Source organism: Hoylesella marshii DSM 16973 = JCM 13450 (assembly GCF_000146675.1).
Lineage (GTDB): Bacteria > Bacteroidota > Bacteroidia > Bacteroidales > Bacteroidaceae > Prevotella > Prevotella marshii.
On sequence record NZ_GL397214.1, the window covers coordinates 1,619,347 to 1,677,017 of the forward strand.

The window sequence follows — 57,671 nt, forward strand, 5'->3', positions numbered from 1 at the left end:
ACACACATTCGCACCGCCAGTCAGATAACACTTTAAACGCTTTCGTATACGCGCGCGCGAAGCGTGTCGCATCCCCTATAAACAAAGGGCTCCACGGAGTTCCCTTTGTTTGCTTTTTCGTGCTTGTTTTGCAAAGTGCGGAAAGGCAAAAATAAGACAGAATTTATGCATTAAAATATAGTGAAATTATGAAGAAAAAAGAGTTAGAAAAGAAAGACTATGTACCTCCATATTGTGAGATTGTAAAGGTAGAGTACGAATGTTTCTTCTGTACATCAGTAACGCCTGTCACGCCCGGTTCCTCCGAGGAAGATTGGGATAACGAAGAAGAGAGTGAAGATGAAATTGATTTCTAATTAACAAAAGCAAGAAGAAAAATGAAAAGACTATCTGTTATTGCAAGTATCATCGGCAGCATTGTATTATTGCTTGCAGGATGCAGCAAAGAAAACAGTTTTGCAGACAAAGAAATGATTGATGTGGAAGAGACAGGCCGGATTCTCATCAATACAGAGACTTATCTGCCCGACCAATCCTTTACGCGAGTAGGGCAGACTCAGACAGCCGAGACCATAGACTTAGGCAACAATCTGATTGCTGAAGTTTCGCTCGAGAAAGATGAGGAAGAAAGCGGCTTCACACGCGCAGCCATGAGCGAAGAGCATTACACCATCTTCGCCTTAAACAGCTCCAACGTACGGGTAGCCACCATGAAAGGCACCATTAAGGATGGCGCATTCAAACGCGATGTAGGTTCGCCGAAAATGAAACTCACTCCCGGCACCTATACGTTTGTCTGCATCAACGACGCAGTTACCGATAACACCACTTCGCTCAGCGTTACCAACAGCAGCAAGAACCCGATGATAGGCACCACTCAACAAACCATTAGTGGAACAGGACACACAATCACTTTCACTATGAAGCATCAAGCGGCACGCGTGCACTTCGGCATCACGTCTTACACATCGGCAAGCAGCGGTGTCAAAGCCACGGTTTCGTCAGACGGAAGCCAATTGAACAAGAACATATACGACTTGTCGGGCGAAAATATCACAAATACTGAGAACGGCAGCGTACAGTCAGGCGAATACACTTTTCCTGCCACTCCTGCAGCAACACGTTCGGTTTACACCCTGTCCTATTCTGCCACAAGCGACAACTATCAGTATTTTCTACCCAACCTCGAAGGCAAAGACCTGAAACTCACGTTTAGTGCAGGGACGGTTTATGGTGAAAGTATGGCAGGAAAGAGCATCAAACTCACTAAGATTGGGAAATTACTCAGAAACGGTTCTTATAAATTGAATATCAAACTGAAGAACGTGCTCTATCTTTTTGCTGATGGCACCGTAGGCACTTTCCAAGAAAAAGCCGAACGCCAACCCATCGGTGTCGTCATCACAGATAAAACACCCACGCAGAAAGGGCTTGCCGTAGCATTAAAGGCGATTACAGGCGGCAATAGTTGGGCTAAAGGTCCTAAAAAGTTTGAACACCACAACAGTGCGCCGATAAGCTCAGATTTCCTTACCCAATGGAACGACTACAACGGCTATAAGTGGACATGGGAGAAAGAAGGAAGTGCCGACGGCACCACCATCAAAGCCAACAGCAGCGATTTCCCCGCTTTCTATGCCGCTGCCCACTATCAGCCGGGGCCAAGCATCACGGGAACAAACATCGGCAAATGGTTCCTGCCCAGCCTCGGGCAGATCAAACTGACCGTGGCAAGGTTGTGCCGCGATGTAGACGTCAATGCAAAAACGGATTGGGATCCTTATCTCACTTATCGTCAGTTAGATGCCAATTTTGACAAGATATTCCTACAAGCTGGTGGACAAACATTGATAGACTGGATATGGACAAGTTCAGAACACTCGATCCAAGAGGGGCACGACTGTTTTATTAGGGAAAACGAGTTAGAGCTTGACGAGTCCGGTTATAATAAAGATATAGGTATTGGTGTCCGCCCGTTCGTGCATTTCTAATCAAAATAAGAAGATATCATCGATGTTGCAACCAAGGCTTTTGCATTCCTTACATGAAGACCGTTGTGTTCCTCATATCAATAGGTCGGTCTTCATTATATCAATACAAAGGTCTTGATATAATCAACATGGCGGCCTTGATATAATGAATGCAATGACCTCGATATAATGAACATAACCAACGGAGCTAAGCAAAGTGCGAGGCTTCAATTAATAACTTAAATATCAAACAATTATGCTAATTTTTAAAGTTGTAGAGACCATCCACAGGATTGGTCCGAAGAAAGGGCAGAAGGCATACAATGCCGTGCAGAAAGCCCCAATGAGTTCTCTGTGCAGTGGCTCATTGAGCGCATCGTGCGCGAAACATCGTTGAGCGAAGGCGACGTAAGAAACGTGCTCATCACACTGCGCAACATCTTCATCGAAGTGATTACCCTCGGCGGCTCACTCGACTTGGGCGACATCTTCTCCTTCCGCACCACGATTCCCTCAAAGATGATAGACAAAGAGGAAGACGTGACGGCCGCATCACTCAAAAAACCCCGTATCATTGTGCGCTGGAAATCGGCCATCACCGATGCATTGAAGAAAATCGAGGTGGAGGTGGATAACCCGAAGCGAAAAGAGAAGAACAAAAAGCCGAAGCCATAAAGAGGCCATCCCCGCTCCAACTCTCCTCATCGGGGAGAAAGGGGAAACAAAGAATTTCTTTTTTACCAATTATAAAATGTGAGAGTGGTACGCATCGCGATGATGCGTACCACTCGCTTTTTAATGATTGAAAGACGGGGTAGGTGCGTTATTTTCATATTGAATGTTTCCGGCTTTGCCACTTTTTTAGTATCTTTGCACATTATCTTTTGAAACTACACAATGGCAGAGAATCAAACGAAAGAGAATAATTATTCGGCCAGTAACATACAGGTGTTGGAAGGCCTCGAGGCCGTGCGTAAGCGCCCTGCAATGTATATTGGCGACATCAGCGAGAAAGGTTTACACCATTTGGTGAACGAAACGGTAGACAACTCTATCGACGAGGCGATGGCAGGCTTCTGCAAAAACATCGAAGTGATTATCAACGAAGACAATTCGATTACCGTGCAAGACGATGGCCGAGGCATACCCGTAGACGAACATGAGAAGCTGCATAAGTCAGCACTCGAGGTGGTGATGACCGTGCTCCACGCCGGTGGAAAGTTCGATAAAGGCTCCTATAAGGTGAGCGGCGGCTTACACGGTGTGGGAGTGAGTTGCGTCAATGCACTGTCGTCGCACATGCTCTCGCAGGTGTTTCGCGATGGGAAAATCTATCAGCAGGAATATGAAAAAGGAAAGCCGCTGTATCCCGTGAAGGTTGTCGGCACGACTGAACGCCGCGGAACGCGTCAGCAGTTCTGGCCAGATGCCACCATCTTCACCACGACCAAGTATAAGTGGGACATCATTGCCAACCGCATGCGCGAATTGGCCTACCTCAATGCCGGTATCAAAATCACACTCAAGGACATGCGTCCCGACGAAGAAGGTAAATTACGTGAGGAAACATTCCACGCCGAAGACGGACTGAAAGAGTTTGTGCGCTACGTAGACCGCCATCGCACCCACCTCTTCGACGATGTTATCTACCTTAAGACGGAGAAGCAGGGCATACCCATCGAAGTGGCCGTGATGTATAATAACGATTACTCCGAGAATATCCACTCCTACGTAAACAATATCAACACCATCGAAGGCGGCACCCATCTCACTGGCTTCCGCATGGCGCTCACCCGCACATTAAAAACTTATGCCGATGCCGACCCCGTTATCTCCAAGCAGATAGAGAAAGCGAAGATAGAGATTGCGGGCGAAGACTTCCGCGAAGGTCTCACTGCCGTTATCTCCATTAAGGTGGCGGAACCGCAGTTTGAGGGACAAACAAAGACCAAGTTGGGCAACAGCGAAGTGTCGGGTGCGGTACAGCAGGCGGTAGGCGAGGCACTGTCTAACTATCTTGAGGAGCATCCGAAAGAAGCCAAACTGATTTGCGATAAAGTGGTATTGGCTGCTACTGCACGTATCGCTGCCCGCAAAGCCCGCGAAAGTGTGCAACGAAAGAACGTGATGTCTGGTGGCGGACTGCCCGGTAAGTTGGCAGACTGCTCCAATCGCGACCCGAAGAAATGCGAGATATTCCTCGTCGAGGGCGATTCCGCCGGTGGTTCTGCCAAGCAAGGACGCGACCGCTACACCCAAGCCATCCTCCCCTTGAAAGGTAAGATTCTCAATGTCGAGAAGGTGCAATGGCACAAGGTATTCGAGGCCGAGTCGGTGATGAATATCATCCAGAGCATTGGCGTGCGGTTTGGTGTAGAGGGCGAAGGCGACAAAGAGGCCAATATCGACAAACTGCGTTACGACAAGATTATCATCATGACCGACGCCGATGTCGATGGTTCCCATATCGACACCCTTATCATGACCCTCTTCTATCGCTTCATGCCCCGCGTCATTCAGGAAGGCCATCTCTATATTGCCACGCCTCCACTCTATCTGTGCACTTACAAGAATAAGGTGAAAGAGTATTGCTATACCGAACAGCAGCGGCAGGCATTCCTCGATAAATATGGCGATGGCGTGGAAGACGGCAAGAGCATCCATACCCAGCGGTATAAAGGTTTAGGAGAGATGAATCCCGAGCAACTCTGGGAAACCACCATGGATCCCAACACTCGCTTGCTCAAACAGGTGAATATAGAGAATGCGGCCAAGGCCGACGAGATATTCTCCATGCTTATGGGCGACGACGTAGAGCCACGACGCGAGTTCATTGAGCAGAACGCAACCTATGCGAATATCGACGCATAATCCAGCACAGGCAGATCTTCTTAACCCTGCCGGTATTTTTTATATTTATAACTTGTAGCTCCGTTATACGACAAAGGGCATCTGTACGTGGTACAGATGCCCTTTGCTTTATATGGGGTAGAATATTATTGCATATCGCTCACCACTTGCATGAGTTTTTTGCCTATCGCCTCGGCCTCTTCCTGTGTAGGTGCTTCGCTGTACACACGGATAATGGGCTCGGTATTGCTCTTACGCAGATGCACCCAACTCTTGGGGAAATCTATTTTCACTCCGTCGATGTCGGTAATCCGTTCTGCCTTGTAGAGTTCTTTCACACGAGAGAGGATGGCATCGATATTGGTATCGGGTGTGAGATCGATACGGTTCTTCGCCATGAAATAAGTGGGGAACGAAGCGCGAAACTCGCTCACCTTTCCGCCTCTGTGTGCCAAGGCAGAGAGGAACAGAGCGATACCCACGAGAGCATCTCTGCCGTAGTGACTTGCGGGATAGATAACTCCGCCGTTACCTTCTCCGCCTATAATGGCATTTGTCGCCTTCATTTGTGTGGTTACGTTTACCTCTCCTACAGCTGCCGCCGTATAAGTGCCGCCGTAGCGTTCGGTAACGTCGCGCAGTGCGCGGGTAGAGCTTAGGTTGCTCACTGTATTGCCGGAGGTATGCGCCAGCACATAGTCGGCCACTGCCACCAGCGTATATTCCTCGCCAAACATGCGACCATCTTCGCAGATAAATGCGAGGCGGTCTACGTCAGGGTCTACCACGATACCTAAATCATAGGCACCCGACTTCATTTCGTTCATGATACCGGTGAGGTTTTTCTCCAACGGTTCGGGATTGTGTGCGAAATTACCGGTGGGTTCACCATTGAGTACGCGGTATTCCACGCCCAATGCCTCGAGCAACTTAGGCAGAATGATGCCGCCCACACTGTTGATAGCATCCACACAAACCTTGAAGTGCGCCAGCTTGATTGCGGTTACGTCGACCCGTTCGAGTCCCAGCACACTGTCGATGTGTCGATTGTCGAAGCTGTTGTCTTGCCGATAGCTACCCAACCCGTCTACGTCGGCGTAGGTAAAAGCCTCTTTTTCGGCGATGGCAAGCACCTCTGCGCCATCGGCTGCCGTCAGGAACTCACCTTTGTTATTGAGCAATTTCAGGGCGTTCCATTGCCGTGGGTTGTGGCTTGCGGTGACGATGAGACCGCCATCGGCTCCCGCCATGGTCACGGCAAGTTCGGTTGTCGGGGTTGTGGCCAAACCGATATCCACCACGTCGTAACCCATTCCCATGAGGGTGCCACAGACCACGTTCTTCACCATCTCACCGGAGATGCGTGCGTCTCTGCCCACCACAATCTTGTGCGTGGCCGACTGCGTAGTGTTGCGGATAAAGGTGGCATAGGCCGAAGTGAACTTTACAATGTCAAGCGGATTGAGTGTGTCGCCCGCTTTTCCCCCGATGGTACCGCGAATACCCGATATGGATTTGATGAGTGTCATGCTAAATTCCCCTTTCGTAAGTGATATTGTATAGGCAGGGATACACCCTTGCAGATGCGACGGCTTGCCCCTGTGTGTGCGGAACAATGAGATTTACCTTGGCAATCTCGTCGGTGGCAGTCTTGGGACGTCCCACCTTGATAAACGTGAAAGGCACAAGCCAGCCGCCTGGAACAGCGGTACTGCCACTTCTTCCGTAGGCCACATACATCAGGCTGCTGCCTTTGACGAAGGACGCTCGGAAAGTGCCGGTGGTGTTGGTTACGTCCATTTTGTCCACCAAATAGGTAAAACTGTTGTATTGATTGGAGAGTTGCACGGAATCGGTCTTGAGGTTGGTTTCCGTAAAACGGCAGAGTACGCGTGCCGTCTCGCCGTTTTTCAGTTTGGCTCCGCACCCTTCGCGCACAATCTGCATGTAAACACCCGAGCTACTGAACAACACATATTCGTTTTTAGCCGTATCTGTGGTGCAGTTCTGTGCATAGAACTGTGCCTCGGAAATCACCTTGATATGATGATTTGCTATATACTGTGTGATGGCGGCTCGCTCACGCTTCTTCTTGTCGGAGTAGGTTTCGTTGTTGCTACATGCCGTTAAAAAGAGTGAGAGAGACAAAACAGCCCACAGGCAGGCTGTATTCTTTATTCTGTTCCTTGTATAAATCATGGGACAAAGATAGCAAATAATGTTGAAAGGGGCGGATAGCTGTCTGTAGCTTAATATTATTTAACCCCAATCATTCAGGCCTTTGTGGCTTGTGAGGTGTCCAACGATTTATCGCTGCAACTCCTCGCGGAAATCGTTCAAAGCCTTACGTACGATGGTTTCCGCCTCTTCTATGGTGCAGTCGAGATGACCTCCTGCCGCATTGGGATGCCCTCCACCGTTGAAATAGCGCTCGGCCATGGCATTGCAATAGAAGGAGTCTACCGACCGCAAACTCAACCATATCTTGCAAGGCCTCTCGGTATCTTCACGCAGCGAGATAGACAGTTTGGCTCCCTTTATCTGTAAAGGCAGGTTCACAAGTCCTTCGGCATCGCCTTTGATGAAGCGGAAACGTGCCATGTCTTGCCGTGTGAGCGTGAAATAAGAAGCATGGAGGTCGGTAAAAACGTTCAACTTCTGGTACATGACATAGCCCATAAGGCGCAGTCGCCACTCACTATAGTTATGGTAGACGTTGCGGTAAATCTTATCCTTATCTATATGTTTGGTGAGCAGTTGGCTGATGATGAAGTATATCTCGGGGGAGTTGGAGTTGTAGGTAAAGCCACCCGTGTCGGTCATCATGCCGCAGTAAATAGCTATGGCGCAGGCCTTGGTCATGGTTTCAAAGGCACCCGATTGCCAGATAATGCGGAACACGAGTTCGGAGGTGGAGCTCATCTCGGGGTGCGATATGCAGAGAGCGGTGTCGATGTCGGGTTCGGGATGGTGGTCGATGAGCACTTTTTGCGCGGGCGATGCCGTGAGCACGGCGCCAAGTGTGTCGTCGAGCCGTTGAGCGCGGTTGAAGTCCATGCAGAACACTAAGTCAGCGTGGGCAAAAGCCTGCCCCACCGTTTCGCGGTGCTTGTCGTAACGCACGATTTTCTCTGTGTTGGGCAGCCACTGAAAGAAGTCGGGATAAGCATCGGGGATGACTATTTGCGGGTTCTTGCCTCGCGCTATGAGATACTGCGCCCATCCGAGCGAGGAGCCGAGCGCGTCGCCATCAGGGCTTCGATGACAGCAAATGATGATATTGCCAGACCTGTCTATCAAGGTATTGAGCAGCAACAATTCTGCCTCTGTAAGGATATTGATGTTCATTTTTGTTAGGTATAACAAGTTTCTTCCCGCCTTACCGACGGGCAAAAGTTTGGAAGATGGGATGCCGGAAAGACCATCTGTTATGGTGTGGAAGGTCAGAAGAGCTGTTCGGGATAGACACCTTCGTCTACGAGTCTGCGGATGCGTGCCACCACTTCCGGCCGATCTTCGGCATAAGTGACGCCAAACCATTTGCTTGTGGTATCAAGTACTTGCAGGGTGGCGGTACCTTGGTTGATGAGGTGGTTTACCATCATGGGGATGAAATATTCTGATTTTGGATTCTCCATGTTCCGTTGGTCGGACAGAAACTCTTTGAAGTAAGCCTCGCTATGGACGAAATAATCGGGGGTGAATCCCCATACGTTCATCGAAACGGGTGTGTTCTCGTCTACGGTTGTCCATGTTCCGTTGTCGTCTTCATAGGCTACAGCACCGCTTACGCGCTTGATTTTCGTACGTTCTACCACGGTTGTCAGGTTTCCGGAGGCGTCGGTGGAGCATACGCCACGCGAGACCGTACCGTTTTCGCTCAGCGTATTACCAATGCGGAAGCCTACCATGGCATAGCGGTTGGTGCTGTCGGCAGGGAGGGAGGTGAGGTATTTGGCCATCACGGCAAAGGCGTCGCGACTGTAGAAGTCGTCGCAGTTGATGGCCAAAAACGGTTCATGAATCACGTCTTTTGCCATGAGGATGGCGTGGTTGGTACCCCATGGTTTCTCGCGCCCTACCGGACAAGAGAATCCTTCGGGCAGGGCGTCGATGCTTTGAAAGCACAAAGCCGTGGGGATGTGTCCGTCGTATTTAGCCAACACCTTGTGGCGGAACTCCTGTTCAAAGTCCTTCCGTATGACAAACACGACCTTTCCGAAGCCAGCTTTGATGGCATCGTAGATGGAATAGTCCATGATGGTTTCCCCGTTGGGACCCAGTCCGTCAAGTTGTTTCAGTCCTCCGTAGCGGCTTCCCATACCGGCTGCAAGGAGCAATAATGTAGGTTTCATATAGAAATTGATGTGTAGAAATTGATATATATATGTGCAAAAGTAGTGAAATAAATCAAGAATGATGCAAGGCAAATTGATATTTTCTGCATGTATTACTCGTATAAAATCATTGCGTGATATACGGGGCAAGCACTACAAGAGCCGTTTTGCAGGGAAACTTGATGCCATAAATGATTGTGTGATATACGGAATAAGCTCCGACAAGCCATTTTTGTGGGGTGTATCAAAACCTTAATTATAATGGTTTGAGGTGCAATGCAAGTGCTGGCAGAGCATGCTAGCGCAGTGCATCAAGTGCGAAATATAATGGTACGAGGTGTAATGTAAGCTCTGTGAGAGCGTAACATGTTAGCCCAGCACACAACACCGAGTAGATGATATTTCCCCAAGTAAGCTCTGAAACGAACGTTCGCTGTGCGAAGTGGAACGGAAACGAAGTTCGCTGACACGAAGAGGAAGCAAAGCAAAGAGCGCTATATGTCAGTCCAGCATACAGCAATGGGTAGATGAGATTTCTCCAAATAAGCTCTGAAAGAGCACAAGATGTTAGCCCAGCGCATCGCGCTGGGGATAGAACGTTCCCCTAAATGGAGCGCTGTAAGTGCGACAGAATCCAACAACCGATACGATTTGCACTGGGAAAGGTTGCCGACCTTTCCACGAACAAATGCCACCTGTACATAGAACAAGCGCCATTTGTACGTGGAACGAATACCGACTTATCTATCGTCACTTCACAACCCTTACCCCCCATCGGTCATGAAGGCCTGTATAGGAAGTTATGTCATCTCTATTGAAATAGTAGAAAAGCGTTCTCATGAACGATGTGGGTTACGAGTTGCAATCCCGAACCTTTGAGCATCGAATACCAAGGAATCAAAAGAAAAAAGGGCAGAAAAGTTACGATTTCTCACCTCCTTTCGACTTTCATTTCCCATTGATTCGCCTTTTGTCGTCATTGTTATTTTCGTTTATTCGTGTTTTTATGTGTTATAAACGGTTAATAATGCACGATAAAAGAGGAATTTATATATAAAAAGTCGAGGGACTCACAAATAATTCATTACATTTGCGAGCGAAACGAAATGACAGTATGAGAAAACCCGCCCATCAGTCTTTGAGACTTTTTTACAGTTGGTTGTTATTGGCGCTCTTCACAACACCGATAATCATCAAGGGCGTGCACGTATGCCATTACAATAACGTGGTCTTAACAGACGGTCATACCACCTATACGAAGTCCACGGTGCAGGAAGCGGATAAGTGTCCTATCTGCCATTTCATGTTTCCCGCATTCTCTTCAGCCGAGGTCGTGCAGTTCTGCGCTGTGGCAGCAGTGGCGCTCGGCATCCTTGTTTTACTGTATGAAGGACGGCTTTCTTACCACGCATCCCGCACGGTAGGGTTGCGTGCTCCTCCGATCCTTTAACCCTATTTCCGCCTTTTCATCCTCTCCTCTGTCGGTTGCCGATACGTGGGTAATCGCAGGTGTGTGGTTGCAGAGTCTGTTGTCTGCTCGACTACAGCCTACCGCATATCCTTTCAGAGAGAGAAGCGGCGATGCGCGCAGCAGTGAAAAGGCCGGATGGCGCGCGACCCTCACATCCATCACTCAATATTTTTTCAAGTGAAGAAGAGAACCTTTATAGGTATCATTTGCCTATGCTCTTTCCTTTGTTCGCAAGCGCAATCTGCATCGCATGCAAACGATAAGTCCGACGAAGCCGCTCACCGGCCTGCGCCCGATACCACCCGCGTGGAACAGAATCATCGCTTAGACAACGTTGTTATCTATGGAAACACCCATCGCAGCGAACAGATGAAGCTTTCGCAGACCAGCGTACAGGTGAACCGCGACTATCTGCGTGCCCATTTTGCGGGGTCGCTCATGCAGAGTTTGCAGGACATTCCTGGCGTGAAAGCCATGAGCATCGGGTCAGGACAGTCGAAGCCTACTATCCGTGGTTTAGGTTTCAACCGCATGGCTGTGACACAAGATGGCATTAAGCACGAGGGACAACAGTGGGGAGACGACCACGGATTGGAAATCGATCAGTTTGCGTTAGACCGTATAGAGGTCATCAAGGGACCCGCAGCACTGCTTTATGGGTCGGATGCCATTGGGGGTGTCATCAATCTCTATTCCAACTATGTGCCCACAGGCCGGTTTCAGGGTAGCGCTAATCTGTTTACGAGGTCAAACAACGAGTCGTTAGGAGCATCGCTGAAGTTAGAAGGGCGCAGCAAGAAGTTCTATTACAAGACCAATGCTACCTATATAGATTATGCCGACTATAAGGTGCCGACAGACAGCATACAGTATTACTCCTATAACATAGGCCTGAAAAACAGGAGTTTACGCAACACAGCGGGAGGCGAGAAAGACGGAAGCGTGACCATGGGATACCTCGGACGAGGGTTCCGCACCGACATCCGATTGTCTGACTCCTATGCAAAGAGCGGCTTTTTTGCCAATGCCCACGGTTTAGAGGTGCGCCTCTCGGACATCGACTACGATGCTTCACGACGAGACATAGACCTGCCTTATCAGGAAGTGAACCACTTCAAGGCCGCCACCCATTCGGCATGGCAGATAGCCAAATTCGACTTCGAGGCCGATTTGGCCTACCAGAATAACCTGCGCAAAGAGCGTTCGGAACCCGTATCCCACGGCTATATGCCTAAACCCAACGGCACAATGGAACGTCGTTTTCTGAAGCATACCTATACCGCCCTGTTAGGTATGCACTTTACCCCCGACGATCGTCACACGGTGCGGGCGGGAATGAATGCCGAATACCAGCACAACCGACGTGGTGGATGGGGGTTCATTATGCCCGATTTTGAGACAATGGCCATGGGTGCCTATGCGTTTGACAGGTTTACGATACGAAAAGACCTCATCGTGAATGCCGGACTGCGCTACGACTATGTGCGCACCAAGATACACGGTTATCGCGATTGGTACAAGACACCTGTGGGCATCGCCGATTCCGTATATAAGGAACGGTCGGCCACATTCGGCAAAACATTTCACAGTCTTACGTGGTCGGCGGGCATCAACTATGCCATTGGCGCATGGATGCTTAAGGCAAATGTGGGCAAGAGTTTCCGCGTGCCCATTGCCAAAGAGCTGGGTGCAGATGGCGTGAATTACCATATTTTCCGCTACGAAAAGGGAAATACGACGTTACGCCCTGAAGAGTCTTACCAGATAGATGCGGGAATCAATTGGACGAGTCGCCTGTTTACAGTGCAGTTAGACCCTTACTTCAACTATTTCCCTAACTATATCTATATGAATCCCACGGCCGATTACTACGAGGGACTTCAGGTTTACAACTACACGCAGGCACGTGTGTTGCGCTACGGATTCGAACTGACGGCCACCTGTCATCTGTCTGAGAACCTCGAAGCTCAGGTACGGGGTGCCTATCTGCATGCTACGCAACAGTCGGGCAATAAGAAAGGATATACATTGCCATTCTCTCCGCCACCCACGATGGATGCCACCGTGAAGTACATCTTCTGCAACGGTCGCCACGAGCAAGAGGGATACCTCTCACTGACAACCCATCTCGTAGGCCCGCAACACGACATCGTGCCACCCGAAAAACCCACGCCGGGCTATCTTACACTCAACATGACAGCCGGCCGACAGTTCACTCTCGGCAATCGCAGTCTGCGGGTGGCGCTCAATGCAGACAACCTGCTCAACCGCAAATATTACGACCACACCAGCTACTATCGGCTTATCGACGTGCCCGAACCCGGGCGCAACGTGGCGTTACTCCTTGGATTTGAATTTTAATCTTTATAGTATTAACCCGAGGCTACGGCCTCACAAAACAAAAAAGTTATGAAAAAAAGTATTCTGTTCGGAGCCTTCGCTCTGATGAACCTGTGCCTCGGCACACTGACGTCTTGCAGCAAAGACAACAAAGACGACGACAAGACACCTATCAGTATCAAACTCGAAGAGGTGGGTGAGGACAACTCCCGCAAGGGAACCATAGGTCGCGACCTGCACATCGAAGGAGACGTGTTGGCATCGGCACGTATCAAGCAGATTCAAGTAGACCTGCGAGCAGCCGATGGTGCGATAGCCGTATCGAAAATCTACGACTCAAGCAAGTATCAAGGCAACATCAACGCCAAGTTCCATGAGCATCTCGACTTGCCTTCAACGCTTACCCCGGGTGCCTATAAGGTGGTATTTACCGTGACCGACCTCAAAGGAAATACCAAGAGCGTGACAACAGACATCACACTCATGGCCATCGACCCCAATGCACCTAAGGTAACAAACCTCGTTGTCAACGGGGGAACACTGACGGCAAAGGCCGGTACAACCATCAATATCAGTGCCAAAGTGACGGTGACATCGGCAGTGAAAGAGATAGAAGTGGAGTTTCACGGCAACAAGAAATTCTCTATCGACCTCGATGCCTACAAGGGGAAAACCGGCACGTTCGACGTAAACACCACCATCACCATACCGGCCGACGCACAAGCCGGCAAGTATCACGTGCACTTCGAGGTGGAAGACGTGAAAGGGCTTGAAGGACTCGACGAGGTGAAAGGCTTCACCATCACCCGATAACCATAAATCTCTACGCAATGAAGAGACCTATCCAAACGGGTATGCTGTTGCTCCTCGCCATGATGATGGCAGCTTGCACCAACCACGATGATAGCGACATGCAGCGTCCTGTCATCAGTGGCGAGGGCATCGTGGCCAATCCCACAGACTGTCAGGTCTACAAACGGGGCGACAAAATACCGTTCAACTATGTGTTTACCGACAATGTGGAGCTGGGTAACTTCAACATTGAGATACACAACAATTTCGACCACCATACACACGGCACCGGAGCCACCGAGTGCCCCATGGATGCGAAGAAGACACCCCTCAAGCCTTGGGTGTACAATCACGACTACCCCATACCCGAAGGATTGCAACGGTATGCCGTGCGCATGGATATTCCCATCCCCGCCGACATCGATACAGGCGACTATCATTTTATGATTCGTCTGACCGACCGTGCAGGCTGGCAAGAGTTGAAAGCCATGTCTATCAAGATTACGGAGTGATTGATTCACATTTTTTATGGTGCGAAATACAATAATTTCCGTACATCGACAGTTTATCAACTGTTATCAACTACTAAAATAAAAATGATATGAAGAAAGTAATGATTCTGGCAGTCGCATGTGCTGCCCTGGCTGCTTGCCAGCCGAAAGCAAAAACAGCCACTAATGAGGCCGGTACCGACACCACGGCAGTTGCCGCAACCGATACCACACACTACGAAGGCGTAGTGCCTGCAGCCGACGGCCCGGGCATCCGCTATGAGCTGGCATTGGCCAATGATTCTACCGACGGCTTCGTACTCACCGAAACCTATCTTGCCGCAAAAGACGGAAAAGACGAAACGCATACCTATAACGGCAAGAAAGAAGTGATGAAGAAAACCGTGAACGGTAAAGAGCAGACAGCCTACAAGTTCGACTTGGGCAAGGATGGCGGCGTAAGCTATTTCCTCGTTGTCGACGACTCTACCCTGCGCATGGTGAATGAAGAGCTGGAAGAGGCTGCCACCGGTGCCGACAAGTATGACCTGAAACGGAAATAACCTCCGGCTTGTAGGAAATCAAATAAGCGTAGAAGCGGGCATGTTCGTAGTGAGCATGTCCGCTCACTTTTTGCAGCGTTCCCATATCAATAGAAGAATTACAGAGCAAATTCCAACGCTACAGCAGCCCCCCGACGAGTATCGTGCCACACGCATGATACTCGTTTTCACGTTCACCCATCCTCACGGGTGCCCGCCACCCGTTTCTCCCGCCTTTTACCTCCATTCGCTATAAGAAATCATCGTCCGCGAGTGATGATTCCATATTCGCCCATCGGCGCGATTACTTCCTACTGATTTTTAGTACCCGCGTCCATGGACGCCGATGGTTCACATTAACATATCTTTGCAGCGCCCATGGACGCCGATACGTCACATTAATTTATCTTTGCAGCGTCCATGGGCGCCGATGATATTTTAAACGTTTAACCGTCGGCGCCCGTAGTTTCTGATACTAAATTATCTAATTAACTATCGTCGGCCATGGTTTCCGATACTGAATAACTAAAGTTTCCCACCCCTTAAAACACTGGCTTTTCCCATTCACCTTTGCCTGTCGTCCCCCATATCCATTGAGTTTTAACACATGGCTAATAGAAGTTATGCAGACTGTCCACATACTTCATCCCATTTTTCCAACGCCTCAGCCATTACAAGGATTTTGCTCATCTCTTTGTCGTTGCCGCAGATCGTTGCCATAAGGTGTTGGGGCGTCATCCCAAGTGGTTCTCCTAAAACACGAAGAATGCGTTCGATACAGGCAAGAACTCGCTTCCATAACGTGAGTGCCATGAGATCGCCCTCCATGTCCGAAAAGAGTTCGCCCATGGTTTGATATTCTGTGAACCGCTTTTCCAAGGCCATGACGGTATATGTAAGGTAACACAGCGTTGCGTCGGCTATCTGACCGTTGAAGTCGCAACCTTGATAACCTCCCAATCCTAGATACTGCTTAGTCTCCTTGTTCATCACCTCTATGTTCCATCTGATCTGATACACTTCAAAGGCTTTTATGAAAGACATCGTAGTGTCCGTGGTGAGCAAGACGTTCCATGCGGAGTTCCTACCATACTTGATGAGGAAGATTCTGACAGGCATGTCTCCTAAGTTGCCGTTGAGCTGAATATACCGGCATCTATACTTACGACAACTCTTTCCCCGTTCGCGTTCATAGGCGGCAATGAGTTCTGCAACATTTTTCTTCCTGCCCGATACGGTGTATTTCGCCTTTCCCATTTTTGCAAGTCCGACAAAGTGCATCGCACCTTTACCTATGCCCCTAACACACGCCATAAGTTGCTCGCAAGTGAACCAACTATCCGTAATCACATACTTCGCATGTAACGCGGTGGATGCTCTCACCCACAATGCGGAAGAGGCAAAGAGAAAGGATCAACTCCGAAGCGGAAACTCCGTCCCGTTTCTCCAATGACAGGCGAGACAGCAGGTGGCCGATGCCAAACTTGCCAAAAAGATGAAATAAATCATCGCTCATTCGGCTTTTAACACTCAAAAGTTTGGATAACTCGCTTATTTTCTCTATTTTTTGCTTCCATAACAGTTTTTTTTGTCTTGTCTTTGAAATCAGTTGTTTAGCGATTACTAATTTACAAAGAAAATTCGACAAACTGTTATTTTTTCTATCTATTTATTAGGGTGGGAAACTTTAGCTGAATAATTAATTTAACCATCATCGGCCGTGGTTTCCGATATTAAAAAGGGAGGTTACTTATCGGTGTCTGTAGAAGATGATGAGTGAGGGTGTGTTTTTCTATGGTCTGCGATGGATGATGATAGCTGACAGCGATTTTTCCCATCTGCTTCCATGCGCGAAAGGAGTTGAACGGCAGGGGATGATGGCTCGGAGGCCTGCCGCCTGCTTTTAACGCAGGGAAAGGGGATACGGGGAAAAGGGAGGGTGGTAGGCGAGAGGGGAAAGTAAAAATGGGGGAAGTTAGCCGACCTCTTCCTGTGCTTCGCGTGCCTTTCGCTCTTCTTCGAGCAGCTGAAAATCTTTCTTGCGGAGCACGAAACTGTTGCTGAGGTATTTCTCGCGCACTACTTTGTTGGCGGCCAACTCCTCCGGCGTGCCCTGAAAAAGGATGCGTCCCTCGAACAGGAGGTAGGCGCGGTCGGTAATGCTGAGTGTTTCTTGCACGTTGTGGTCGGTGATAAGGATGCCGATGTTGCGGTCTTTCAGTTTCCAGACGATATGCTGAATGTCTTCCACTGCGATGGGATCAACACCCGCGAAAGGCTCGTCGAGCATGATAAACTTAGGACTGATAGCCAGACAACGGGCTATCTCAGTGCGTCGGCGCTCGCCTCCCGATAGTTGGTCGCCTTTGTTCTTACGCACTTTGTTGAGGCGAAACTCGCTGATAAGGTTTTCCAAGCGTTCGCGTTGTGCTTGTCGCGGCAGGCCTGTCATCTCAAGTACGGAGAGGATATTGTCTTCCACGCTCATCTTTCTGAATACGCTTGCCTCCTGCGGCAGATAACCGATACCGGCGCGGGCACGCTTGTAGACGGGAAAAGAAGTGATGTCTTCGTTGTCTAAATAGATGTGTCCGGCATTGGGAATGATGAGGCCTGTGGTCATATAAAACGAGGTGGTCTTGCCGGCTCCGTTAGGGCCGAGCAGTCCCACTATTTCTCCTTGCCTGACATTGATAGAGACATCGTTTACCACGGTGCGCTTGCCGTAGCGTTTCACCAGCCCTTCGGTGCGCAGCATAAGACTTTCGCGGGTGGTGTGGGGCATAGGATTGGTTGTTTCGGTCATAAACGGTTGTTGATTTGTCGCGACAAAGGTAAGGATTTTCGGGCATACGGGCAAAGATAAAAGGCTTATTCGATGAAAAATAAGGGGCGAGGTCATCGGTATTCAGCGGATTTTGGTTACTTTTGCAGGCGTAACATCGAACAACCCCAAAATGCTGATAAAGAAATATCTAACCACGCTGGGAGCCTATCTTATACTGATGGGACGGGCTGTTGCAAAGCCTGAACGCATGCGTATGTTTTTAAAGAGATACGTGGCAGAGATGTCTGCGCTCGGTGTCAATTCTATCGGAATCGTGCTGCTCATCTCGTTTTTCATTGGTGCGGTGATATGCATTCAGATGAAACTGAACATACAAAGCCCGTGGATGCCCCGCTTCGTGACGGGTTATACCACGCGAGAAATCATGCTCCTTGAGTTTTCGAGCAGCATCATGTGTCTCATTTTAGCAGGCAAAGTAGGCTCGAATATCGCATCGGAACTTGGTACCATGCGCGTAACGCAGCAAATAGATGCCCTCGATATCATGGGCGTGAACTCCGCGTGTTACCTCATTCTGCCCAAGATTATCGGCATGGTCACCATCATGCCTTTCCTTGTTATCATCAGTTCGGCTACAGGCATCCTCGGCGCATACGCTACATCTTACATCGGTCATGTGCTTTCGCCCGAAGACCTGACCATCGGTTTGCAGCATCAGTTTAACCCATGGTTCGTATGGATGAGCATTATAAAGAGCCTTTTCTTTGCCTTTATCATCTCGAGTGTGTCGTCTTATTTCGGTTATACCGTGCAAGGCGGCTCGGTAGAGGTGGGCAAGGCCAGCACCGATGCCGTGGTATCGAGTAGCGTGCTCATTCTTTTCTCCGACGTTTTCCTCACCCATTTACTCTCGTAAAGTCATGATAGAAATCAAGAATCTTTGCAAATCATTCGGCGAAAAGGAAGTGCTGAAAGATATCAGTGCATGCTTTGAAAACGGGAAGACCAACCTGATTATCGGACAAAGCGGCTCCGGCAAGACGGTGTTGATGAAGAACCTCGTGGGGCTTCTCGAGCCCACATCCGGGCAAGTCTTATATGACGGCCGGAACTTTGTGACTATGAGCAAGCGGGAAAAGGTGAACATGCGTCGCGAAATGGGCATGATTTTCCAAAGTGCGGCCTTGTTTGACTCAATGACAGTGCTCGAAAACGTGATGTTCCCCTTAGATATGTTCTCCTCCATGACCCTGCGCGACCGCATGAATCGTGCCCGTTCGTGTCTTGACAGAGTGAATCTGGTAGAGGCCGAACAGAAATTCCCCGGTGAAATCTCCGGTGGAATGCAGAAGCGTGTAGCCATTGCAAGGGCTATCGTGCTCAATCCCCAATACCTCTTCTGCGACGAACCGAACTCCGGACTCGACCCGAAGACCTCGCTCGTTATCGACGAATTGCTCCACGGCATTACCAAAGAGTTTAACATCACCACCATTATCAACACCCACGACATGAACTCCGTCATGGGCATCGGTGAGCATATCCTCTTCATCTACGAAGGACGCAAGGAGTGGCAGGGCAGCAAAGACGACATCATGGGTGCCACCAACAAACGGCTGAACGACCTTGTTTTCGCTTCCGACCTGTTCAGGAAAGTGAAAGAAGTGGAGACAGAGAAGTAATCCCTCTCTGCATTGCATACTCTACTAACCCATTTCAAAAACAATACAACAACAAAAACAAGATGACGGAACTCTACTAATAACTCTCTTTTCTTGAGTTCCCGTTTTATTCCTTACGAATAGGAAAACTATGCGTTCTTTACAAGTGCTGTAAAATCCGACCAGCTTTCCACCTTAAAACCCCTGATGTCACGTACCGATTTCTTAAACCAATCTATCTTTGAAAGCTCCATCACGGTCTTTACAATTGCGCTCAAATCATCTGCCGTTGAAAGATAAGTACTTCCCTGCACCCACTCAAAACCATTTGCTTTCAGTAGTTGCTTTATCTCAAAGTAAGCCCTATTGTAAGGTTCGCCATAGTTTTCCCCTCAGATCGCTAACCACCGTGTCGGAGCTCAGTGCGTACATCTCTCTTCGTTTTGGAGTTTAAACAAATCCTGATACCCGAAGAACACATTATGATCTTCGGTTTCAGCCGATATAACGACCCCTACGAAAGGATTATTCTCAACCTCTATCACGGTACCGTGCGTCCAATCGGACAACTTTGTCAAATCCGGAGAAATCAACACTTTATCACCTATCTTCATATTACAATCTTATTGATAATTATTTGCGAAGATACAAAAATATTTCCAATCTATTACTGATTTTGCTTCTCTTCCTTTTTATCTATCCATAACAAGCAAAGAGAAAGACAGTAAAATGATGAAAAGACGCTCCGACATCTCTTCACCATTTCTATTCTTTATACATCAACAGCAAACAATCTACTCTTTCAGTAATCCTTCGTCTAAGATGCGTTGTGCCGGAATATGGCGAATATTCCCATCTTTATCTGAAATCACAAGGCTCTCACCTCTGAGAGCCATCTCATGTACCAGTTTTTTAGAAGCGAGTCTTACGCCTTTAAGCACTTTACATGCAAACTCGCTACACTGCTCTTTCTCTTCCATAAACTTTTGTTTTTTAATCTTTCTTCTTCCTTTCCATAGCAAATCAGCTGCCAAGAGGCAGATATGTTTTCAACGCTTCCACGTATTCGGTAAAAGCGCGATGACCTTTGGGCGTGATGAAGCAAACCGTGTGGGGTCTGCGCCCCGCAAACTCTTTCCTCACACCGATGTAACCAGCCTTTTCCAACTTGTCTATCTGCACGCTGAGGTTACCTGCCGTGGCCTCGGTCTTCTCTTTCAGGTACACGAAGTCGGCCTCTTCTACCCCCATAAGCAGCGACATCACTGCCAGCCGGAGCTGTGAATGGAGTATCGGGTCTAAGTCTTTCATCATGCCGCCCCACGCTTTGAGTTGATGATATGCCCCGGAATGACGAAGATAATGACGGAAGCAAGACTGAAAAGCAGATGCCACCAATAGAAAAAGAGGTGGTGCATGATGCTGTTGAGCATATAGAGGGGTATCAACATCCCTAACAACGGCAGATAGGTGGTTACCTTATCTTTGATGATAACGCCTGTAATGGCGGTGCCGATTCCCATATAGAAGAGCGACATCGGCATCATCAGTACACTCAGCACCCCGCTATCGAGCATGCTGATAATGGGCAGCGAGATGGCTGTCAGGCAAAACATCACGCCGATTACTTTCCATACACTCGCAATGGCGCTGTCGGTATAGGTGATAACCTCCGGTTTCTTGCTGATACGATGCACAACAAGCCAACATACGAACATCAGCATCCACAGCATGGCAAAGTTGCCATTGCCCGTCAGTCGGATACAAATGTAAATCACAACGCCTAACACCGCTGCGAAGTAACCGAAGTAAAGCAGCAGATTGCCCTGCCCTATTTCCATGTTCTTTCTTGTTGTCTGAATCATGCGTGCAATGAGTTCCAGACTTTCTTTCTCGTTTAATGTTTTCTCTTCCATTGTCTTTTGTTTTTTATGGGATAATACTTTATGTGAACTTTAATACTTCTTTGTTTCCTGCTCCATTCTGTTTCGCTCTTCGGCTGCACTGCTTTCCACCTTCCGTTTCTCAGCCTTCTTGCCCTTGTCAATCCGCCACGAAAGGCCGATACGAATCTTTCGTCCGTCCGATGGCATACGCATCTCCGTATCGGTGGTATAATGTGGCAGTACCACCCGATACCGTTCGTAGCGGTTGAAGAGGTTTTCCACACCTGCAACCACTGTCATTCTGCCGTTAATCAACAACTTCCTGACTGTAAATCCCACGTTTTGAGACGTGCCAATTTGGCTGTTGCTCGTGTACATCCGGTTATGAACGCTATATTCCAGCTCGGCGTTGAAGCCTTTACCCATCCTCGCCGCCAACGTAGCATTTGCAAAAACAAGGTTATGAGCATCGTATTTCTCATCGCCGTTTTTCCGTATATATTGCCTCACACCTACCATATTTACGGTCAGCCTCAGACTTCTGCCCATGTCGATGGGTGCCGACAAAGCCACAAACCAATCGTTTTCGCCCCGATGGTTCTCGTAAGTTACATAATTGGAAAGCGGATTCAAGGCATCCTGACGGCTGTAAGGCCTCACAATATCTTTGTTGCTGTTGCAGCCAATCGTCAGTGTATAGCGATAGGCGGCAATCAATGTGAGGTAGAATTTATGGATATACGTAGGTCGAAGCCGTGGATTTCCCACCATGTAGGCATATTCCGAAGTCTGGATACGTGTGGGATTCATGTACAGAAAGTTAGGTCGTTCCACTTTCTCGGCATATTGCAGATTGAGCATCCATTGCTTCATTTCGTCGAAAGCGTAAGTGACCGATACATGTGGATACAGGTCGGTAGAGTTGCGATGTATGCCGTCGGTGCGATTTCGGGTAGCAGTATGTTCTAACCGGAGACCTGCGCTGCCGTTCCAACGTCCTGCATGGAAGCTGTACTCGGCATATATGGCACCGATGTGTTCATGATATAGCAGGTCGCAGTCTGCGGCTTTGTTGTTCATTCGGGTAAAGGCATATCGTCCGCCCCAAAGCAACTGTTGTGCATGCGGCAACCGATGATGCACGGAAACATCGGCCGACGCAATGTCATAGTCCGCCGATGTATGCTTGCTGTATGCCGTATCTACGTTGTTCCACAGAGAAAGAATAGAGTAAAAGTTGTTCGACGAAGAACTTTTATGTATGTAATCACCCATCACTTTCAGCTCCGATCCGCGTGCATCGAGTGTCTTCTTATAATTGGTCGCTATCGAACCGGCATCGTATTGAGACTGTTGGCGATAATCGCCCCTGCTGTTTCGGGCTGCACCGGCTATGGACAGCAGGGTCAGTGCCTCACTGTTTCGCCTCAGCGAACTGCCCGCCCATTCCGTTTCCAACCCTATCTGTTGCGTGGAATCGATGTCAAGTAGCCCGCCCACCGACAGCCGATAGTGGCGATAAGGCGAACTGACACGCTCTGATGACTGCATGGCGATATTGTCGGAGCGATAATGTCGCACCGAAGACGCACGGCCTTTGTCTGTAGGACGTAGGGTGTAAGCCCCCGATGCGTAAACGTTCCATTTGCCTTTGCGCACGTCTAAGAAAGCGGTAGGTTGCCAAGTGTGCATCCGGCTACCGGTTCTTTCGTCGAGCGAGAGGCTTGCGGAAAGCCCGTCTATCGTCTTCTTGCGCAGATAAAGACAAATGATACCGCCTTGCAGGTCGGCACTCCGTCCCGCATCCGCCATGCTCTGCACTTCTACGCGCTTGATGTTCTGTGCCGGAATGGAGCGCAGATAGGCCACCAACTGTTCGCCTTCGAGACGTATTTCGCGGTCGTTTACAAACACCTTGGTACCTCCCGTGCCATTGATGAGTATGCTTCGGTTGTCCATCCAAATGCCGGGTGCCTGCCGCAACACCTCGTCCATGTTCTTATTTTCATTCGTGGGAACATGAATCACGTATCGGTCGCCGGCATGCTCTATACGCTTTGCCGTTACCGTTACCTCGTTCAGGTGTACCAGCGTATCAGCTTTCACAACATAGAAGGGTGCTCCGGCATAGGCTGAAGCCGACAAAGTACACGCCCATAGCAGAGCAGTCATTCGTCGCATGGCAACTTAAAATACGGGGTAATACAACTTTAAAACCATCGATGTGCCGTCTTTCTCGGGCTGAAAGGCCTTTCTCACATAACCCTCGGCCGGTCTTCCCTCGGCATCCATATCCATTTTGTAGTCGCCGTTCTCATCGTGGAACACGGAAACCGTCCAGCTTTCGGCCATCGGTATTTCCATGTCGAAGGTCACGTCGCCCACCTTGGCATCTGCCATCGCCATGACCGGTTTCGCCGGTTCTCCGTTTTGGGGAGCTTTGCAGTCTACCATCAACAACACCTTTCCTTGACTGTTTTTCACGCCTTTCACTGTAATGTGTGCATTCTGTGCCGCCATCGTGCTGCCAATCGCTGCCATGGCAAGCATTAAAATCAGCTTTTTCATATTTCACTTCCTTTCTTTTTTATCGGTCATCCACTACTTTCTCGGTCATAGAAGGCATGGATTGCCCGTGAATAAGTTTATTTTATAAACCATAAGACTAAAAATATATGTGCCTTAAAAGCAAGATGCTTATGGGACACATGGCAAAGATAATTAGGTTTACAATATAAACCAAACTTTTTATCACTTATTTTTCAAATCATAAGAAAAAAGTGATAAAAAAGCTATTTACGAGTGTTTGAAGAATGCAAAAACCGGAAGAAAACGCTTGTCGTTACGATTTGTAATGAAAAAAAGCAAGAGAGGGAGAGACAGGAAAGTGGAGAAAGGCGTGCGCACAAGACCCTTTGGCATCAAGCAAAAACGGTTATGAGACCGCATATCTTCCATTTTAATACGCAAATTCGGGAAAAGAGATTCTTATCTAATAGCCCCAAAAGGGCGACAAACCTTAGACAGGGATAAGCGATAGCGCAGTCCCGGTGTCATGGAATCCCGCAGTCTAAGCCCTAAAGGGGCGACAGAATTAATGCTATGAGGCGCAGGGTAAGCGCTGCAAACGCGTAAGATATTAGCCCAGCACGCAGCACCGAGTAGATGACATTTCCCCAAGTAAGCGCTGTAAGCGCGTAAGATATCAGCCCAGCGCATAGCGCTGGGTATAGAGCATTCCTCGAAATGGAGCGCTGTAAGTGCGACACATCTTTACCAAACATCTATTTGAAAATGAAATAAAATAGTCGTTCGCGCCTTGCTTTCTGCCTCGTTTTCTACTTCGTCCTGTGGAACTGTGTTGAAAGGCCATAGTCCTTAACTTGTAAAAGCTATGTTTTTACACGCTTAGAGTTATGCTTTGATGCTGTCAGAGCTATGCTTTGAAAGCATCAAAGCATAGCTTTTTCAACGCCAACGCGTAACTGCTTGGTTTTCATGGGAAAGAGATGATGGAGAGAGGGGGCAGCAAAGACAATACAAACGCTCGGGATTCATCTTGGGAAAAGGCACTTTTCTCCCTGCCGATGCCGACCGATGGAAATTTGAAAACGGGCATATCCATCGGCAGAAGACGAAGTATCGACCATAAAAAAAGAACTACCGAAGTAGTCCTTGCTTTGTGCGCTTCAGGATGGGCTTGAACCAACGACCCCCTGATTAACAGTCAGGTGCTCTAACCAACTGAGCTACTGAAGCCTATTTGCTGTTTTATTTTGCGGTTGCAAAGGTAGTGCATTCTTTTGAATTCTCCAAACTTTTTCGTAAAAAATTGTCTTATCGTTATAAATTACGACAACTTTTCAATGAAAAGACAGCATTTCCCGCGATAAAAATGTATTTTTGCAAGAGAAAAGAAAACAGGACATGTGGAATATGAAAAAAGGCCTTTTGAGTATCATTTTGCTGCTTCCGGCACTTGCCGGCGGAGCACAACAGAAGAAAGACCATCACTTCGATGTAGCGAAAAATATAGAAACATTCAATGCGATTTATAAGAATCTCGACTTGATGTATGTCGATACACTCGATGCAAGCGAGGTAATCGGTACGGGCATCAATGCCATGTTAAGGTCGTTAGACCCCTATACGGAGTATTACCCTGAAGATAAGGCGAAAGACCTTAAACTGATGATTACCGGAAAGTATGCCGGTATCGGCGCACTCATCAAGTACAACATGGCCATTCAACGCGTTGTCATAGACCAACCCTATGCCAATATGCCGGCAGCAGAGGCCGGTTTGAAGAAAGGAGACATCATCTTGTCTATCGACGATACCGTGATGACGGATAAAGACGCAACTGTGGTGAGCAGCCGGCTGCGTGGTAATCCCGGCACATCTTTCATTTTAAAGATTCAACGCCCGTCTACCGGCAAACGAATGCAGTTTAAGATAACGCGAAAGGCTATCCAAATGCCCGCTGTACCCTACTACGGCCTACAGGAAAATCATATCGGTTACATCCAGCTGAACAGCTTTACGGAAGATTGCAGCAAGGATGTGCGTCGCGCTTTCTTAGATTTGAAGCGTCAAGGCATGAAAGGTCTCGTGCTAGACCTTCGCGAAAACGGGGGCGGTTCGTTATCGGAAGCCGTATCCATCGTCAACCTTTTCGTGCCGAAAGGCCTGTCGTTGGTCACCACCAAAGGCAAATTGAAACGCGCGAACCGGACTTACACAACCACAGCAGAGCCTATCGACACGGTGATGCCTGTGGTGGTATTGGTCAATGGCGGGTCGGCCAGCTCAAGTGAAGTGACCTGTGGGTCTCTGCAAGACCTCGACCGAGCCGTCGTTTTGGGAACGCGTACCTACGGGAAAGGACTTGTTCAGATACCGGTAGACCTGCCTTACAACGGTACATTGAAACTAACGACCGGTCATTACTATATTCCCAGCGGCCGGTGCATACAGGCTATCAACTATAAGCATGCCAACGGTGGATATAAAGAGCACATACCTGACTCTCTGACGCGGGTTTTCCATACGGCAAACGGCAGAGAAGTACGCGACGGAGGAGGCATTAAACCCGACGTGGAGATAATGCCCGACTCCTTACCCAATATCGCCTTCTATCTGGCCTCTGCCGGACGAGACTCCACGGAAGTACTGTTCAACTACGAATTAGATTACATCGCTGCTCATCCCACTATTGCTCCACCGGCTCAATTCGCACTGAGCGATGCCGATTATGCCGACTTTAAACGCAGAGTTCTTCAAAGCCGATTCACTTACGACAGAGAGAGCGAGAAGTATTTGAAGAACCTTGTGAAGCTGGCAAGATTCGAGGGATATTATGATGACGCAAAGGCCGAGTTTGAAAACCTTGAGAAGAAACTGAGCCACAATATCGCCAAAGACCTCGATATCAATCGGGAGAAACTGAAACAACTGATTGCTGCCGACATCGTAGCAGCCTATTATTATCAGGCCGGCACGATAGAGAACGGATTGAAGTATGACAACCAAATGAAAGAAGCTGTGAGGTTGCTGCTGAATCCGGCAGAATACAAAAAGATATTGAACGGGAAATAAGACGCTGACGGATACATTTCTATAGGAGAGCGTACACGCCGCTGCATCTCGAAAGCAAAGAAACGGCAGACGCGATGCCCGCTCTTTACGGACAACAGCAGTGCCGCCATGTTGCGAAAACATCGGAGGAAACTGACAGAGGCCGACCGACCGACAAACGGCAGACCGGCTTTTTCTTAACAAAATAACACATGACATTTAGAGAAAACATTGCAACGCCCCTCGTGCAGACCCTCCATACACACGGAGAAAGAAAGGCTTTCTGCATTGACGGCATCTATTACACTTATAGAGAGTTGACCGATGCCACGGCGAAAATCAGGCAAGCAGTGCGCCGTTTGTCGCAAAACATCGTGGCACTGGAGGCACATGACGACCTTTATACCTATGCTTCTATCCTTGCGCTCTGGTTAGAGGGAAAATGCTACGTGCCCCTTCATCCGCACCAACCATTGGAACGCTGTCTCGATATCCTGTCGCAATTGGGCACCGACGTGGTACTCGATTCGGGCACCGCTACGCGATACACCCGCCAACAGGTGGTGATGACGACAGCATTGCCTGCCGCGGAACAGGTCGACGACACCCCCGTAGCGGCTGATGATGCAGATTACGCCTATATCCTTTTTACCTCCGGCAGCACGGGACGTCCCAAAGGAGTGCCCGTTATGCGAGGCAACGTGGCAGCTTTCGTCGATGCGTTCCGCGCCATGGGTTGTCGGTTGAATGCCGACGACCGCTGTTTGCAGATGTTCGACCTTACCTTCGACCTCTCCGTACAATCCTTTCTTCTGCCCCTTTTGCACGGTTGCTGCATCTATACCATCGGACACGACCGCATCAAGTATCAGGCCGCATTCGACCTTCTCGATGCTCACGCCATCACGTTTGCCCTGCTTGTGCCATCGGTGATTCACTATCTGCGTCCTTATATGGAAGAAATCGAACTGCCCGAGCTGCGTTACTCGCTGTTCTGCGGCGAGGCATTGAGTGCTGATGACACGGAGCAATGGAGCCGAAGCGTGCCCAACGCACGCATCATCAATGTCTACGGTCCTACGGAAAACACCATTTACTGCACGGCCTACGACTTCCGGCGCGACGGAAAAAACAAGGAGAAAAACGGCATACTCTGCATTGGACGCGATATGAAGGGCACGAAGAGCATCGTCGTCGATGAGCAGGAACACGTTGTCTGCGCAGGAGAGAAAGGCGAATTGTGCCTCTCCGGCAGGCAGCTCTTTCCGGGATATTGGCACGATGAGGCAAAGAACAGCGAAGCCTTCTTCACCGTCGACGGCACGAGATATTACCGAACGGGGGATATTTGCAGCAAAGATGCCGATGGCGATCTGCTGTACTATGGGCGCAAAGATTCGCAGATAAAGATAGGCGGCTATCGTATCGAACTGAGCGAGATAGAATGCGTGGCACGGAAATTCTATCAGGAAACCCGTGCTGTCGTGGCTTTGCCGCTACCCGACGAGAGCGGCGAAGCCCGTATCCATCTGGTTGTAGAGGGTGAGGCAGCCGTGCAGAGCGACGAGCTGCAAGCCTTTATGCGCCGGTTCCTACCCGTCTACATGCTACCTGCCGAGATACATCGCCTCGACACCTTTCCACAGAACATGAACAACAAAACCGACCGCCGGCGCATAGCCGAGCTGATAGGTGGATGAAAACAACATACACAATGGAAAAAGAAGAAATTTTAAGTGGCGTAAGCCGCGTTATCTGCCGCGTGTTAAACAAAGAAGCATTGCAGATAACTCCCGAGACTACAGCCCATGACGTGGATGGATGGGACTCACTGTCGAACATGAAGATTATCAGTGAGACCGAAAAAGCATTTGGCATGAAGTTTAAACTGCGCGAAATCGTGCGTATGAAGAATGTAGGCGAGATGTGCGACGTCATCGCCAGCCGGCTGTAAAGAGGCCGATGCGCAGCATTCGTCCACGGATACGTGAGCTGGAGCGCATGCCGACAAGCGAATAAAAGATGACAGAAGGCTATGTCATCCTTATAACATGTAGACGGGCTGTCTCATGAGCGATTGAGATTCAATGATGACAAGACGCTACGGCTCCATTCCCCATTCGCATAGCAATATTTTATAATTATGGAATTTCTCTCTATACCTTTCAGTATCTGCCTGATACTGACCTTTGTGCTTTACTATGCCCACGTGCAACGACAGTGGCAGCGAGGATTGCTGTTGGTGTCGAGTGCCGTTTTCATCGGCTACTACGACATCGTTTACCTCGTCTATACCTTGGGCATTACGCTGTTCACGTTTTACTACGGTCGATTCCTCGCTCGTATGCAGGCACGCGGCTCGGCAGGCTACGTGCTTTCCGGCGGTATCGTCGCACTTGTGGGCACTTGGCTGGCGGCGCGTTACTGTTCGTCGGCCTTTCCGCTGGGCATCTCGTTCTATACATTTCAGGCCATCGCCTACCTCATCGACATTTACTGGGAAGAAGAGCCCGAGGAGAGCCTGCCCGACTTCTGTCTTTACATGATGCTCTTCATGAAGTTTCTATCGGGACCTATCGAGCGCAGCTATGACCTGTTACCCCAACTCAAACAGTCTCATGCTTTCAACTATACCAAGGTGGTGGACGGCATGAAGCTGCTGCTATGGGGAGCGTTTATGAAGCTCGTTATCGCCGACCGGCTTGCCACACCCTTAGACAGCGTGTTCGCCGACGTGCATTCGGCATCGGGCATGCAGTTGCTCGAGGCCACACTTATCTATCCGATTCAATTGTATGCCGACTTCTCGGGCTATACGAATATGGCGCTCGGACTTGCTGCGATGTTTGGTTTCAAGCTGTCTCCTAACTTCAATCGTCCGTTTGCGGCACTTTCCACGGGCGACCTTTGGCGGCGTTGGCACATGTCTCTGTCGTTTTGGGTGCGCGACTACGTATTCGTTCCGCTCTCTGCCTCTCTGCGCAAGTGGGGAATGTGGGGTGTATCGGTCTCGTTGTTGGTCACCTTTGCCGTCATCGGTGTATGGCACGGCGCGGGCTGGACGTTTGCCATCTACGGATTGATACAGGGTGCGGTCATCATCTACGAGACCGTCTGCGCCCGCCAACGCGACCGAATGAAAGCCCGAACCCAACGCCATCTCTACGCTTTCGTCATGATACTGCGCACGTATCTGCTCTTTGCCCTCTCGCTGCTGTTCTTCCGTTTAGAGACCGTCGGGGAGGTGATATACACCTATACCCATCTGCTCGACGGCATGGATACCAACGTGAAAGAGCTGAACTTAGGTATGAAAGACTTTTATTGGATTGTTGTGGCTATCGCCACCACACTCATGCTCACCGTGGAGTACATCCATTCGCGCATCAATCTGCTTGAACGCACCACACAGTGGCACACCCTTTGGCGTTGGACGGCCTACTTTGCATTTGCGTTTATCATCTTTCTGCTCGGTGCTTTCGGCGTAGAAAACTTCATCTATATCCAATTCTAATCCCCTCTCTGCAATGACAAACAACGATAAAATACCGGCCACGCACATGCTCCTGCGCTTCTATGCAAAGTGCTTGCTGCTGGCCTTGCCCTTTATTGCCCTGTGTGCCGCCTATGTGGCGGAAGACCCATTCATGGTGTTGCGCAACTACGACGACTACGACCACCCCACCTTATGCCAGAATGAGGGCATGGTGTCGTGGCTTAAATACAAGAGATACCGCAGCAAGATGCACTACGACTCGTTCATCATGGGCTCTTCGTGCACCATGGCCTACGAGTGTAGCGAGTGGAAAAAGTATATCAAGGGCAGTCCGTTCCGCATGTTCTGCAATGCCGAAGGAATGGCCGACATCCTGCAAAAGGTGGAAGCACTCGACAGAGAGCCGCACCAGCGCATCAGAAATCTGCTCATCGTTTTAGAAGACCGCATGGTGATGAAAAGCCGCATGCAGACCGATGCCATGCACATCATGCCGCCCGAGGTGTCGGGAATGGGATGGGTGAAGTACCAGACCACTTTTCTACAGGCATTTTGCAGTCCCTCCTACCTCTTCCCCTACGTGAAATACAAATTAGGATGGGCAGACAAGAAAGAAATAAAAGGCATCGTAAACACCGATGGAGCCACTCACACGCGCTATACGAACGATGCCGTATTGACAGAAGAGCACAAGATAGACAGCCTCGGTAACGATTATTGGAAGCAAGGCGCATGGGAAAAACAAGGCAAAGAGCCGCAGCAATACAACGTGTTGCCGGCTTATTTGTCGGAACCTCAACAAGTGACGCTCCGCAAAATCGCGGCCATCTGCCGTCGCCACGGCACCGATGTGCGCATCATTATCGGGCCTTCATACCATCAGACGGCCTTCAACCCCGCCGATGTTGCCGTGCTCCGGCGCATCTTCGGCAAAGCAAGCGTCTACGACTTCTCCGACTCTGCTCATCACGCCCTCACTGCACAACACAACTACTACGACCCGCCGCATTATCGAAAACAGGTTGGCCGACAGATTCTCCGCGAGGTGTACGGCGCATCTCCCAACAGGCGCTGAGACCCCTCTGTGCAAAGGGCAGAGGAAGACCGCAACGAGCGATCCGTTTTTTGCTCACCAGCAAACTTTTTTCTGCTCACCAGCAGAATCTTCTTTGCTCACCAGCAGAATTGGGGATGCTCACAGACAACTCTTCAGTCACTTGCAAACAGACATAGAAGGGGGTGGAAAGTCAATAGCTTTCCACCCCCTTTTCATGCATCTACACCGACTTGTGTAGTAAACCGTGAGAACTTACAACTGCTCGTTGGATAATATGCGATCGAGCTGTTCGAGAAGAACGAACGGGTCTTTCTTTATCTCTTTTAGCTTAAGCTCCTTGCTATCGAGGTAATCCACCATCTTTGGGAACCGTTTGAAGCGGTATTTCAAGTTGGCACGCAGGCCAATGGTAATGGCGTTAGTCGGCACGAAAAAGGTAACGGCTATGTTGTCGCCATCGATGCAATAGCTGCATGGAGTAGACGTTTCCCTACCCATGGTGCCATACGTCCACGAAGACACCGACAGAAAGCCTGTCACATATTTGCCTTGATACACCACCAGCCAGAAATACTTATGCCCCGAGGGTTTCATGTTTTCAGGATGGGTGAGCGCTTTGATGGCATAGAGCGACCAATATTCCTTGACGTCGCCCGTCTCCTCATTCGTACAAACCAGCTTCTTCACGTCGTTGGCATGATACGTGGTACCGTCTTTACCACCTTTCGTAGCGGTAATGGTAATCTCATCCATGTTCTTCACATTCTCCGGACCATAGGTTCCGTAGCTGGCTTTCATGTACCAGCCTTCCACTTTCTTCCCGTCGTTGAGGGTAAGCACGCACTTCACGTCGGGTTTCTTTTTCGCCAAAGCCGGAGCGAGACACAGCATTGACAGCAGTAATGTTGCAAACAGTTTCAATTTCATATTCGTTATGTTTTAAAGTTAGATATGCAAAGATAAGTAAAATCCCCACAGCCTCTCACAATATTAGATAGATTAACACAACTTTTTTTGCCGATTGTTTGCAACAATTCTCGCACGGGCTGGATTGTTTTACCGTGATATGTTCTATAACTATCTGTGTAGAAATCACTCAACAATCAAAGGAGAACGTGCAGGGATTCCCAATTTTTTCGTATCTTTGCGAGAGACAAAACAGATATCTACCTATTACTAACTGTTATGAATATGAAGAAACATTTACTTTCACTCGTAGTCCTGTGCGGACTCTCACTCACAGCTTTCTCGCAGACGATGCCGTCGGAGAAAGTCGTTCTCAATGTTGCAGCTGATGCAACAAGCGTGAAGTTCACGTTTCGGCTTACCGACAATTCGGCCTCGTTGCTCTGCGATTTCGGTGCCGGAGAGGTGGTGAAGAGCTTCCCGTCGAATACCGATGGCTCGCTCACCGTCATGGAATACACTTTCGCTACGCCCTCTGCTGCCGAACGTACCATTACCATTGCTGCCGACAAACTGAAGACGCTGCGGATCACCAGCAGTAAGACCATCAACGGCATCAATGAAGTGCGCTCTTCCGTGCTGAAGGATTTCAATGCCGACTACGTTTCCCTTGCCACACATGGTAAGGTAGACGTGTCGTTATGTCCGGTGCTGTCGACACTCACACTCACAGATACCGACGCTTCGGAGGTAATACTCCCCAAAAGCGACCACCTTAAAACAGTGCAGGTATCGACTACACTGCTGCAGAAAGGCAGTCTTACGAGCATCAACCTGACCGATGTGCCGAACTTGGAAGACCTACTCATCAAGGGCGCAAGTATAGACACGCTCGATTTGCGCAACAACAAAGAGCTGAAAGTATTGGTTTGCTCGTTCGGAAAGAAACGCATGAGAGCCATCTTAGGTGCCAAGGCGTTGCAGAAGATTGAACGATTAGACGTGCGCGGCAATGCACTCGGATTCGACCAGATACCCGACCGTGTGCTGCAAGATGTGCCCATCGAGCAGTTCCAATACACCCCTCAACGCGCGTATCACATCAACCCTTCGTGCATCAATGGCTATACGATAGACCTCTCGGCACTCTACACGGCCAAAGGCATCGTGACTACCAACAACATCACTACGTTCCGGTGGCGCTATAAGAACGGGAAAGCCGATAAGAAATGGAAAGATGTTCCTGCCGATAAGGTGCAGAATGCACTCGGAAAATTCACTTTCGACCCCTCATTGGCCTACAACGACAGCCTCACGCTCTACGTCTCCATGTCCAATCCGGGCTACCCTAACATCGGAAGTGCCCTGAGCAATAACCTCTTGAGTGTGACGACGTATATCCCGCTGAAGCCTACGGGCATACAGACCGCCGTAGAAACGAATCTCACCATCGTGCAAACCGCCGAGGGCATCAGCGTAGAGACCGACCGACCGGAGCCGGCCACATTGTGGAACATGGGTGGTCAACAGGTATGGCAGGGCGCGATTCCAGCTGTTATCAACCTCGACAGAGGTCTCTACATCCTGCGTACCGAAAGTGGGAAGCGGGTGAAGTTCATAAGGTAATCTGCCTTTCGGATGCACCTGTCTCCCGCTCAAAATGATGGAGATGTACATATACTTTTTATTTTCATTTTATTTGATAGCTACTTTTATGTAGTATTTGAGGGTGTGCCCATCCGGACACACCCTCTTTCTTATTCCCTTTTGCCGACAACGCTCCCCAACACTCGTGTTTCTCCATGCGCAGTCTCTTATCCTATTTTTGCCGACTCATTGAGAGAGTCGCACTTACAGCGCTCCATTTAGGGAAACGGTCTATACCCAGCGCAATGCGCTGGGCTGATATGTTACGCACTTACAGCGCTTATTCTTGTCTTATAAACGGTTAAAATGTAGGGTAGTGGAAATCGCGACTACATACCCTTTGTGTTTGAGGGGCGTAGTTCGTTTCTATAAAGACGTATTAGCCATCTGAAAATGCTAATAAACAATCTGAAAAGTGGCAATGAACAATCATTCCGCATTGCATACTGTGTTGGAAGAAAAGCTGTACGAAGGAAGGTCAGAGGTAGAGAATGGCCTCGTTGCCTTCGTTCATCAGCAGGTCGAGTATGCTCATATTGGGTAGGAACCCGTGTTTTTGCTCGTAGACTTGATAGTAGCGACGGGGGGAGAAATCGGGGTCGGGAAAGGGATGCTTCGGGTCAATGACATGGCGCAGGTCGGGGGCGTCGGGGGTTGCTTGGTAGTCGTGGGTAGGGAGAATGCAGGGTGAGATGTCGAGTAGTTCGCACATCTTCAGGGTAATTTCCATGTTAAAATCATAGAGAAACGTCCACCGTTTCTCAAAGAAAGGCCGTAAATCGTCGGCATAGTAATCGAAAAAAGGCGATTCGCCATAGGCACTTGTGAGGGCATTCCAGTGGATGCGCCGCCAATCTCCGTGGTCGCTGATGCGTACTTCACTCATGAGTTGCTTGGAACCATTGGCGCGCTCTGTAGGAACAGTGAGAACCTGACGACCGCCGGTGGTGGGAATGATACAGCGATTGCGGTAAGTTTGTTTGACGAAATGCTCATGGGCATCTATCAGTACCACGGGAAAGTGCGCCAGCTTTCCGTACCATTGCACGGGGCCGAAGTAAGTGGAAGAGAGCAACACATGCGCTTCGCAGTGCGCTTCCGTTGCGTTTGCCGCGGTATGGTATGCCCTTGGGCTGTCGTCGGTTGTGGCTTTCTTATCTATCGGCATTACCTTTGAGGCATGTGCCATGGTCTATTTGATATGCTCTACACAGTTGAAGAGGCGATGCCAACGGATACCTGCAAAGCCTTTTCTGTCGGGATCTGATGACCACCAAATAAATATCGGTTTACCTACGATATGGTCTTCGGGCACGAAGCCCCAATAGCGGGAGTCGGCCGAATTGTGGCGGTTGTCGCCCATCATCCAATAATAATCGAGTTTGAAAGTATAGGAATGCGCCTCTTTCCCGTTGATGAAAATCTTTCCGTTACGCACCTGTAAGTCGTTGTCCTCATATACCTTAATGGGGCGTTCGTAGAGAGGTAGGTTGCTCAGGGTGAGGGCAACGCTTTTACCCTTGGCCGGAATCCAAATCGGTCCGTAGTTGTCGCGCGTCCAGCCTGTGACAGCATTGAGGGGATAGAGGTCTCCTGTAGTGGCATCTGTATTGAGTTGGATGCTCTGAACGAGGTCTTTCCTCGCGCTCAATACCTGCAGGGCGTGTTTCGTCAGCGGCATATACCCGTTTTGATTGAGGCTCGTCAGGTCTTCTATGCTGATGTTCAGTTCTTTCAGCAGGTCTTCGGGCAGGTTTTGCTTCAACTTCACGAAGTAAGTGTACTGCACGTTTTCGGGCTCTTTGTTGGCCTTTCCGTTGAGGTAAACGATACGGTTTTTTATCTGAAGTGTCTGTCCGGGCAAGCCGACACAGCGTTTCACGTAGTTCTCGCGACGGTCTGTAGGTCGTGTAATGATGTCTCCATATTCGTTGGGATGCTGTTCTATATAGGCGCGCCCCGTAGCATAGAGCTTATCGAAGAACGCACGTTGCTGCACCGGGGGCAGTTTGGCCGGATTTACTTGCGTAGGGGCGGAGAGTTGGTAGCCGAAAGAGTAGACCATCTGATAGTAGTCTTGCGCAGCCCAGCGCTCATCATTTACAAGGGTATCTCCCGCAGGGAAGTTGAATACGACGATGTCATTGAGCTTCACCTTGCCCAATCCTTTCACGCGGCGATAGTCCCAGTGTGGGTATTCTATATAGGATTTACAGCCCAGCAGGGGCAAGGTATGTTGTGTAAGTGGGAGAGTAAGCGGGGTTTGGGGGATACGCGGACCATAACTGAGTTTGCTTACAAAGAGGTAGTCTCCCGTAAGCAAGCTCTTCTCAAGTGAAGAAGAGGGTATGACAAAGTTCTGAAAAAAGTACAAGTTAATAAAATAGACAGCCACTAAGGCGAAGACAAGGGCATCTACCCAGCTCATCAGAAATCGCACGGGTGTCTCTGCGTCTTTCCACCATTGCCACCTTATTTTCTTCGAGATGTATGCATCGTATATAAAAGGTACGACCAATAAGCCCCACCAACTCTCGACCCATAGCAGGAAAGTGAGATATAAGACGATGACAATGGCAAACTTTATCCATTGTCGTTTGGGATTTACAGTTTCTTTTTTCATCTTTTACAGTTGTTTTCTTAATGATGAATGCGGCATTCGCTGCAGTATTTCAGTGGTTGCAGAACCTGAGACAGAGGCCTGCGGAGGGGTATCAGAACCTAAAGAGGTCGCTCATGGTGAGCAGTCCGTCGTGGGTTTGCGTGTATTCGGCGGCCAACACCGCACCCAAGGCAAAGCCTTCGCGGTTGTGGGCATCGTGGGTAAGGATGATGCTGTCGGCTATGCTGTCGTAGATGATACGGTGGATGCCGGGCACTTCGTCGCGGCGAATACTCTCAATGGATAGCACATTGCGGGGCATTTCGTTGCTTCCCTCCACCGTTCCGTCGGCCTTTCGCTGCAGGCCTTTTGCCCACCGGTCTTTCCTTTGCAGGGTATTGATAATGTCTTCGGCCAAGGTAATAGCGGTACCGGACGGCGCATCGAGCTTGTGCATATGGTGGGTTTCCTCTATTCGAACGTCGTACTCGGGGAAACCGTTCATAACTTGCGCCAGATACCGATTGACAACAGAGAATAAAGCCACGCCGATGGAAAAATTGGAAGACCAGAACAGCGTCTTGCCCTCTTCGTTGCACATCCTGCGTATTTCGGCACCATGCTCTGCCATCCAGCCCGTGGAACCCGACACCACTTTCACATCGCGTGCAAAAGCCTTCATATAGTTACCATAAGCGGCCTGCGGGGTGGTGAACTCCACAGCTACATCGGCCGATGAAAAGGCGGCACTTTCAAAGGCATCAGCGTTGTCTACATCAATGATACATACGATTTCGTGCCCCCGACGCTTCGCTACCTGCTCCACAAGCCGACCCATTTTCCCATAGCCTATCAATGCTATCTTCATCTTCGTTTGCCGTTTTCTTATGAGATGGCAAAGGTACTGTAAATTAGACAGTATGCAAAATAAAAACGTCCTTTTTTACTACTGTCGCCTATTTCTCGCCCGCTTGCTTCGGTTCTTATCCCCTTTCATCATCAATATGTACCCTTTCTACTCTCTTTGCTCTTCCAACTCACGTACAAATTGTGTCGGTGTAATGCTGCAAACATGCTTAAAGGTACGCACAAAGCTGGAGTAATCGTTGAACCCGCATAGGGTAGCCACTTCGCTGAAATTCCGTGTCGGTGTCTTGGTTAATATACGACGAGCCTTGCTCACTTTGACACGTTGCAAGAAAGCCTTGGGCGTATGACCGGTAAGTGCGGTCATCTTTCGGTGGAATTGTCGGCCACTCATACACATGGCAGCAGCAATCATCTCTACATCAAAATCCTTCCCTTGGTTGAGCATCAGGTAGATGCGGTCGGTAACTTTGGTCAGAAATAGTCTGTCGGCATCATTCTGAGGTGTGGCATCATGCCCGCTGCTCTCGGATTGGGCGTACTTCTCGCGCAGGAGTCTCCGCTGTTCTAACAGTTTCTCAACGCGAGTGCGCAGTTCATCGCTATTGAATGGTTTGGCCAAATAGGCATCGGCACCGGCCTGCAGTCCCGCTACGCGGTCTGCTTCGGTTATTTTTGCTGTGACAACGATGATGGGCACATGGTTGATAATCTCGTCATCGCGTACCTGTCGGCAGACCTCCAAACCATCGGTATGCGGCATCATCAGGTCGGTAATAATGAGGTCGGGCACGAGTTCCTTGGCTTTTTTCAAACCTTCGTTTCCATCGGGAGCGTAGAGTATAGCGTATCGGTCGGCGAGACGACTGCCGATATAGGCTGCCACATCGGCATTGTCTTCAATCACGAGGATGCGAGGCGTATCATCGTCAAGTAGCTCGCTGTCTTCGGGCAATGCGGATGTAGAGAGCGAAACAGGTACAGGCAGAGCAACAGCAACCGGCTTCCTTGCCGGTTTCGTAGGCTTATGTATGGGAAGCGTGATATGAAAAGTCGTACCGCTGTCCGGCACGCTGTCGACACTGATGGTACCTCCTAAAGTATCGACAATCTGTTTGACGAGTGCCAGCCCTACACCCGTACCACCGGTATGACCAGATGCAGTGCCTTGATAGAAGGGTTCGAAGATATGTGTAATGTTATTTGCATCGATACCACAGCCGGTGTCAGCAACCGACAGATGCAGGAGGCCATCTCTGTGAAATACATTCACGGTGACCTCTCCATATTCGGGTGTGAACTTCAGAGCATTAGATAGGAGGTTGTTCATCACCTTATTTATATAGTCGGCCACGAAGTTGGTCTCCACGTCACCGTCATTCACATACTGTAAGGTGATGTTCCGACTGTTTGCGTACGCCCTGAAACTTTCCACGGTCATACCTATCTGCGCTACAATGTTGCCGCTTTGCCAATCGGGGTCGCCCACTGCCGACTTCATCTTCGATATATCGAGGAGCTGATTGATGAGGGTAAGCAATTGACTGCCCTGCCTTTCTATGGTTCGCGATTTCTCTTTGAGGTCGTCGGGCGTGTCGTCGGCAGCGGTAATATCACGGCTTAGTCCCAATATCACAGTGAGTGGTGTGCGTATCTCGTGGGTGATGTTGGTGAAGAAGTTCTCGCGCAGTGTACTCATCTTTTTCAATAATATATGATTTCGTCGACGCAGTCGTCCCGAGTAGAATAGGAAAGCGATCGACGAGACAAACAGTAAAATCAATAGAAGACTTGTATAGAGGATACTACGTTTGGCAGCGCGTTCCTCTTCAGCTTCCTGTTTGACGCGATCTATCTCTTCGGTCTGCATCCTGCGTTCGATACTTAGACTCAGATTCTGTATACGGTTCATTTTCTCTATGTCTACCACGCTGTCTTGCAGCGAGGTGGCTTTCACATGGCAGGCTAATGCCCGGCGGTAGTCGCCTTGCTGCTCGTAAATGCGATAATATAGGTCATAGATTTCGGCCAGATGCTCTTTGGATTTGATCTGAGTAGCGGTGGCTTCCGCCTGTGCCAGGGTCTTGAGGGCACGGGCATCGTTGCCCATGGTATGGTCGATCTGTGCCAGTGCCAACAGTGATTGCAGAGCGTGCCACTCGTCTTTCGAGGCTTTCATTCCTTCAAAGGCGGTATGGTATTCGGCGTATGCTTTGTCGTTTTGTTTCTGTTGCTGGTAGAGTTCGCCGAAATAGGTATGACAAAGGGAGATGCCTATATCGTTGTGGGCCTTTCGGTTGAGTTCCATTGACTTGCGATAGTACACCCAAGCCGAGTCTATCTGTCCTTTGTGCCTGAAGATGGAGCCGATATTGGCATAATTGATGGCCTGCCCTACGTCACTACCCAGTGCTTTCTCGCCTGCCAATGCCAACCGCAACACACTGTCGGCACGCTCATAGTTGCCTATCGTCATGTATATATTACCCAGTCCGTTGAGCGATTTCACACGATTCTTGCGGGCAGTGAAAGACGTGTCTGTACAAGCGTCGCTTAGTCGAAGCGCACGGTAATGGTATTCCTGTGCAGCATCGAGCACCCCCAATCGCCTGTAGTTTGTACCTATATAGTTGAGTGCTTGTACCCGCTCTATCGTATCGTCCAAGGCTTCGGCCTGTTTCAAGCCTTTACTGTGAATATTCAATGACTCGTCAAACCGGCTGTTGTTGCGGAGCATTTTCCCCCATTCGCGCAAAGCCACGACACTTCCGAAGAGGTTGCCTTCGGCTTCAAACTGCTTTTGTAGTTGAACTATTGAGTCGATGGAATGCACTCGCGACACGATGCTGTCCATCTCGTGGCGTTCTTCGAGTGTAACCGGGCGATAATGGTGCCTACAGGCTGTAAAAAGAAAAGGAATGAAAGAAAGGATACAAAGTGCACCTATCGTGCTTCCTCTACGCATCGCGGCCGTTGCGTTTTCATGTAAGCAGGGTCGAATGTGGGGGGTAGATACGTTCTCCATACCAAAGTTTTCTACAAAAATAACATTTTTTTTGGAGAAAACAAATAATCCTTTACATTTTCTATCTGTAAAGGAGAAATGCCGTGTCTGCTATTCAGTAGCCATACATACCGGTCTCATGGTGTTCCCTTGACTGAAAGAGAATACAATAAACGACCTCTTTCATGGGATTTGTCCCAGAAAAAAGAGTTTACGCAGGCCTTCCTAAACAGGAAGGAAATATACAAAAACGATTTACAGGGCGGTAAAGGCGGCCACAAAACCGAACACGATGCCGGGTAAATTCGCAATGGTCACCGGCCAATCACGCCGTTCTTTAAACAGTCCGTAGCCAACCCACAACGTGCAGTTTATACCTGCCATGAAGGGCTGTATGAATGTTCCCTTATGCCCGCCAAGGTTCTGTAGTATCTGCGGGAAGTAGAAAACATACATCAAAATAGATGTTACCATGCCTATCCATCCCAACGTTTCAAAAAACTTCTCTTTCTTCATGAACTTCTGTCTTTATGTTGTTCAGTAATCTAATACAAAAGGAGTCTATAAAAACAAAAATCCCTGCAGCCCCGAAAGGCCACAGGGAAACACCCCTTAGTGGGCGCTGAGGGATTCGAACCCCCGACCCTCTGCTTGTAAGGCAGATGCTCTAAACCAGCTGAGCTAAGCGCCCCATGCTTTCGTCTCTAAGCGGTTGCAAAGATAGGGGGTTTGTATGAAACCACCAAACATTTTTGACGTTTTTTTTATCGAAGACCGAAAAAACATCTTTTCGGCTGTGATAACATCTTCTTTTCGCACATTTTACAGTTGCTTTTCGTATCTTTGCACATCAATTATTCATTAAAAAGACATTCAGATGATGGAAAAGGTAGTGAGTGGTATACGCCCAACAGGATTTCTTCACTTAGGCAACTATTTCGGGGCAGTCAAGACGTTTGTTGAAATGCAGCACAAATACGACTGCATGTTCTTTATTGCCGATTGGCACAGCCTCACCACAAGCCCTAACCCCGACGACATCAGACAGAGTGCACGTATTATTCTGGCCGAATACTTGGCCTGCGGCATAGACCCCTCCCTGGCCTCGATATACATACAAAGTGATGTAAAAGAGACGCTGGAGCTATATCTCTATCTCAACATGAACATGTATTTGGGGGAGTTAGAGCGAGTGACCACCTTTAAAGAGAAGGCTCGCAAACAACCCAACAACGTAAATGCGGGGCTCCTTACCTATCCTACACTCATGGCGGCCGACATTTTGCAGCATCGCGCTCAGAAAGTTCCTGTGGGCAAAGACCAAGAGCAGAACATGGAAATGGCACGGAAATGTGCACGCAGGTTCAATCATATCTACAACACCGACTTTTTCCCCGAACCACAAAACTACTATTTCAGTCACGAAGCCGTGAAAGTACCTGGTCTCGACGGTAGTGGAAAAATGGGCAAGAGCGAGGGAAACTGCATCTATCTGCACGACGACGACAAGACCATTAGCAAGAAAGTAATGCGCGCTGTTACCGACAATGGTCCCCAAACGCCCAACAGCCCACGTCCCGAAGTCATAGAAAATCTCTTTACATTCCTGCGTATTTGCTCCTCAGACGAAACTTACCGCTACTTCGATGAGAAATGGAACGACTGCACATTGCGCTATGGTGATCTAAAAAAACAGATTGCCGAAGATATCATTAAGACGGTAACCCCCATACGCGAGCAGATTGCACGCTACATGGCCGACACGCCGTTGCTCGACCGTCTGGCACGCGAAGGGGCGGAAAAGGCACGGGAGAGTGCTGCTGCCACATTGCATGAGGTACGCCGTATCATAGGATTCGACCGCTGAAGCAATATCCCTTTCCCTCGTTTGGTAAGGTAGATGACCGCCGAAAAGTAACCGACGGGTAAGAGACCGGCGGAATGCAATACGCAATAGCCCAAGGCAATACCTTGGGCTATTATCTTTCGTACTTTCACCTCTTGCTTTTGTCACATCCGTTCCTCAAGGCGTTGCCTTGGGCAGACATGTTACGCGCTTGCAGCGCTTACCTTTCAATCATTAATGGCGTGTAGTCGCGATTTCCACACCCCATATTCTCCCCATTCATAAAGCAGGAGTAAGCTTCGAAAAAGGCACATTGTAGAGCACATCGATACCATATTATAATGGTACAAGTGTAATGTAAGCTCTGAAACGAACGTTCGCTGTGCGGAGCGGAGCGGAAACGAAGTTCGCTGACACGAAGAGGAAGCAAAGCAAAGCGCGTAACATATCAGCCCAGCGCACAGCGCTGGGTATAGGGCGTTTCCCTAAATGGAGCGCTGTAAGTGCGACAGAATCTCACAACCGATGCGATTTGCCGTGAGAACGGTTGCCGACCTTTTTATGTACAAACGGCATCTGTGCTACGAACAAACGACATCTGTATGAGTTCTTATGACCAATCGGAATAAAAAAGGGACGGCTTACGAGCCATCCCTTTATGAATTTCTTGCTATTGCCTGCCTGTTTGGAAACGCTGGCGAGCCTATCTGTAGCGGGTAGGGCTTATCTGCCCAGCCAGACCTCCGGATTAAGCTTTGCCGTCTCGCGTCGTAGCTGGAACTGTAGGATATTGTCGCTCCCCACGGTGCCTAACATTTGGCGGGTAGACACCTTTTGCCCTTTGCTTACACTGACTGATTTCAGGTTGCAGTACACCGAAATATAGGCACCATGGCGCACCATGACCACCATCGAACCGTCGAAACCAAAGACAGCACTCACCTCGCCATCGTAGATAGAGCGGGCTGCGCAACCGGCATGTCCGAGAATGTTGATGCCCTTATTGTCGAGTGTTACGCCTTTCAAGCCCTCAACGTTGTATTGCCCAAAGTGGCTTACGATACGATAGTTGCCGGTGATAGGCATAGGCAAGCGTCCCTTATTGGCTTCAAATCCACCGCTCATCATGCGATCGACCGTAGAGAGTTGTCGTGAATCTGCCACGTCTTTGTTGGCCTCTGCCACCGCTGCTGCATGTCGTTGTTTCTCTGCCATCGCTTTTCTCTCTGCTGCGCGGCGTGCTGCCTCGGCTTCTTTGGCGCGTTGTTCGGCTTTGGTTTTCTCTTCGGCACTGCGTTTTGCAGCAGCGCGTGCCTCACTCTTCGCCTTTTCTTCGGCCGCTTTTGCCTCTGCGATGCGGCGTGCATTTTCCTTGGCAGCTGCTTCGGCTTCAGCTTTCTTGCGTGCCAATTCCTCTGCTTTCCGTTTCGCTGCTGCCGCTGCTTCGGCTTTCCGTTTAGCTTCGGCCTCGGCGCGTGCACGCGCACGTGCCACCTCCTCGGCAATCATCTTGTCTATCTGTGCGTTGAGGGCGGCATCTTTTTTGCGTTGCTGGGCAATAACGGTTTGTATGGTTTTCTGTTGTTTCTGCAAGGAAGTGACCACTTTCTGTTGTTCCACCTGTTGTTCTTGCAGGGCAGCATGCTCTTTTTCTCCTTTTCGGAGCAGGGTGTTTTTCTCTCCTTTCACGGTTTGGAGTTGCGTGTTTTTCTCTGTTATCTGCTGTTGTTTCACTTTTACAAGTTCGCCTTGTGCCTTTTGGTAATCGGCATATTCGCGCATGAATCGCATACGGCGATACATCTGTGTGAGGTTTTTGGCACTGAAAACGAACATGAGTCTGTCTTGCACGTTGCGGTGCCTGGCCATATATTGCATGGATTTGGCGTATTTAGCCTTGCGGTCTGCCAATTCGTTTTCCAACGTTTGCAGCTGGCTTTTCAGTATGCCTATATTTCCTTCTATTGTACGAATATCTTTGTGGATGTCCTCAATATTCTTCTGTCGGCGGTCAATCTCACTGTTGATGACGAGTAATCCTTGTAAACGCTTCTTCACATCGGCCTGATTGGCACGTAACGCCTGCTCCTGTTGTTTGATTTTCTGCTGTATCTGTGTACGTTGTTTCTGGAGGTTTTTAATGGAGTTGTAGCTTGCGTCGGCCGTCATTTTACCCTTAGTTGTCGCCTTTTTGCCCTTAGTTGCCGGTACATTTTTCTTGGTCACCTTCGTCTTTGTGGCTGTTGTAGGCTTTGCGACGGGTGTTTTTTTGCGCGTCTGTGCCGAGGGGGCGAGGGTCAGCGCAAGAAGAAAGAGGAGAAGGATGTAGCGTTTCATTTACAAACTCAGTATCTTTTGTAATACATCTTCGGGGCTTATTTGTTTGTATTTGGGCGATAATTGGGTGTGGGTTTCCCAATCGTCGCGGGTATTGAGGGAGCCCATGTCGATGTCAATGCGGACTTGTTTGCTGTCTTTCAGTGCCGAAGTGGCGAAAGCTATACTTTGTTTGACGGGAAAGAGCTTCACGCCAAGCGGGCGAAAGTCGGTATACGTCCAGTCCAATGCAGCTGTTCCATGCTGTGCATGGCGGTAGCTGATGGCGGCCGCATCTATTCGTGCGTTGTTCTTATCAGCATCCCAACGGAAAGCGATGTCGCCGTTTTTGAGGGTGATGGGACTGTAATTTCCCGTAGTATGCAGGTCTACGTCGTATCGCTTCAGCAGTTCGGACGACAAGGTCTGCGCCCCGGGCACAAACAGTTGATTCCAGAACAGTGCCTGAAGGCTATAGAAAGAGAGACCGTTATCGCGCAGGAAATCTACCTGATGGTAGTCTGCCTTGATGTATTCCTTGTGTATGCGGTCGACGATGAGCACGTAGTCGGGTGTCAGTTCTATGCGTCCCACCTCGATAAGCCCTAACGGTGTGAGCTGGATGCGTATCACCTCGTCTTTTCGCATGTATATCCGGCCAGCTACGGAGATATCTTTCCCGTCTCCTTGTATGCGGAAGTCGATGCTCGAAGAGATATTTTTAGCATAAACAGCATTATCTGATACCTTTTGCACAAAGGTGAGTTTCTGCACGGCTTCGGTATCTTCGGTCTTCAGGGTTTGCCCTGTAGGGATGGCGCCTCCCTCTTTGGCGAGGGATTTCTTTACTCCGCAGGCGGAGAGGAGTAGGAGGAAAACTGTTGCGTGTATGACTGATAGATGCTTCATTGGGTTGATTCTTTGATGTATTTCCTGAGTTTTATCTTGCGCAAAAGCGTTTTGCTCTTGCTGCCGTGGCGCAGTGCAGATTGCCAAAGCTCCACGGCACGTTGGGTATTTTGGGTCATGGCATGGATGTCTCCTGCATGTTCAAGGATAACGGCGGAGCTGTCGGCATCGTTCTCCACAGCTCTGTCGATGTATATCTTCGCCTCTTCGTATTTCTTTTCGAGGAAGAGTATCCATGCGTAAGTATCTAAATAGGTGGCATTGTTGGGTTCTGCAGCCACAGTGCGGTAGCTCATTTGCTCGGCACGCTCCATATTCTTGCCCGTCTGGGATAGGAAATAAGCGTAGTTGTTGAGGCAGGGATAGTGGTCGGGCTTCCATTGCAGGCAGCTGTCGTAGGCCTCGAATGCCTCTTTGTTGCGGCCTTTCTCGTGCAGAATCTCACCCATGATGGCATAAAGGTCTGCGGCTATCTCCTTGTTGCTTTGCGGCGTAATCTGTCGCACACCACGACTGAGCACATCAAAAGCCTTGTCTGCTTCTCCTTTTTGGTAGTAGGCGATGCCGAGGAAATAGTAGAACATCATCTCGTCGGGGGTATATTCCAAAGCCGGCAGACAGAGGTTGATGATGCCCTCGGTGTCGTTTCGCTTCAAAGCCGACTGTATCAGTTGCAGTCGCGAGTTGGTGTTTTCGGGTGAGAGAACAAGCACCTCGTGCAAGGCGGCATCGATGGAATCCTGTGGCATATGCTTTACGGCCATGTAAGCGGCACGGAGTTCTGCCATGTCGGGGTGGGGTTGGCCGGCGGAGAGTGTCTGTTTGAAAAGTGATAGAATGCGGGTGCTGTCGCCGCCGTTCTGCTCATTTTCGGCAATCGCCTGCCGCATGAGGGTAAGTTTGTTCTCGATAGGTGTCTTACGGCTCGTCAGCAGATGGATGAGCAGTTGGCTGGCAAGGGAGTCTTGCTTCATCTCTCGATAGTAATCCATGAGCGACATTTGCGCCAACACATTGTCGGGTTCGTTGCGCAACACGGCGTTGTATTCGGCTAAGGCCTCCTTGTTGCGCTTCTTTCCCAGCAACCAGTTGCCCATCATGACGCGGTAATTCAGGTCGTTGGGGTACTTTTCGCAGAGGTCTTTCAGCTCTTTGTATGCCGCTTTATCGTTGTTTTGCATGGAATAGACGCGCATCTTGGCCAAGGTGATGTCTTCGTTTTTCCCCTCCACGGTCTCTATGCGATTCAGGGTTGCAATCATCTTGGCGTAGTTCCTTTCCTGTTGGTAGAGCTGTACTAAGATGTTGAGCACGTCGGTACGTTCTGGATAGGCACCGGATAGTTTCTCGTAGGCATCGATGGCAGCGGGGTAGTTGGCAGAGTTGATATAGCTTTGTCCTAACTTTTCGAGGTATTCGTCGTTCTTGTCGGATAGTTCCGCTGCTCGTTTGAAATGGGCGAGGGCAGCCGAATCATCCTTGAGCTCGTAGAAATAGCTCGCCAACAGATAATGGGCTTCTGCCGATTGAGGGTTGATTTTCAGACAATGGCGCAGCAAGTCGAAGGCCGCATCGTATTGCTTGGCTGTCTGACGGTTGAGGGCTTCGAGATAGAAGTAGTCGAAACGCTTGCGGTCGTTGGCCGATAGGGTATCCGACGGTTGCTGTCGGCGGTCGCGTTTAGCCGACAATGGCATCGTGAGTGTTGCCAATAGGATGGCCGTCAGCAAACAGAACGGTAGGAATCGAAGTCTGTATATCATCTCTTTCTCATTTGATGCCGGTGTGTCCGTAGCCGCCTGCGCCCCGTTCTGTCTCATTGAGTTGTGTCACTTGCACGAACGTGCACTGCTCATGTCGGGCAATCACCATCTGTGCAATGCGTTCTCCGTCTTCTACAACGAAGTCCTCGCTGGAGAAGTTGACCAGCAATACCATGACCTCTCCTCGATAGTCGGCATCTATAGTGCCCGGGGTGTTGAGTACCGAAAGCCCGTATTTCAGAGCCAATCCGCTGCGCGGCCTCACCTGTGCCTCAAACCCTTTGGGTAGGGCGATGAAAAGACCGGTTGGTATCAGTTTCCGCTCGAGAGGACGAAGCACGATAGGGGTGTCTATATTGGCTCGGAGGTCCATTCCTACACTCTGTTCCGTAGCATATGTCGGTAAGGGATGATGGCTCTTGTTGATGACTTCTACTTGTATCATAGGCGGTTGTCTGTGTTCTATTCAATTGCAAAAGTAAGTATTTATCTTCACATTCTCGTACTTTAAGGTTTAAAATGCCTAAACGTATGGCGGTTATCCATGCTTTTATCATACCTTTGCAATTCATTGGGTATCATCTTGACCATAAACCAAGGAAATGAAAAAAGAAGAATTGATGCGCAAAGCTATTGCGCTGAGTGAAGAAAGCGTGAAGAACGGAGGAGGACCTTTCGGTGCTGTCATAGCGAAAGATGGCGAAATCATTGCCGAAGGGGCAAATAGCGTGACCAAAGACCACGACCCTACTGCCCATGCAGAGGTGAATGCGATACGCAAGGCCTCACGGAAATTAGGTACATTCGACCTGAGTGGCTGTGAAATCTATACAAGTTGCGAACCTTGTCCCATGTGTCTTGGGGCTATCTATTGGGCACATCTCGATAAGATATACTACGCCAACGACAGAAAAGACGCTGCCCGCATAGGCTTCGACGATGACTTCATCTATCTTGAGATGCCGCTTCGCCCGCAAGAGAGACAGAAGCAGATGGAGCTTTTGCTGTCCGAAGAGGCCAAGAACGCTTTTCGCATGTGGGAAGAGAGTGCAGAGAAAGTCGATTATTAAAGGAGTACCACCCTTGAATCAACCTTGTTTTCAACAGAAACAAGGTGAGCCGGCCGGTCATTGTCCGCCAAGTCTCTCAAAGTAAACAATGAGGTCGTCCCATGTCTTGAATGTGTCGCTGCCAAGCAAGAGCACTGTGCCAAGAAACTCGGTGCAGGGCGTCGTGTCTATCAGGTAATCGCCATAGAGCAGCGAACGACAGTTGGTGAACACGATATGGTCGTGGGCTGGTGTGCTCAATGCTTCTTCCGTCCAGCATTGAAACTCGCCGATGGCCGCATGATGGTTGGTGGGAGCGGGTGCAACGAGATACACCCGATAATGTTCGAGCAAAGCTTCATAAGCCTTATACATGCTTGGACGTGCCTTTCCCGCTTCGTCTCTCAGTGCGGTCGGCGAGATATACACCACAGGACGCTCGCGTTTTTCCTGTCTGTCGTCTATCTGTCTGATGACAGGCACTAAGTAATGCACGGCCACTCGGTCAAGTAATTGGTGCGCTCCGTGGAAATGCAGGGCATTGGGATAGTGGCTATTGAACAATTCAAAGGTGTCTACCAGCGGGTCTTTGTCGCCAAACAGCCCCGTGACGCGTTGCCTTTCGACTTCATCAACCTTTGCAAAACACTGTTCGGTTATCTCCTTATATTCTTTGACCAATGCCTTTGTTACGATAAATTCCTGCACGCCGTCGCGACGGGGATTGAGGAATTGTTGCTTTCCTAACATGCCGTGGTGCGTCATGGTGTCGCCCATTTCAAACGCGGGATTCACCAAGATGCGGTCGAATCCATAGAGCATCTCGGCATACATGCCGCCCATCGACGACCCAATCACCAAGTCGGGCTTCTCTATAGCACATGTTTCTCGGAGCAATGTCATGGCTTCTTCGGGATGCAAGGGCAAATCCGGAGCTATCACAACAGTGTTCGGCAGCAGTGTACGTAAGAGATGTACTGTTCCCGACTGCCCCGATGAGCAGAATCCGTGTACATATAATATCTTCTTACCTGCCATAACGTCGGGAAAGGTCTTTCTGTATTCCATTTTTTCTGTGCTTAAGGGTCGTTATCGCTGCAAACTTACAAGAAATAATCGAATTACCGGCATATTGTCATGGGAAACCTGTAAAAGCATCACCTCCCGAAAATTAAAGCCTTTTGTCTTTGCCAATCACGTGAAAAACCTTACCTTTGCCGCACAGACAACCCTCTTGCCGGTCATTGAAACATGAGCGGGAAAGGTGCAATCTACCCTACCTAACCACCATATAATGGAAGAACAAAAGAAACAAAAACGTCCCTATCTGCGGAAACCCAAATGGCTTTACACCAAGATAGAAGGCGGAGATAAATATGGCTTCGTAGAGAAAACCCTCGAAGAAAACAATCTGCACACGATTTGCAGCAGTGGGAAATGCCCTAATAAAGGGCATTGCTGGAAAAGCGGGACAGCCACTTTCATGATATTAGGCGACCGTTGCACGCGTGCCTGCCGCTTTTGCGCCACACAAACAGGCCATCCGCTGCCCCCCGACCCTCACGAACCGGTGAAGATTGCACGAAGTGTGAAAGCCATGGAGTTGAGACATTGCGTCGTCACCTCTGTAGATCGCGACGACCTACCCGACAAGGGAGCCGCTCATTGGGCAGAGACCATCCGCGAGATACGCAAGGCTTGTCCCGACGTCATTATCGAAGTACTCATTCCCGACTATCGGGGCACCGAGTTACAGACCGTACTCAATGCCGCTCCCGACATCGTCGGACACAATCTGGAGACAGTGGAAAGGCTCACACCGAGCGTCCGTTACCGCGCCACTTACCGCAATAGTTTAGGCGTTCTCCAAGAGATTGCCCAACAAGGCTTCCTCACCAAGACCGGCATCATGGTGGGATTAGGTGAATCACAGCAAGAGGTGAACACACTTTTGCAAGAGGCTTACGACGCAGGATGCCGCATGATAACCATCGGGCAGTATCTGCAACCGAGCGATAAGCAGTTAGACGTGGTGGAATACGTACATCCCGATGTGTTCCTCGAATACAAACGGACAGCCATTCGCATGGGTTTCGACAATGCAGAAAGCTCCCCGCTCGTGCGCTCTTCTTACATGGCAGAACAATCATTCATCAGTATGCTCGTGAGAAAGAAAAGACAGGAAACCCACGAAGCAAAGGTAGGATAGGATTGTTGACTTGTGTTTTCCCTTGTCGCCGCTGCATCCTGAGTTCCGAACCGTTAGGTTTCGGAAACACAGAGGTGCTCTCTTTCCGTGGAAGAACGAGTTATCGACTTTTTCAATAACGTTTTCCTGATGGACATCAAACAGTATTACGACAACAAACTCGCTCATATCGGTGTACAAACAGCCCGTCTTAAGCATCGCAACCGATGGTTTCTGACCGGCGAGATAGGATTTTTTGCTGTCTTGATAGGCTTTCTTATCCTTTATACGCTTGTTCCCGGTGGTGCTTGGTGTCTGGTTTGTGCTGCCGCTTGCTTTGCTATTTATGGGTGCATACGCCTCTTCGATGCGAAAAATAGCCGTCGAATAGAGGCGTTAGGCAAGTTAGAAACCGTTTGCAGAGCAGAGAGGCTGGCACAAGACGGCGATTTTTCCGCCTTTGGAGATGGCGCCCATTATCTTCATCCCCAACATTCATTCGCTTTAGACCTTGACCTCTTCGGCTCCCAATCACTCTTTCAACGCCTCAACCGCACGGTTACGACCGCAGGAAGCAACCGTTTGGCATATTATTTAACGACTTTGCCGGCGCAAGATGCAAGAGACGATGCTTGGATAGAAAAGCAACGAGAGGCCATTGACGAACTTTCCGCAAAAGAAACTTGGCGTTCGGCATTCTGCGCATTGGGCAACGGCAGTGCAAGTTCTATTTCCTCGCAGCAAGTATCGGAAGCCCTGTCTGCCATGGAGCAGATTTCTTTTCCCGTCATTATCCGCCATCGTCTGCTTCCTATCATTGCCTACGCATCCATCGGTGTATTCTTCATCTTGGCAGCATGCTGTCTTTTTACCCCGCTCACCGCCACTTTCCCCATCACATGGGCACTGTTGCAGTTTGGTTTCTCATTCTTTCTTGCGGTTAAAACGCTGCGAACAACAGGGCAAACGATAGGTCACGTCCTGCGAGAGACCACCGTTTACGTGCAACTGATACGGCATATCACTGCTGCCACATTCGTTTCTCCTCGCACCCAACAGATTCAAGCCCTTTTGCATGATGCTCCTATCGCTTTCAAAGAGCTGGAAAGCATGTTAAATGCCATCGACCGGAGGGGCAACGTCTTAGGTATGTTCTTCTCCAATGCCCTTTTCATGAGCGATTTGTTTCTCGTCTGTCGCGTCCGCTCTTGGCTGCAGAGGCATCAAGGCAGAGCCATCGCTTGGATAGAAGCCGTCGCCGAAATAGAGGCATTGGTATCTATGGGAGCCTTTCGGTACCAACATCCGGAAGCCCGGGCAGCCGTTGTCACGTCTGCCGACAGCGTTTGTTATCAAGCACGCGGATTGTATCATCCTTTTCTCTCACCATTGAAAGCTGTGAAAAACGATTTCACCATTGCCGATGGCCATTTCTATGTGATTACCGGTGCCAACATGGCCGGTAAAAGCACGTTTCTGCGGGCGTTGGGCATCAACTATATACTCGCCATGAACGGCCTTTGCGTTTTCGCCGACCAGCTTTCAGTATCCGTTTTCTCACTGTTCAGCAGCATGCGCACAGGCGATGACCTGACCAAAGGTATCTCTTATTTCAACGCCGAATTGCTCCGTCTGCAGCAACTCTTATCGGAAGCGGCGAAAAACCGGCATACACTCATCATCTTAGATGAGATTCTGAGGGGTACCAATTCGCTCGATAAGCTCAACGGCTCCCTTCTTTTCCTCGAAGAAGTAGCCCGAATGCCGATTACCGGCGTGATAGCTACCCACGACATAGAACTTTCAAAATTGGAAACAACCCGCCCCGACCGTTTCCACAATTATTGTTTTGAAATAGAATTGGGTGCATCAGATGTCTATCCGTATAAGATAACACGCGGCGTTGCCCACAACCAAAATGCCACTTTCTTACTTCGGAAGATGCTTAAAGAAAGCCATTGAATATCAGTAACTTACCTTTCCCTTTATCACAGCTATGCTTTTACGCGGTAAAAGCTATCCTTTCACACGCTCAAAGCTATGCTCTCATCCACTTAAAGCATAGCTCTTACGTTTGATGGGGGTAGCCATTTCATGGCAAACGGTCAATGAATGGAGTTTTGAGACTGTTCGGCGGTATATTCCTTGGTGACGTATCGTTGCCAATAGGCAATGATGAGCGTGGTAAGCGGCAAAGCTATGATGAGGCCGACGAAGCCCAACAATGCTCCCCAGACAGAGAGAGAAAGCAGCAGAATGGCGGGATTGAGCCGCATGGCCTTACCCATGATACGCGGCGTTACCACCAAGTCGGAAATTAATTGTACGATAAGGAATACCAAAAGGGCAGGAACAAACACCCACCAGAAGTTCTCTCCCGTTTCGGCAGCTTTGAGTAGAGCTAAAATGGCAGTAGGAACCAAAGCCAATGTGTGCAGATACGGCACGAGATTCAGCAAGCCTATCAGGATGCCGAGCCCTATTCCCATGGGGAAATCAATCAGGGTAAAGCCGATGCAAAACAAGATTCCCATGATGAGAGACACCAAACTCTGCCCCCGTATGTAGTTGTTCAGCTCGCGTTCCACGTCGTGCATCAGCTCTTTCCAAAAGGGACGGTTCTTTTGGGGGAATATCTTTATCCAATTGTTGGTCAGGGTTTCGTAGTCTAAGAGTATGAAGAACATATATAATAAGGTGATGAACGAGGCTACGATGCTCATCACAATGCTCGCTGTTTGCCCCAATACGGCAAACAATCGGGGCATAGTTGTCTTTACAATGTCGCTGAAATCCTTGCTGTGAAAGAAGCGGGTAATCTCATGCCGGTTATCTTGCAGCCACTGTTGTATCCATGCTGTCACGCTGTTGGAATGGGTTGTGTCTTTCAAATAGCGGCCGGCCACGTCGGTAAGTCTGTCGAGCTGTTCTATCATCGGCGGAATAATGAAGTAGAGAACGCCGCCAATGAGACCGAGAACGGCGACCATGGAAAGGACAATGGCTAAGGCACGCACCCGCACATGCAGCTTGTATTGCACGAATCTTACAATGGGATAGAGGAGATAGGCCAGCAGCCATGCCACGAAAAACGGCAGAAGAACATTGCTAAGGTAACTCACGATATAGAGAACAGTTACCACCAACAGGGCTATCAGTGCCCAGCGGATAAATCGGTCGAATGTGATTTTCTTGTTAAGCATAACGTTTGATTTCAAGTTCCGGCAGTTGGCGGGAGACGTATGACCATCATTTTTTCCGCCGCACCTCTGCTTCTCTTCTATCCGAAAGCATCATTCTGCGGGTTCTCTTGCAGCATCGCCTTTCTGTAACATTCGCGGCAAAGCGGTTCATACTCGCTTTGCTCGCCTAACAATACCCGCTTTTCGTTGTCTACAGTCCTATGACTCACATAGGCAAGGGCACCGCATTTCACACAGATGGCATGCACTTTGGTCACTTCATCTGCGATGGCGCACAGGGCAGGCATAGGGCCAAAAGGCACGCCCTTAAAATCCATATCCAGTCCCGCTATGATAACGCGCACGCCACGATAAGCCAACCGGTTGCAAATGCTCACCAGATTGTCGTCGAAAAACTGCGCCTCGTCTATTCCCACTACGTCTATATCCGACGAAAGGAGTAAGATGGAGGCCGAAGAGTCTATCGGTGTGCAGTGAATAGCATGGCGATCGTGACTCACTACGTCTTCTTCCGAGTAGCGGTTGTCTATCGCCGGTTTGAATATCTCTACCTTTTGGCGGGCGAACTTCGCCCTTTTCAGTCGGCGAATCAGCTCTTCTGTCTTGCCGGAGAACATCGAACCGCAGATGACTTCTAGCCTTCCGGGGTGATGCGTCTCGCCTGTTAAGTTGTCTGTCATTTGCTTACAAAAGTACAAAGACGTTTTAAAAATTGCAAAGAATCAATTGTTTTTTTTGTCGGTGGGTAATAATTGTCTACATTTGTCACGTAAACATCAGCCACAGCAGACGTTTTTCCCGCCGTTGTCCGATGGCTGGGAAGGAGCGTTTCCAAGGCTGTTGCACTACGATAGCATATAATGGGCACTCTATACATTGTACCGACACCGGTAGGAAACATGGAAGACATGACATGGCGTGCCGTCCGTATCCTCAAAGAAGCTGACCTCGTGTTGGCCGAAGACACGCGCACGTCGGGCAAATTGCTCAAACATTATGACATTCGCAACAAGCTGTTGTCTCACCATAAGTTCAATGAACACGGCACATCGGCCAGCATCGTAGAGCGGATAAAGGCCGGAGAAACGGTAGCTCTCATTAGTGATGCAGGTACGCCGGGCATCAGTGACCCGGGGTTTTACTTGGTTCGAGAAGCCATTTCGGCAGGTATCACGGTGCAGACACTGCCCGGTGCCACCGCGTTTGTTCCCGCTTTGGTGTCGTCGGGCTTACCTTGTGACCGCTTCTGCTTCGAGGGTTTCCTGCCGCAAAAGAAGGGACGGCAGACCCGACTCCAAGCACTGAAAGACGAACAGCGTACCATGGTGTTTTATGAGTCTCCCCATCGGTTGCTGAAAACCTTACATCAGTTTGCCGAAACGTTTGGCCTCGACCGCAAAGTCGCTGTGTGCCGAGAAATCTCGAAGATACATGAGGAGAGCGTAAGAGGTAACTTAAATGAGGTGATAGACCATTTCACAGAAAATGAACCCAAAGGAGAAATCGTGATACTCCTCGCCGGTTATGATATAAAAAGTCAGAAAACTAATTCCTGAAGATATGAAAAAACTAATGATTTTTGCAGTTTGCCTGCTGGCATTTACTGCATGTAAGAACGGGAAATCTCAGACCGATGGTCTTGAAAGCGCACAGCAGACGGACTCATTGCAAAGGATTATTGCCCAGAAAGATAACGAAATGAACGATATGATGGCAACCCTCAACGAAATACAAGAGGGCTTTCGCGAAATCAATGAGGCCGAACATAGAGTTGCTATCGTAAAAGACGGAGAGGGAACGAACAAGGCTCAGCAGCTGAAAGAAAACATTCTGTTCATTGCCCAGACAATGAAACACAACAGAGAGCTGATAGAGAAACTGAGAAAACAAGCCCGACAAAGTTCCGTGAAAGGAGATCAGTTGAAAGAGACGATAGCCAATCTCACCAAGCAACTTGACCAGAAAGACCAACAACTGCAAAAGTTGAGGGAAGAACTTGATGCCAAAGATATCCATATCTCTGAACTCGACGAGCGGGTAAACAACCTCAATTCAAACGTAAACAGCCTAACTGCCGAAAACAAACAGAAGAGTCAGACCATCAATAATCAGGATAAACAACTCAATACGGCATGGTTTGTCTTCGGAACGAAGAAAGAACTCAAAGAGCAACGCATCTATGTAGACGGCAAAGTGTTGCAGGCAAACTTCAACAAGAACTATTTTACAAAGATAGACATACGCATCGATAAGGAGATAAAGCTCTATTCTAAGTGGGCGAAGTTGCTTACCACACATCCATCGGGTAGCTACACGCTGGAAAAAGATGCCAATGGACAGTACGTTTTGCGTATCAGTAACCCCCAAATCTTCTGGAGTACCAGCAAATATCTTGTGATGGTAGTGAAATAAACCTCACATCACATATCGCATGACGAAAGGGAACGCAGGCTGTATCGCCTCGTTCCCTTTTCTTGTTTCCATCTTTTTATATGCCAAATCACCTGTTTTAGGTATTGCGCAGCATAGCAGAAATGCCTATTTTTGCCACGTTGGACACCCTGTTTCGTGAACAATTATCTAAACCTTTACCACAATGAAAACGCTATTCAACGAAAAAACAGATTTCGGAAATTGGATTCCCATGCCGTTCATGCTCATGCTCTACGGAACTTCGGCTGTACTTCTGCTTGCAACCATCTTGCTGTTCGTGATGACGGAAAGTCTATTGTGCCCTTCTGTCGCATGCCTCTTTTTCCTCCTTGCCTTGGCTTTTACCGTCCACATGCAGCTCTGTCGTTATGCTTTCTCTTTCAAAGGAGGCGGCGTAATGGGCAAGATTCACGAGTATCTCGTGAGCAAACTCCCTTGGAATGGTGAGGGACAACTCCTTGATATAGGATGTGGAGCAGGCGCATTGAGTATCCGTTGCGCCTTGAGATTTCCCCAAGCTCGGATTACGGGCATAGATTATTGGGGTGCAGGATGGAACTATGCACAGGCGCAATGCGAGCGAAACGCTACAATTGAAGGAGTGATAAACCGCATGAAGTTTCAAAAGGGCGACGCTGCTGCATTGGATTTTGACGATGAAACCTTCGATGCTGCCGTGAGTAACTTTGTTTTCCATGAGGTGAGAACACAGCCGGAGAAACAAAAAGTGGTACGGGAAGCCTTGCGCGTGGTAAGGAAAGGCGGCTCATTTGCTTTCATCGACCTCTTTTCCCGATCCTCTCTTTACGGCGATATGCAGGCCTTTGTCAATGAGCTGAAAGCTGAAGGAATCAGTGAAATCACCTATATCGCCCATCTGGAACTTACCGATCTCTTCCCGAAAATATTCCGTGCACCGTGGCTGATGCCAGGTACGGGTATCCTCTATGGCAGGAAATAGCAGCTTTGAATTTATCTTAGAATTTATATTTCAGGTGCACTTCCACATCGGCCATTGAGCTGTGGTCGATTCGCTGCAGACCATTGCCGATGTGGTTGCGGTCGAAATAGTTGGTAACCCCTGCCTTTGCTTTCCACGAGAAGTGAGTGCCGAGGGTGGAAGAGACAAACAATGCGTAGCGCATACCTTGCCCATAAAATGACAGGAAACTGAAAGTACGGGGCATGGAATGCTCATACAAATAGATGCGACTTTGGTAATCGCGGGTATGGAAATAGCCGATGTTGGCATGTATCGTGAGCCATGGTGCAACAATCAATGAGCCGGTTTGATTAAACATCCATCCGTTGCTTCGTCGTTTGTAGCTTGTCAGCGCAATATCTGCTTGGGTCTTTATGCTCCATCGGTCGGTTTCGCATGTGGCATAGATGCGTCCCCGATGTTCTGTTTGGCAAATCAGATCGGTTTTCTGCTCGTTATCTTTCTCCCGAATTCTCAGCCTGTATCGTGCGAAAAGCGTCCAATCGCGATACGAAAGCGTGGCCGATGCCATCTCATCCCATGCCTGCGAGGCGCGGGAGGCTTGATAACGAGGCCACGGGAAGTAAGCGTAATCGGAATAAAAGTCGAGCAACAGCCGCCGAGAGGCATCCCAATGGGTGTTGATATATATGCCGCTTTCGTTTTGAACCACACCTCCGTCGCTGAAACTCCTGCTT

Annotated in this window: 48 protein-coding genes, 2 tRNA genes and 2 pseudogenes (1 of these 52 running past the window's edge); 24 read left to right on the forward strand and 28 right to left on the reverse strand. The window is 49.2% G+C overall.

Features of this window, described 5'->3' with window-relative positions; all coding sequences use genetic code 11:
* Positions 1-188 precede the first annotated feature (188 nt).
* The 4 genes and pseudogenes from HMPREF0658_RS11670 (at position 189) to gyrB (ending at position 4,841) form a co-directional block, all read left to right on the forward strand.
* Positions 189-356, forward strand: a complete 168-nt coding sequence (locus HMPREF0658_RS11670) for a hypothetical protein (protein ID WP_006949621.1) — start codon at positions 189-191, stop codon at positions 354-356.
* A gap of 21 nt (positions 357-377) precedes the next feature.
* Complete coding sequence (locus tag HMPREF0658_RS06765) at positions 378-1,991, forward strand: hypothetical protein (protein WP_006949622.1); 1,614 nt, start codon at positions 378-380, stop codon at positions 1,989-1,991.
* A gap of 235 nt (positions 1,992-2,226) precedes the next feature.
* A pseudogene (locus tag HMPREF0658_RS06770) lies at positions 2,227-2,645 on the forward strand (HU family DNA-binding protein).
* A 222-nt stretch (positions 2,646-2,867) separates the two neighbouring features.
* A complete protein-coding gene (gene gyrB, locus HMPREF0658_RS06775) occupies positions 2,868-4,841 on the forward strand; it encodes a DNA topoisomerase (ATP-hydrolyzing) subunit B (RefSeq protein ID WP_006949625.1) in 1,974 nt (657 codons plus the stop codon).
* Between the two features lie 125 nt (positions 4,842-4,966).
* Here gyrB and glmM read toward each other — a convergent pair whose 3' ends face one another.
* The 4 genes from glmM to HMPREF0658_RS06795 form a co-directional block, all read right to left on the reverse strand.
* Entirely contained in the window at positions 4,967-6,349 is a 1,383-nt protein-coding gene (gene glmM, locus HMPREF0658_RS06780; protein ID WP_006949626.1) for a phosphoglucosamine mutase, read from the reverse strand.
* 1 nt (position 6,350) lies between these two features.
* Positions 6,351-7,019: a BamK family beta-barrel-assembly machinery protein gene (locus HMPREF0658_RS06785; RefSeq protein WP_006949627.1), complete on the reverse strand. Its 669-nt coding sequence runs from the start codon at positions 7,017-7,019 to the stop codon at positions 6,351-6,353.
* A gap of 108 nt (positions 7,020-7,127) precedes the next feature.
* Positions 7,128-8,168, reverse strand: coding sequence for a DHH family phosphoesterase (locus HMPREF0658_RS06790; RefSeq protein WP_006949628.1), 1,041 nt, complete (start codon positions 8,166-8,168; stop codon positions 7,128-7,130).
* 95 nt (positions 8,169-8,263) lie between these two features.
* Positions 8,264-9,175 (reverse strand): glycosyltransferase family protein, encoded by a 912-nt coding sequence (locus tag HMPREF0658_RS06795; RefSeq protein ID WP_006949629.1) that lies wholly within the window; start codon positions 9,173-9,175, stop codon positions 8,264-8,266.
* 1,096 nt (positions 9,176-10,271) lie between these two features.
* Here HMPREF0658_RS06795 and HMPREF0658_RS06800 point away from each other — a divergent pair.
* The 5 genes from HMPREF0658_RS06800 to HMPREF0658_RS06820 all read left to right on the forward strand — a co-directional run bounded on the left by HMPREF0658_RS06800 (position 10,272) and on the right by HMPREF0658_RS06820 (position 14,814).
* Complete coding sequence (locus tag HMPREF0658_RS06800) at positions 10,272-10,607, forward strand: hypothetical protein (protein WP_024990801.1); 336 nt, start codon at positions 10,272-10,274, stop codon at positions 10,605-10,607.
* A gap of 156 nt (positions 10,608-10,763) precedes the next feature.
* Complete coding sequence (locus HMPREF0658_RS06805) at positions 10,764-12,989, forward strand: TonB-dependent receptor (protein WP_006949632.1); 2,226 nt, start codon at positions 10,764-10,766, stop codon at positions 12,987-12,989.
* Between the two features lie 48 nt (positions 12,990-13,037).
* On the forward strand, positions 13,038-13,781 hold the full coding sequence (locus HMPREF0658_RS06810) for a DUF4625 domain-containing protein (RefSeq protein ID WP_006949633.1): 744 nt from the start codon (positions 13,038-13,040) through the stop codon (positions 13,779-13,781).
* Positions 13,782-13,798: 17 nt separating this feature from the next.
* A complete protein-coding gene (locus HMPREF0658_RS06815) occupies positions 13,799-14,272 on the forward strand; it encodes a DUF4625 domain-containing protein (protein WP_006949634.1) in 474 nt (157 codons plus the stop codon).
* A gap of 89 nt (positions 14,273-14,361) precedes the next feature.
* On the forward strand, positions 14,362-14,814 hold the full coding sequence (locus tag HMPREF0658_RS06820) for a copper resistance protein NlpE N-terminal domain-containing protein (protein WP_006949635.1): 453 nt from the start codon (positions 14,362-14,364) through the stop codon (positions 14,812-14,814).
* A gap of 600 nt (positions 14,815-15,414) precedes the next feature.
* Here the strand turns inward: HMPREF0658_RS06820 and HMPREF0658_RS11065 are convergent.
* Together HMPREF0658_RS11065 and lptB are read right to left on the reverse strand one after the other, a co-directional pair.
* Positions 15,415-16,158: pseudogene (locus HMPREF0658_RS11065) on the reverse strand (IS4 family transposase); the annotation flags it as partial.
* Positions 16,159-16,768: 610 nt separating this feature from the next.
* The gene (gene lptB, locus HMPREF0658_RS06830; protein ID WP_006949639.1) at positions 16,769-17,599 is read right to left on the reverse strand and encodes an LPS export ABC transporter ATP-binding protein; all 831 of its coding nucleotides are present in this window, start codon (positions 17,597-17,599) and stop codon (positions 16,769-16,771) included.
* 151 nt (positions 17,600-17,750) lie between these two features.
* Here lptB and HMPREF0658_RS06835 point away from each other — a divergent pair, with 151 nt between their 5' ends.
* Both HMPREF0658_RS06835 and HMPREF0658_RS06840 read left to right on the forward strand, forming a co-directional pair.
* Positions 17,751-18,497 (forward strand): MlaE family ABC transporter permease, encoded by a 747-nt coding sequence (locus HMPREF0658_RS06835; RefSeq protein WP_024990804.1) that lies wholly within the window; start codon positions 17,751-17,753, stop codon positions 18,495-18,497.
* Between the two features lie 4 nt (positions 18,498-18,501).
* On the forward strand, positions 18,502-19,263 hold the full coding sequence (locus tag HMPREF0658_RS06840; RefSeq protein WP_006949641.1) for an ABC transporter ATP-binding protein: 762 nt from the start codon (positions 18,502-18,504) through the stop codon (positions 19,261-19,263).
* A 398-nt stretch (positions 19,264-19,661) separates the two neighbouring features.
* Here the strand turns inward: HMPREF0658_RS06840 and HMPREF0658_RS06845 are convergent, their stop codons facing one another.
* The 7 genes from HMPREF0658_RS06845 to HMPREF0658_RS06875 all read right to left on the reverse strand — a co-directional run bounded on the left by HMPREF0658_RS06845 (position 19,662) and on the right by HMPREF0658_RS06875 (position 24,887).
* Positions 19,662-19,856, reverse strand: a complete 195-nt coding sequence (locus HMPREF0658_RS06845) for a hypothetical protein (protein WP_006949643.1) — start codon at positions 19,854-19,856, stop codon at positions 19,662-19,664.
* Between the two features lie 180 nt (positions 19,857-20,036).
* Positions 20,037-20,222: a hypothetical protein gene (locus HMPREF0658_RS06850; protein WP_024990805.1), complete on the reverse strand. Its 186-nt coding sequence runs from the start codon at positions 20,220-20,222 to the stop codon at positions 20,037-20,039.
* A 43-nt stretch (positions 20,223-20,265) separates the two neighbouring features.
* Positions 20,266-20,556 carry a winged helix-turn-helix domain-containing protein gene (locus HMPREF0658_RS06855; RefSeq protein ID WP_006949651.1) on the reverse strand — a complete coding sequence of 97 codons (291 nt, stop codon included), beginning with the start codon at positions 20,554-20,556 and terminating at the stop codon, positions 20,266-20,268.
* Entirely contained in the window at positions 20,553-21,158 is a 606-nt protein-coding gene (locus HMPREF0658_RS06860; protein ID WP_006949652.1) for a hypothetical protein, read from the reverse strand. The genes HMPREF0658_RS06855 and HMPREF0658_RS06860 overlap by 4 nt, the downstream gene beginning before the upstream one ends.
* A gap of 39 nt (positions 21,159-21,197) precedes the next feature.
* Positions 21,198-23,300: an outer membrane beta-barrel family protein gene (locus HMPREF0658_RS06865; RefSeq protein ID WP_006949653.1), complete on the reverse strand. Its 2,103-nt coding sequence runs from the start codon at positions 23,298-23,300 to the stop codon at positions 21,198-21,200.
* A 15-nt stretch (positions 23,301-23,315) separates the two neighbouring features.
* Positions 23,316-23,696 carry a DUF2141 domain-containing protein gene (locus HMPREF0658_RS06870; RefSeq protein ID WP_006949656.1) on the reverse strand — a complete coding sequence of 127 codons (381 nt, stop codon included), beginning with the start codon at positions 23,694-23,696 and terminating at the stop codon, positions 23,316-23,318.
* A gap of 1,117 nt (positions 23,697-24,813) precedes the next feature.
* Positions 24,814-24,887, reverse strand: a tRNA-Asn gene (locus HMPREF0658_RS06875).
* 177 nt (positions 24,888-25,064) lie between these two features.
* On the opposite strand from HMPREF0658_RS06875, the gene HMPREF0658_RS06885 reads away from it, so the two are divergent.
* From HMPREF0658_RS06885 to HMPREF0658_RS06905, 5 genes are all read left to right on the forward strand, one after another.
* A complete protein-coding gene (locus HMPREF0658_RS06885; RefSeq protein WP_040557718.1) occupies positions 25,065-26,726 on the forward strand; it encodes a S41 family peptidase in 1,662 nt (553 codons plus the stop codon).
* Between the two features lie 191 nt (positions 26,727-26,917).
* Positions 26,918-28,405 (forward strand): amino acid adenylation domain-containing protein, encoded by a 1,488-nt coding sequence (locus HMPREF0658_RS06890; RefSeq protein ID WP_006949661.1) that lies wholly within the window; start codon positions 26,918-26,920, stop codon positions 28,403-28,405.
* Positions 28,406-28,419: 14 nt separating this feature from the next.
* Positions 28,420-28,659, forward strand: coding sequence for an acyl carrier protein (locus HMPREF0658_RS06895; RefSeq protein ID WP_024990808.1), 240 nt, complete (start codon positions 28,420-28,422; stop codon positions 28,657-28,659).
* 189 nt (positions 28,660-28,848) lie between these two features.
* Positions 28,849-30,219, forward strand: a complete 1,371-nt coding sequence (locus tag HMPREF0658_RS06900) for an MBOAT family O-acyltransferase (protein WP_006949667.1) — start codon at positions 28,849-28,851, stop codon at positions 30,217-30,219.
* 13 nt (positions 30,220-30,232) lie between these two features.
* A complete protein-coding gene (locus HMPREF0658_RS06905) occupies positions 30,233-31,276 on the forward strand; it encodes a hypothetical protein (protein WP_006949669.1) in 1,044 nt (347 codons plus the stop codon).
* Positions 31,277-31,510: 234 nt separating this feature from the next.
* Here HMPREF0658_RS06905 and HMPREF0658_RS06910 read toward each other — a convergent pair whose 3' ends face one another.
* Positions 31,511-32,185: a hypothetical protein gene (locus tag HMPREF0658_RS06910; RefSeq protein WP_006949671.1), complete on the reverse strand. Its 675-nt coding sequence runs from the start codon at positions 32,183-32,185 to the stop codon at positions 31,511-31,513.
* A gap of 264 nt (positions 32,186-32,449) precedes the next feature.
* On the opposite strand from HMPREF0658_RS06910, the gene HMPREF0658_RS06915 reads away from it, so the two are divergent.
* The gene (locus HMPREF0658_RS06915; RefSeq protein WP_040557855.1) at positions 32,450-33,790 is read left to right on the forward strand and encodes a hypothetical protein; all 1,341 of its coding nucleotides are present in this window, start codon (positions 32,450-32,452) and stop codon (positions 33,788-33,790) included.
* A gap of 499 nt (positions 33,791-34,289) precedes the next feature.
* Here HMPREF0658_RS06915 and HMPREF0658_RS06920 read toward each other — a convergent pair whose 3' ends face one another.
* The 6 genes from HMPREF0658_RS06920 to HMPREF0658_RS06945 all read right to left on the reverse strand — a co-directional run bounded on the left by HMPREF0658_RS06920 (position 34,290) and on the right by HMPREF0658_RS06945 (position 40,975).
* Positions 34,290-35,000 carry a WbqC family protein gene (locus HMPREF0658_RS06920; RefSeq protein ID WP_006949675.1) on the reverse strand — a complete coding sequence of 237 codons (711 nt, stop codon included), beginning with the start codon at positions 34,998-35,000 and terminating at the stop codon, positions 34,290-34,292.
* Between the two features lie 3 nt (positions 35,001-35,003).
* Positions 35,004-36,434 (reverse strand): signal peptidase I, encoded by a 1,431-nt coding sequence (gene lepB / locus HMPREF0658_RS06925; protein ID WP_006949677.1) that lies wholly within the window; start codon positions 36,432-36,434, stop codon positions 35,004-35,006.
* 91 nt (positions 36,435-36,525) lie between these two features.
* On the reverse strand, positions 36,526-37,281 hold the full coding sequence (gene dapB / locus HMPREF0658_RS06930; RefSeq protein WP_006949679.1) for a 4-hydroxy-tetrahydrodipicolinate reductase: 756 nt from the start codon (positions 37,279-37,281) through the stop codon (positions 36,526-36,528).
* A gap of 147 nt (positions 37,282-37,428) precedes the next feature.
* Entirely contained in the window at positions 37,429-40,245 is a 2,817-nt protein-coding gene (locus tag HMPREF0658_RS06935; RefSeq protein ID WP_024990809.1) for a hybrid sensor histidine kinase/response regulator transcription factor, read from the reverse strand.
* Between the two features lie 294 nt (positions 40,246-40,539).
* The gene (locus tag HMPREF0658_RS06940) at positions 40,540-40,800 is read right to left on the reverse strand and encodes a SemiSWEET family transporter (RefSeq protein ID WP_006949682.1); all 261 of its coding nucleotides are present in this window, start codon (positions 40,798-40,800) and stop codon (positions 40,540-40,542) included.
* A 100-nt stretch (positions 40,801-40,900) separates the two neighbouring features.
* Positions 40,901-40,975 (reverse strand) — tRNA-Val (locus HMPREF0658_RS06945).
* Positions 40,976-41,164: 189 nt separating this feature from the next.
* Here HMPREF0658_RS06945 and trpS point away from each other — a divergent pair.
* Positions 41,165-42,151: a tryptophan--tRNA ligase gene (gene trpS, locus HMPREF0658_RS06950; RefSeq protein WP_024990810.1), complete on the forward strand. Its 987-nt coding sequence runs from the start codon at positions 41,165-41,167 to the stop codon at positions 42,149-42,151.
* Between the two features lie 702 nt (positions 42,152-42,853).
* Here trpS and HMPREF0658_RS06955 read toward each other — a convergent pair.
* Genes HMPREF0658_RS06955 through dut form a run of 4 tightly spaced genes read right to left on the reverse strand, consistent with a single transcriptional unit; the run spans position 42,854 to position 47,563 of the window.
* A complete protein-coding gene (locus tag HMPREF0658_RS06955) occupies positions 42,854-44,467 on the reverse strand; it encodes a murein hydrolase activator EnvC family protein (RefSeq protein ID WP_006949685.1) in 1,614 nt (537 codons plus the stop codon).
* Positions 44,468-45,355 (reverse strand): lipoprotein insertase outer membrane protein LolB1, encoded by an 888-nt coding sequence (gene lolB1 / locus HMPREF0658_RS06960; RefSeq protein WP_006949686.1) that lies wholly within the window; start codon positions 45,353-45,355, stop codon positions 44,468-44,470.
* The gene (locus HMPREF0658_RS06965; RefSeq protein WP_238305444.1) at positions 45,352-47,175 is read right to left on the reverse strand and encodes a tetratricopeptide repeat protein; all 1,824 of its coding nucleotides are present in this window, start codon (positions 47,173-47,175) and stop codon (positions 45,352-45,354) included. Before HMPREF0658_RS06965 ends, lolB1 begins: the two co-directional genes overlap by 4 nt.
* Positions 47,126-47,563, reverse strand: a complete 438-nt coding sequence (dut, locus tag HMPREF0658_RS06970; RefSeq protein ID WP_006949688.1) for a dUTP diphosphatase — start codon at positions 47,561-47,563, stop codon at positions 47,126-47,128. Before dut ends, HMPREF0658_RS06965 begins: the two co-directional genes overlap by 50 nt.
* 157 nt (positions 47,564-47,720) lie before the next feature.
* On the opposite strand from dut, the gene HMPREF0658_RS06975 reads away from it, so the two are divergent.
* Positions 47,721-48,188: a nucleoside deaminase gene (locus tag HMPREF0658_RS06975; protein WP_006949689.1), complete on the forward strand. Its 468-nt coding sequence runs from the start codon at positions 47,721-47,723 to the stop codon at positions 48,186-48,188.
* Positions 48,189-48,245: 57 nt separating this feature from the next.
* Here HMPREF0658_RS06975 and HMPREF0658_RS06980 read toward each other — a convergent pair whose 3' ends face one another.
* Complete coding sequence (locus HMPREF0658_RS06980) at positions 48,246-49,235, reverse strand: YqiA/YcfP family alpha/beta fold hydrolase (RefSeq protein WP_006949690.1); 990 nt, start codon at positions 49,233-49,235, stop codon at positions 48,246-48,248.
* Between the two features lie 226 nt (positions 49,236-49,461).
* On the opposite strand from HMPREF0658_RS06980, the gene lipA reads away from it, so the two are divergent.
* Both lipA and HMPREF0658_RS06990 read left to right on the forward strand, forming a co-directional pair.
* Complete coding sequence (lipA, locus tag HMPREF0658_RS06985) at positions 49,462-50,376, forward strand: lipoyl synthase (protein WP_006949692.1); 915 nt, start codon at positions 49,462-49,464, stop codon at positions 50,374-50,376.
* A gap of 129 nt (positions 50,377-50,505) precedes the next feature.
* Positions 50,506-52,317, forward strand: coding sequence for a MutS-related protein (locus HMPREF0658_RS06990; protein WP_036883607.1), 1,812 nt, complete (start codon positions 50,506-50,508; stop codon positions 52,315-52,317).
* 143 nt (positions 52,318-52,460) lie between these two features.
* Here HMPREF0658_RS06990 and HMPREF0658_RS06995 read toward each other — a convergent pair whose 3' ends face one another.
* Together HMPREF0658_RS06995 and HMPREF0658_RS07000 are read right to left on the reverse strand one after the other, a co-directional pair.
* On the reverse strand, positions 52,461-53,558 hold the full coding sequence (locus tag HMPREF0658_RS06995; RefSeq protein WP_006949694.1) for an AI-2E family transporter: 1,098 nt from the start codon (positions 53,556-53,558) through the stop codon (positions 52,461-52,463).
* A 77-nt stretch (positions 53,559-53,635) separates the two neighbouring features.
* Positions 53,636-54,238 (reverse strand): thymidine kinase, encoded by a 603-nt coding sequence (locus HMPREF0658_RS07000; protein ID WP_006949695.1) that lies wholly within the window; start codon positions 54,236-54,238, stop codon positions 53,636-53,638.
* A 180-nt stretch (positions 54,239-54,418) separates the two neighbouring features.
* On the opposite strand from HMPREF0658_RS07000, the gene rsmI reads away from it, so the two are divergent.
* The 3 genes from rsmI (at position 54,419) to HMPREF0658_RS07015 (ending at position 56,952) form a co-directional block, all read left to right on the forward strand.
* Entirely contained in the window at positions 54,419-55,114 is a 696-nt protein-coding gene (rsmI, locus tag HMPREF0658_RS07005; RefSeq protein ID WP_006949697.1) for a 16S rRNA (cytidine(1402)-2'-O)-methyltransferase, read from the forward strand.
* A 4-nt stretch (positions 55,115-55,118) separates the two neighbouring features.
* Positions 55,119-55,970 (forward strand): Cbp1 family collagen-binding glycoprotein adhesin, encoded by an 852-nt coding sequence (locus HMPREF0658_RS07010; RefSeq protein WP_006949698.1) that lies wholly within the window; start codon positions 55,119-55,121, stop codon positions 55,968-55,970.
* Between the two features lie 184 nt (positions 55,971-56,154).
* Entirely contained in the window at positions 56,155-56,952 is a 798-nt protein-coding gene (locus tag HMPREF0658_RS07015; protein ID WP_006949700.1) for a class I SAM-dependent methyltransferase, read from the forward strand.
* A 16-nt stretch (positions 56,953-56,968) separates the two neighbouring features.
* Here HMPREF0658_RS07015 and HMPREF0658_RS07020 read toward each other — a convergent pair whose 3' ends face one another.
* Positions 56,969-57,671 carry the 3' portion of a helix-hairpin-helix domain-containing protein gene (locus HMPREF0658_RS07020; protein WP_006949701.1) on the reverse strand. 1,301 nt of this gene lie beyond the right edge of the window, so only the last 703 of its 2,004 coding nucleotides appear in the window; its start codon lies off the right edge, out of view; it ends in the stop codon at positions 56,969-56,971.

Coding starts and splice junctions, on each gene's coding strand:
- HMPREF0658_RS11670 (WP_006949621.1), top strand. CDS start 189: ATGAAGAAAAAAGAGTTAGAAAAGAAAGACTATGTACCTCCATATTGT.
- HMPREF0658_RS06765 (WP_006949622.1), top strand. CDS start 378: ATGAAAAGACTATCTGTTATTGCAAGTATCATCGGCAGCATTGTATTA.
- gyrB (WP_006949625.1), top strand. CDS start 2,868: ATGGCAGAGAATCAAACGAAAGAGAATAATTATTCGGCCAGTAACATA.
- glmM (WP_006949626.1), bottom strand. CDS start 6,349: ATGACACTCATCAAATCCATATCGGGTATTCGCGGTACCATCGGGGGA.
- HMPREF0658_RS06785 (WP_006949627.1), bottom strand. CDS start 7,019: ATGATTTATACAAGGAACAGAATAAAGAATACAGCCTGCCTGTGGGCT.
- HMPREF0658_RS06790 (WP_006949628.1), bottom strand. CDS start 8,168: ATGAACATCAATATCCTTACAGAGGCAGAATTGTTGCTGCTCAATACC.
- HMPREF0658_RS06795 (WP_006949629.1), bottom strand. CDS start 9,175: ATGAAACCTACATTATTGCTCCTTGCAGCCGGTATGGGAAGCCGCTAC.
- HMPREF0658_RS06800 (WP_024990801.1), top strand. CDS start 10,272: ATGAGAAAACCCGCCCATCAGTCTTTGAGACTTTTTTACAGTTGGTTG.
- HMPREF0658_RS06805 (WP_006949632.1), top strand. CDS start 10,764: ATGGCGCGCGACCCTCACATCCATCACTCAATATTTTTTCAAGTGAAG.
- HMPREF0658_RS06810 (WP_006949633.1), top strand. CDS start 13,038: ATGAAAAAAAGTATTCTGTTCGGAGCCTTCGCTCTGATGAACCTGTGC.
- HMPREF0658_RS06815 (WP_006949634.1), top strand. CDS start 13,799: ATGAAGAGACCTATCCAAACGGGTATGCTGTTGCTCCTCGCCATGATG.
- HMPREF0658_RS06820 (WP_006949635.1), top strand. CDS start 14,362: ATGAAGAAAGTAATGATTCTGGCAGTCGCATGTGCTGCCCTGGCTGCT.
- lptB (WP_006949639.1), bottom strand. CDS start 17,599: ATGACCGAAACAACCAATCCTATGCCCCACACCACCCGCGAAAGTCTT.
- HMPREF0658_RS06835 (WP_024990804.1), top strand. CDS start 17,751: ATGCTGATAAAGAAATATCTAACCACGCTGGGAGCCTATCTTATACTG.
- HMPREF0658_RS06840 (WP_006949641.1), top strand. CDS start 18,502: ATGATAGAAATCAAGAATCTTTGCAAATCATTCGGCGAAAAGGAAGTG.
- HMPREF0658_RS06845 (WP_006949643.1), bottom strand. CDS start 19,856: ATGAAGATAGGTGATAAAGTGTTGATTTCTCCGGATTTGACAAAGTTG.
- HMPREF0658_RS06850 (WP_024990805.1), bottom strand. CDS start 20,222: ATGGAAGAGAAAGAGCAGTGTAGCGAGTTTGCATGTAAAGTGCTTAAA.
- HMPREF0658_RS06855 (WP_006949651.1), bottom strand. CDS start 20,556: ATGATGAAAGACTTAGACCCGATACTCCATTCACAGCTCCGGCTGGCA.
- HMPREF0658_RS06860 (WP_006949652.1), bottom strand. CDS start 21,158: ATGGAAGAGAAAACATTAAACGAGAAAGAAAGTCTGGAACTCATTGCA.
- HMPREF0658_RS06865 (WP_006949653.1), bottom strand. CDS start 23,300: ATGACTGCTCTGCTATGGGCGTGTACTTTGTCGGCTTCAGCCTATGCC.
- HMPREF0658_RS06870 (WP_006949656.1), bottom strand. CDS start 23,696: ATGAAAAAGCTGATTTTAATGCTTGCCATGGCAGCGATTGGCAGCACG.
- HMPREF0658_RS06885 (WP_040557718.1), top strand. CDS start 25,065: ATGAAAAAAGGCCTTTTGAGTATCATTTTGCTGCTTCCGGCACTTGCC.
- HMPREF0658_RS06890 (WP_006949661.1), top strand. CDS start 26,918: ATGACATTTAGAGAAAACATTGCAACGCCCCTCGTGCAGACCCTCCAT.
- HMPREF0658_RS06895 (WP_024990808.1), top strand. CDS start 28,420: ATGGAAAAAGAAGAAATTTTAAGTGGCGTAAGCCGCGTTATCTGCCGC.
- HMPREF0658_RS06900 (WP_006949667.1), top strand. CDS start 28,849: ATGGAATTTCTCTCTATACCTTTCAGTATCTGCCTGATACTGACCTTT.
- HMPREF0658_RS06905 (WP_006949669.1), top strand. CDS start 30,233: ATGACAAACAACGATAAAATACCGGCCACGCACATGCTCCTGCGCTTC.
- HMPREF0658_RS06910 (WP_006949671.1), bottom strand. CDS start 32,185: ATGAAATTGAAACTGTTTGCAACATTACTGCTGTCAATGCTGTGTCTC.
- HMPREF0658_RS06915 (WP_040557855.1), top strand. CDS start 32,450: ATGAAGAAACATTTACTTTCACTCGTAGTCCTGTGCGGACTCTCACTC.
- HMPREF0658_RS06920 (WP_006949675.1), bottom strand. CDS start 35,000: ATGGCACATGCCTCAAAGGTAATGCCGATAGATAAGAAAGCCACAACC.
- lepB (WP_006949677.1), bottom strand. CDS start 36,434: ATGAAAAAAGAAACTGTAAATCCCAAACGACAATGGATAAAGTTTGCC.
- dapB (WP_006949679.1), bottom strand. CDS start 37,281: ATGAAGATAGCATTGATAGGCTATGGGAAAATGGGTCGGCTTGTGGAG.
- HMPREF0658_RS06935 (WP_024990809.1), bottom strand. CDS start 40,245: ATGCGTAGAGGAAGCACGATAGGTGCACTTTGTATCCTTTCTTTCATT.
- HMPREF0658_RS06940 (WP_006949682.1), bottom strand. CDS start 40,800: ATGAAGAAAGAGAAGTTTTTTGAAACGTTGGGATGGATAGGCATGGTA.
- trpS (WP_024990810.1), top strand. CDS start 41,165: ATGGAAAAGGTAGTGAGTGGTATACGCCCAACAGGATTTCTTCACTTA.
- HMPREF0658_RS06955 (WP_006949685.1), bottom strand. CDS start 44,467: ATGAAACGCTACATCCTTCTCCTCTTTCTTCTTGCGCTGACCCTCGCC.
- lolB1 (WP_006949686.1), bottom strand. CDS start 45,355: ATGAAGCATCTATCAGTCATACACGCAACAGTTTTCCTCCTACTCCTC.
- HMPREF0658_RS06965 (WP_238305444.1), bottom strand. CDS start 47,175: ATGAGACAGAACGGGGCGCAGGCGGCTACGGACACACCGGCATCAAAT.
- dut (WP_006949688.1), bottom strand. CDS start 47,563: ATGATACAAGTAGAAGTCATCAACAAGAGCCATCATCCCTTACCGACA.
- HMPREF0658_RS06975 (WP_006949689.1), top strand. CDS start 47,721: ATGAAAAAAGAAGAATTGATGCGCAAAGCTATTGCGCTGAGTGAAGAA.
- HMPREF0658_RS06980 (WP_006949690.1), bottom strand. CDS start 49,235: ATGGAATACAGAAAGACCTTTCCCGACGTTATGGCAGGTAAGAAGATA.
- lipA (WP_006949692.1), top strand. CDS start 49,462: ATGGAAGAACAAAAGAAACAAAAACGTCCCTATCTGCGGAAACCCAAA.
- HMPREF0658_RS06990 (WP_036883607.1), top strand. CDS start 50,506: ATGGACATCAAACAGTATTACGACAACAAACTCGCTCATATCGGTGTA.
- HMPREF0658_RS06995 (WP_006949694.1), bottom strand. CDS start 53,558: ATGCTTAACAAGAAAATCACATTCGACCGATTTATCCGCTGGGCACTG.
- HMPREF0658_RS07000 (WP_006949695.1), bottom strand. CDS start 54,238: ATGACAGACAACTTAACAGGCGAGACGCATCACCCCGGAAGGCTAGAA.
- rsmI (WP_006949697.1), top strand. CDS start 54,419: ATGGGCACTCTATACATTGTACCGACACCGGTAGGAAACATGGAAGAC.
- HMPREF0658_RS07010 (WP_006949698.1), top strand. CDS start 55,119: ATGAAAAAACTAATGATTTTTGCAGTTTGCCTGCTGGCATTTACTGCA.
- HMPREF0658_RS07015 (WP_006949700.1), top strand. CDS start 56,155: ATGAAAACGCTATTCAACGAAAAAACAGATTTCGGAAATTGGATTCCC.